This is a genomic window from Parasphingorhabdus cellanae, assembly GCF_017498565.1.
Lineage (GTDB): Bacteria > Pseudomonadota > Alphaproteobacteria > Sphingomonadales > Sphingomonadaceae > Parasphingorhabdus > Parasphingorhabdus cellanae.
The window spans coordinates 2,194,577-2,252,247 of sequence record NZ_CP071794.1 but is presented as its reverse complement, the minus strand read 5'-3'; the positions used below and the strand labels follow the sequence as shown (position 1 = coordinate 2,252,247).

At 53.8% G+C, this 57,671-nt stretch carries 53 protein-coding genes (2 of these 53 running past the window's edge); 31 read left to right on the top strand and 22 right to left on the bottom strand.

The window, feature by feature from the left end; all coding sequences use genetic code 11:
• The 5 genes from J4G78_RS10700 to J4G78_RS10680 form a co-directional block, all read left to right on the top strand.
• Window positions 1-743, top strand: partial view of a ParB/RepB/Spo0J family partition protein gene (locus tag J4G78_RS10700; protein ID WP_375140333.1) — the 3' portion only. It extends 220 nt beyond the left edge of the window; the window shows 743 of its 963 coding nt (coding positions 221-963); the start codon falls outside the window, past its left edge; the stop codon is at window positions 741-743.
• A gap of 264 nt (window positions 744-1,007) precedes the next feature.
• Window positions 1,008-1,508 carry a DUF4402 domain-containing protein gene (locus J4G78_RS10695; protein WP_207986561.1) on the top strand — a complete coding sequence of 167 codons (501 nt, stop codon included), beginning with the start codon at window positions 1,008-1,010 and terminating at the stop codon, window positions 1,506-1,508.
• Between the two features lie 218 nt (window positions 1,509-1,726).
• Complete coding sequence (locus tag J4G78_RS10690) at window positions 1,727-2,569, top strand: fimbrial biogenesis chaperone (RefSeq protein ID WP_243457060.1); 843 nt, start codon at window positions 1,727-1,729, stop codon at window positions 2,567-2,569.
• Between the two features lie 55 nt (window positions 2,570-2,624).
• Window positions 2,625-5,387 carry a carboxypeptidase regulatory-like domain-containing protein gene (locus tag J4G78_RS10685; protein ID WP_207986560.1) on the top strand — a complete coding sequence of 921 codons (2,763 nt, stop codon included), beginning with the start codon at window positions 2,625-2,627 and terminating at the stop codon, window positions 5,385-5,387.
• A 109-nt stretch (window positions 5,388-5,496) separates the two neighbouring features.
• The gene (locus tag J4G78_RS10680) at window positions 5,497-6,387 is read left to right on the top strand and encodes an alpha/beta fold hydrolase (protein WP_207986559.1); all 891 of its coding nucleotides are present in this window, start codon (window positions 5,497-5,499) and stop codon (window positions 6,385-6,387) included.
• Window positions 6,388-6,403: 16 nt separating this feature from the next.
• Here the strand turns inward: J4G78_RS10680 and J4G78_RS10675 are convergent, their stop codons facing one another.
• Window positions 6,404-7,348 (bottom strand): diacylglycerol/lipid kinase family protein, encoded by a 945-nt coding sequence (locus J4G78_RS10675; protein ID WP_207986558.1) that lies wholly within the window; start codon window positions 7,346-7,348, stop codon window positions 6,404-6,406.
• A gap of 56 nt (window positions 7,349-7,404) precedes the next feature.
• Here J4G78_RS10675 and J4G78_RS10670 point away from each other — a divergent pair, with 56 nt between their 5' ends.
• On the top strand, window positions 7,405-8,496 hold the full coding sequence (locus J4G78_RS10670; RefSeq protein WP_207986557.1) for an NAD(P)/FAD-dependent oxidoreductase: 1,092 nt from the start codon (window positions 7,405-7,407) through the stop codon (window positions 8,494-8,496).
• Here the strand turns inward: J4G78_RS10670 and J4G78_RS10665 are convergent.
• The 10 genes from J4G78_RS10665 to J4G78_RS10620 all read right to left on the bottom strand — a co-directional run bounded on the left by J4G78_RS10665 (window position 8,493) and on the right by J4G78_RS10620 (window position 23,694).
• Window positions 8,493-10,133, bottom strand: coding sequence for an acyl-CoA synthetase (locus J4G78_RS10665; RefSeq protein WP_207986556.1), 1,641 nt, complete (start codon window positions 10,131-10,133; stop codon window positions 8,493-8,495). The two genes, J4G78_RS10670 and J4G78_RS10665, sit on opposite strands and share 4 nt — an antisense overlap.
• A gap of 72 nt (window positions 10,134-10,205) precedes the next feature.
• Window positions 10,206-11,024: a TIGR03084 family metal-binding protein gene (locus J4G78_RS10660; RefSeq protein WP_243457059.1), complete on the bottom strand. Its 819-nt coding sequence runs from the start codon at window positions 11,022-11,024 to the stop codon at window positions 10,206-10,208.
• Complete coding sequence (locus J4G78_RS10655) at window positions 11,024-12,178, bottom strand: CaiB/BaiF CoA transferase family protein (RefSeq protein WP_207986555.1); 1,155 nt, start codon at window positions 12,176-12,178, stop codon at window positions 11,024-11,026. Before J4G78_RS10655 ends, J4G78_RS10660 begins: the two co-directional genes overlap by 1 nt.
• A gap of 112 nt (window positions 12,179-12,290) precedes the next feature.
• Window positions 12,291-13,433: an NAD(P)H-dependent flavin oxidoreductase gene (locus J4G78_RS10650; RefSeq protein WP_207986554.1), complete on the bottom strand. Its 1,143-nt coding sequence runs from the start codon at window positions 13,431-13,433 to the stop codon at window positions 12,291-12,293.
• Window positions 13,433-15,448: an acetyl/propionyl/methylcrotonyl-CoA carboxylase subunit alpha gene (locus J4G78_RS10645; protein ID WP_207986553.1), complete on the bottom strand. Its 2,016-nt coding sequence runs from the start codon at window positions 15,446-15,448 to the stop codon at window positions 13,433-13,435. The genes J4G78_RS10650 and J4G78_RS10645 overlap by 1 nt, the downstream gene beginning before the upstream one ends.
• 96 nt (window positions 15,449-15,544) lie before the next feature.
• Complete coding sequence (locus tag J4G78_RS10640) at window positions 15,545-16,357, bottom strand: enoyl-CoA hydratase/isomerase family protein (protein WP_207986552.1); 813 nt, start codon at window positions 16,355-16,357, stop codon at window positions 15,545-15,547.
• Between the two features lie 112 nt (window positions 16,358-16,469).
• Complete coding sequence (locus J4G78_RS10635; protein ID WP_207986551.1) at window positions 16,470-18,092, bottom strand: acyl-CoA carboxylase subunit beta; 1,623 nt, start codon at window positions 18,090-18,092, stop codon at window positions 16,470-16,472.
• 2 nt (window positions 18,093-18,094) lie between these two features.
• Window positions 18,095-19,933, bottom strand: coding sequence for an acyclic terpene utilization AtuA family protein (locus J4G78_RS10630; protein WP_207986550.1), 1,839 nt, complete (start codon window positions 19,931-19,933; stop codon window positions 18,095-18,097).
• A gap of 265 nt (window positions 19,934-20,198) precedes the next feature.
• On the bottom strand, window positions 20,199-22,388 hold the full coding sequence (locus tag J4G78_RS10625) for a 3-hydroxyacyl-CoA dehydrogenase NAD-binding domain-containing protein (protein WP_207986549.1): 2,190 nt from the start codon (window positions 22,386-22,388) through the stop codon (window positions 20,199-20,201).
• Window positions 22,389-22,479: 91 nt separating this feature from the next.
• Window positions 22,480-23,694 carry an acetyl-CoA C-acetyltransferase gene (locus J4G78_RS10620; protein ID WP_207986548.1) on the bottom strand — a complete coding sequence of 405 codons (1,215 nt, stop codon included), beginning with the start codon at window positions 23,692-23,694 and terminating at the stop codon, window positions 22,480-22,482.
• Between the two features lie 197 nt (window positions 23,695-23,891).
• Here J4G78_RS10620 and J4G78_RS10615 point away from each other — a divergent pair, with 197 nt between their 5' ends.
• Entirely contained in the window at window positions 23,892-24,674 is a 783-nt protein-coding gene (locus tag J4G78_RS10615) for a DUF3800 domain-containing protein (RefSeq protein ID WP_207986547.1), read from the top strand.
• Window positions 24,675-24,837: 163 nt separating this feature from the next.
• Here J4G78_RS10615 and J4G78_RS10610 read toward each other — a convergent pair whose 3' ends face one another.
• Window positions 24,838-25,998, bottom strand: coding sequence for an acyl-CoA dehydrogenase family protein (locus tag J4G78_RS10610; RefSeq protein ID WP_207986546.1), 1,161 nt, complete (start codon window positions 25,996-25,998; stop codon window positions 24,838-24,840).
• Window positions 25,999-26,181: 183 nt separating this feature from the next.
• On the opposite strand from J4G78_RS10610, the gene J4G78_RS10605 reads away from it, so the two are divergent.
• Window positions 26,182-26,766 carry an NADPH-dependent FMN reductase gene (locus J4G78_RS10605; RefSeq protein WP_207986545.1) on the top strand — a complete coding sequence of 195 codons (585 nt, stop codon included), beginning with the start codon at window positions 26,182-26,184 and terminating at the stop codon, window positions 26,764-26,766.
• Here J4G78_RS10605 and J4G78_RS10600 read toward each other — a convergent pair whose 3' ends face one another.
• The 3 genes from J4G78_RS10600 to J4G78_RS10590 form a co-directional block, all read right to left on the bottom strand.
• On the bottom strand, window positions 26,767-27,783 hold the full coding sequence (locus tag J4G78_RS10600; protein WP_243457058.1) for an SDR family NAD(P)-dependent oxidoreductase: 1,017 nt from the start codon (window positions 27,781-27,783) through the stop codon (window positions 26,767-26,769).
• Window positions 27,784-27,873: 90 nt separating this feature from the next.
• Window positions 27,874-28,908, bottom strand: coding sequence for an adenosine deaminase (locus J4G78_RS10595; protein WP_207986544.1), 1,035 nt, complete (start codon window positions 28,906-28,908; stop codon window positions 27,874-27,876).
• A 2-nt stretch (window positions 28,909-28,910) separates the two neighbouring features.
• Window positions 28,911-29,513 (bottom strand): phosphoribosyltransferase, encoded by a 603-nt coding sequence (locus J4G78_RS10590; RefSeq protein WP_207986543.1) that lies wholly within the window; start codon window positions 29,511-29,513, stop codon window positions 28,911-28,913.
• A gap of 138 nt (window positions 29,514-29,651) precedes the next feature.
• On the opposite strand from J4G78_RS10590, the gene J4G78_RS10585 reads away from it, so the two are divergent.
• The 3 genes from J4G78_RS10585 to J4G78_RS10575 all read left to right on the top strand — a co-directional run bounded on the left by J4G78_RS10585 (window position 29,652) and on the right by J4G78_RS10575 (window position 34,252).
• Window positions 29,652-30,284, top strand: a complete 633-nt coding sequence (locus tag J4G78_RS10585) for a glutathione S-transferase family protein (protein ID WP_207986542.1) — start codon at window positions 29,652-29,654, stop codon at window positions 30,282-30,284.
• Window positions 30,285-30,395: 111 nt separating this feature from the next.
• The gene (locus tag J4G78_RS10580) at window positions 30,396-33,206 is read left to right on the top strand and encodes a TonB-dependent receptor (RefSeq protein WP_243457057.1); all 2,811 of its coding nucleotides are present in this window, start codon (window positions 30,396-30,398) and stop codon (window positions 33,204-33,206) included.
• Window positions 33,206-34,252 (top strand): phytase, encoded by a 1,047-nt coding sequence (locus J4G78_RS10575; RefSeq protein ID WP_207986541.1) that lies wholly within the window; start codon window positions 33,206-33,208, stop codon window positions 34,250-34,252. The genes J4G78_RS10580 and J4G78_RS10575 overlap by 1 nt, the downstream gene beginning before the upstream one ends.
• Window positions 34,253-34,280: 28 nt before the next feature.
• Here the strand turns inward: J4G78_RS10575 and J4G78_RS10570 are convergent, their stop codons facing one another.
• Window positions 34,281-35,093, bottom strand: a complete 813-nt coding sequence (locus J4G78_RS10570) for an amidohydrolase family protein (protein ID WP_207986540.1) — start codon at window positions 35,091-35,093, stop codon at window positions 34,281-34,283.
• A gap of 76 nt (window positions 35,094-35,169) precedes the next feature.
• On the opposite strand from J4G78_RS10570, the gene J4G78_RS10565 reads away from it, so the two are divergent.
• From J4G78_RS10565 to J4G78_RS10540, 6 genes are all read left to right on the top strand, one after another.
• Entirely contained in the window at window positions 35,170-35,598 is a 429-nt protein-coding gene (locus tag J4G78_RS10565; protein WP_207986539.1) for a MarR family winged helix-turn-helix transcriptional regulator, read from the top strand.
• Window positions 35,599-35,623: 25 nt separating this feature from the next.
• On the top strand, window positions 35,624-36,004 hold the full coding sequence (locus J4G78_RS10560) for a nuclear transport factor 2 family protein (RefSeq protein WP_207986538.1): 381 nt from the start codon (window positions 35,624-35,626) through the stop codon (window positions 36,002-36,004).
• Window positions 36,005-36,087: 83 nt separating this feature from the next.
• Entirely contained in the window at window positions 36,088-36,861 is a 774-nt protein-coding gene (locus tag J4G78_RS10555; protein ID WP_207986537.1) for an SDR family oxidoreductase, read from the top strand.
• 83 nt (window positions 36,862-36,944) lie between these two features.
• Complete coding sequence (locus J4G78_RS10550; protein WP_207986536.1) at window positions 36,945-37,877, top strand: SDR family oxidoreductase; 933 nt, start codon at window positions 36,945-36,947, stop codon at window positions 37,875-37,877.
• A gap of 94 nt (window positions 37,878-37,971) precedes the next feature.
• On the top strand, window positions 37,972-38,535 hold the full coding sequence (locus J4G78_RS10545; protein WP_207986535.1) for an RNA polymerase sigma factor: 564 nt from the start codon (window positions 37,972-37,974) through the stop codon (window positions 38,533-38,535).
• Entirely contained in the window at window positions 38,535-38,909 is a 375-nt protein-coding gene (locus J4G78_RS10540) for a DUF6768 family protein (protein WP_207986534.1), read from the top strand. The genes J4G78_RS10545 and J4G78_RS10540 overlap by 1 nt, the downstream gene beginning before the upstream one ends.
• Before the next feature lie 7 nt (window positions 38,910-38,916).
• Here J4G78_RS10540 and J4G78_RS10535 read toward each other — a convergent pair whose 3' ends face one another.
• The 3 genes from J4G78_RS10535 to J4G78_RS10525 are packed head-to-tail and all read right to left on the bottom strand — an operon-like array spanning window position 38,917 to window position 42,674.
• Entirely contained in the window at window positions 38,917-39,918 is a 1,002-nt protein-coding gene (locus J4G78_RS10535; protein WP_207986533.1) for a HupE/UreJ family protein, read from the bottom strand.
• Window positions 39,915-40,727 carry a peptidylprolyl isomerase gene (locus J4G78_RS10530; protein WP_207986532.1) on the bottom strand — a complete coding sequence of 271 codons (813 nt, stop codon included), beginning with the start codon at window positions 40,725-40,727 and terminating at the stop codon, window positions 39,915-39,917. Before J4G78_RS10530 ends, J4G78_RS10535 begins: the two co-directional genes overlap by 4 nt.
• A 48-nt stretch (window positions 40,728-40,775) precedes the next feature.
• On the bottom strand, window positions 40,776-42,674 hold the full coding sequence (locus tag J4G78_RS10525) for a DUF3604 domain-containing protein (protein ID WP_243457056.1): 1,899 nt from the start codon (window positions 42,672-42,674) through the stop codon (window positions 40,776-40,778).
• 188 nt (window positions 42,675-42,862) lie between these two features.
• On the opposite strand from J4G78_RS10525, the gene acs reads away from it, so the two are divergent.
• The 14 genes from acs (at window position 42,863) to J4G78_RS10455 (ending at window position 55,551) form a co-directional block, all read left to right on the top strand.
• Window positions 42,863-44,791 carry an acetate--CoA ligase gene (acs, locus tag J4G78_RS10520; protein ID WP_375140366.1) on the top strand — a complete coding sequence of 643 codons (1,929 nt, stop codon included), beginning with the start codon at window positions 42,863-42,865 and terminating at the stop codon, window positions 44,789-44,791.
• Window positions 44,792-44,800: 9 nt separating this feature from the next.
• A complete protein-coding gene (locus tag J4G78_RS10515; protein ID WP_207986529.1) occupies window positions 44,801-45,316 on the top strand; it encodes a DUF421 domain-containing protein in 516 nt (171 codons plus the stop codon).
• A 114-nt stretch (window positions 45,317-45,430) separates the two neighbouring features.
• Entirely contained in the window at window positions 45,431-47,266 is a 1,836-nt protein-coding gene (locus J4G78_RS10510) for a DUF885 domain-containing protein (RefSeq protein ID WP_207986528.1), read from the top strand.
• Between the two features lie 270 nt (window positions 47,267-47,536).
• Window positions 47,537-48,379, top strand: a complete 843-nt coding sequence (locus tag J4G78_RS10505; RefSeq protein WP_207986527.1) for a DUF6597 domain-containing transcriptional factor — start codon at window positions 47,537-47,539, stop codon at window positions 48,377-48,379.
• A gap of 5 nt (window positions 48,380-48,384) precedes the next feature.
• Window positions 48,385-49,059 carry a DUF8692 domain-containing protein gene (locus J4G78_RS10500; RefSeq protein ID WP_207986526.1) on the top strand — a complete coding sequence of 225 codons (675 nt, stop codon included), beginning with the start codon at window positions 48,385-48,387 and terminating at the stop codon, window positions 49,057-49,059.
• 175 nt (window positions 49,060-49,234) lie between these two features.
• Window positions 49,235-49,693: an SUF system Fe-S cluster assembly regulator gene (locus J4G78_RS10495; protein WP_207986525.1), complete on the top strand. Its 459-nt coding sequence runs from the start codon at window positions 49,235-49,237 to the stop codon at window positions 49,691-49,693.
• A 47-nt stretch (window positions 49,694-49,740) separates the two neighbouring features.
• Window positions 49,741-51,201: a Fe-S cluster assembly protein SufB gene (sufB, locus tag J4G78_RS10490; RefSeq protein ID WP_243457318.1), complete on the top strand. Its 1,461-nt coding sequence runs from the start codon at window positions 49,741-49,743 to the stop codon at window positions 51,199-51,201.
• Entirely contained in the window at window positions 51,198-51,440 is a 243-nt protein-coding gene (locus J4G78_RS10485) for a hypothetical protein (RefSeq protein WP_207986523.1), read from the top strand. The genes sufB and J4G78_RS10485 overlap by 4 nt, the downstream gene beginning before the upstream one ends.
• Window positions 51,440-52,183 (top strand): Fe-S cluster assembly ATPase SufC, encoded by a 744-nt coding sequence (gene sufC, locus J4G78_RS10480; protein WP_207986522.1) that lies wholly within the window; start codon window positions 51,440-51,442, stop codon window positions 52,181-52,183. The genes J4G78_RS10485 and sufC overlap by 1 nt, the downstream gene beginning before the upstream one ends.
• A complete protein-coding gene (locus J4G78_RS10475; RefSeq protein ID WP_207986521.1) occupies window positions 52,180-52,938 on the top strand; it encodes a SufD family Fe-S cluster assembly protein in 759 nt (252 codons plus the stop codon). The genes sufC and J4G78_RS10475 overlap by 4 nt, the downstream gene beginning before the upstream one ends.
• Before the next feature lie 5 nt (window positions 52,939-52,943).
• Window positions 52,944-54,146 (top strand): SufS family cysteine desulfurase, encoded by a 1,203-nt coding sequence (locus J4G78_RS10470; RefSeq protein WP_207990613.1) that lies wholly within the window; start codon window positions 52,944-52,946, stop codon window positions 54,144-54,146.
• Between the two features lie 9 nt (window positions 54,147-54,155).
• Complete coding sequence (locus J4G78_RS10465) at window positions 54,156-54,677, top strand: SUF system Fe-S cluster assembly protein (RefSeq protein ID WP_207986520.1); 522 nt, start codon at window positions 54,156-54,158, stop codon at window positions 54,675-54,677.
• Window positions 54,674-55,192, top strand: coding sequence for a GNAT family N-acetyltransferase (locus J4G78_RS10460; RefSeq protein ID WP_207986519.1), 519 nt, complete (start codon window positions 54,674-54,676; stop codon window positions 55,190-55,192). Before J4G78_RS10465 ends, J4G78_RS10460 begins: the two co-directional genes overlap by 4 nt.
• A complete protein-coding gene (locus J4G78_RS10455) occupies window positions 55,189-55,551 on the top strand; it encodes a HesB/IscA family protein (protein ID WP_207986518.1) in 363 nt (120 codons plus the stop codon). The genes J4G78_RS10460 and J4G78_RS10455 overlap by 4 nt, the downstream gene beginning before the upstream one ends.
• A gap of 16 nt (window positions 55,552-55,567) precedes the next feature.
• On the opposite strand, the gene J4G78_RS10450 is transcribed toward J4G78_RS10455, so the two are convergent.
• From J4G78_RS10450 to J4G78_RS10440, 3 genes are all read right to left on the bottom strand, one after another.
• A complete protein-coding gene (locus J4G78_RS10450; protein WP_207986517.1) occupies window positions 55,568-56,290 on the bottom strand; it encodes an energy transducer TonB in 723 nt (240 codons plus the stop codon).
• A gap of 175 nt (window positions 56,291-56,465) precedes the next feature.
• Window positions 56,466-57,479, bottom strand: a complete 1,014-nt coding sequence (locus J4G78_RS10445) for a cupin-like domain-containing protein (protein WP_207986516.1) — start codon at window positions 57,477-57,479, stop codon at window positions 56,466-56,468.
• A gap of 51 nt (window positions 57,480-57,530) precedes the next feature.
• On the bottom strand, window positions 57,531-57,671 hold the end of the coding sequence (locus tag J4G78_RS10440; protein WP_207986515.1) for an energy transducer TonB. Its footprint extends 771 nt past the window's final position; 141 of the gene's 912 nt are visible here — the last part of the coding sequence; its start codon lies beyond the right edge, outside the window; its stop codon occupies window positions 57,531-57,533.

Genomic DNA, 57,671 nt, shown 5'->3' with positions numbered 1-57,671 from the left:
CGCGGCAGACGTTTGATAATGAAGCGTTGGATGAACTGGCCGACAGTATGAAGCTGCGGGGTGTGATTCAGCCCATTGTCGTCCGCCCTCATGGCAAGAATTTTCAGATTGTCGCTGGCGAACGTCGCTGGCGAGCAGCTCAGCGCGCCAGGCTCCATCGGGTTCCAGCAATTGTTCGCAGTCTCAATGACGCGGAAACGCTTGAAATCGCGATTGTCGAGAATGTGCAGCGCCGTGACCTGAATGCTGTGGAAGAAGCTGAGGCTTATGTGAAGCTGAAAGACGACTTCGGCCATAGCCAAGCGAAGCTTGCGGAACTGGTGGGTAAATCACGAAGCCACATCGCTAACCTTATGCGGTTGCTGGAGCTACCCGAATCGGTCCGGACGCTGGTTGGCGAAGAAAAACTGACCATGGGCCATGCCCGGGCGCTGATTAACGCGCCGGATTCGGCGGAATTGGCCCAACAGGTGGTCAAGCAGGGCCTTTCGGTAAGGGATACAGAGAAGCTGGTGCGCAAGGCGCTGGGTGGATCGCGGCGTAAGAGCAAGCCACCATCAGCGGGCATCGGTGACAGCGATGCCGATATTCGCGCGGTAGAAAGCCATTTGGGGGATCTTTTGGGCCTGAAGGTCACGATTCAATCTAAGGGTCAGGCAGCCGCGGGGTCTATGACAATAGATTATAGCAATCTCGACCAGCTCGATCTGATTTGTCAGCGTTTAACCGGCGAACATATTTAATTTTCCCGCCTTTTCATATGATTCTGATGGCATATCCTTGACTCTCAAATCTAAAAATTTGTAAACTCAACCAGTTAAATCAAAATATTTCAAACATTTAACTGGTTCACAATTCTTTAACCATGGCTGGCAGCAAAGCCTTATCCTTTCTGGTCGATAAGCAATCTCGAATGTTGGCGTATAGCGACGTTTGGCCAGTGGGTTTGGCTAGACGCACCGTAGGCGCCCTTTCGTCTAGTAGTTTATATATAGGGACCAGAAAATATGTCTAAATTTATCAAAGCCGTTGTGGCTTCTTCCGTACTTGCGGCTTCCGTTATGGGTGCAAACGCTGCTCACGCTGCAACGGCTTCTGCTGATGCGCGTGCCAATATCCTGGAACAGGTTACTGTAACCAACACTTCAGATCTTGATTTCGCAACCATCGTTACCGGCGCTACCGCCGGCACCGTTGTTGTAGACTCCGCTGGCGCCGTTACCTGCGCCGCTGCTCTGGTTTGCTCAGGCACAACCACCGCTGCTGGTTTCACCGTTGCTGGTACAACCGGCCAGACTGTTGACATCGATGCCGATGCAAACGTTACGCTGACCAACGCTGGTGGTAATGCCATGGTCGCAACGCTGACGGAAAGCGTTACCACGCTGACCATCTCTGGCGTTGCTGCAACCGATGTTTTCTCGGTAGGCGGAAGCTTGGCTGTTGGTGCAAACCAAGCCGATGGCGCATATCTTGGTAACTTTGACGTGACCGTCAACTACCAATAAGCATTAGCTAGGTCGACAAACTGTCGACTGGTTAAAGAACAAGAAACCCGTCTGTAACACAGGTTGCAGGCGGGTTTTTACTATTTGTCTTATAGTGATGTTACAGCGATTATTTGCTGTGGTTAGCGCTTTGGTAACCCTCTTTCTCCATAGTGAGCGATGTGGGGATATTGGCGGTTAGCCGTCAAGTCCGGAATATTTACAAACCGGAGACAATGATGAAGACCAGCGGTCTCAAACGATTCAACAAACTTTATGCCGGCTTTGCCATAATCGGCTCGGCGCTTTTGCTTCCGAATATGCCAGCGCATGCAGCCGGGGATCTCCTGGTTGCGCCAACGCGCATTGTTCTTGATGGGCAGCGCGGTACAGAGGTTATTCTGAACAATATCGGTTCAGAAACAGCGACTTATCGCGTTTCTCTTGAGCTGCGCAGAATGACGGCGGAGGGTAAGCTTAAGGATGTCAGTGCCGAGGAAGCCAATCAGGTTGAACTGGCCGCCAAAGAGATGATCCGGTACGCCCCGCGACGGGTGACATTGCCGCCCAACCAACCCCAGGCCATTCGCTTGGGCATACGGCCACCGCAAGATCTGCCCGATGGCGAATATCGCGCACATCTGCTGTTTCGCGCCATCCCCAAAGCGAAAGCAGTCACGGAGCTGGAAAGCACGAGCGGTGGCTTCACCATCGCACTGACTCCCATATATGGCGTAACCATTCCGGTGATAATTCGTCAGGGAAATTTGCAGGCTACGGCAGGAATTGCCAATGCGCGCGTAGAAACAAGCGGCAATGGACAGGCCTTTGCTTTTGACCTCAGCCGAACTGGTGATCGTTCGACCTATGGCGAGATACGCGTACGCAAACAGGGCGAAAGCGAGCCGATATTGGTGGCGCGCGGTATTGCCATTTATCCTGAAGTTGAGCGACGTAAGGTCACTTTGCCGGTACCAGCAGACATTGCTGCCAAGCTTAAAGGCGCGATTTCTGTTGAATATTATGAACCTGATAATGCTGGCGGTGGTTTGATTACCAAAAGCCAGATTGTTTTAAGATAGTACCTAATATCAGTATATTAGGCTGACTTCAGAACGTTAAGCAGTCAGAATATCGATGATGAAAAAGCACCTTTCCATAATCGGCCAGCGTTTCAAATCGCTGGCAATGGCCGCCGGGATCAGCACGATCCTGGCGGCATCGCCGGTTATGGGGCAGGCCGCACCGGTGGGATCGTCGAATAGCCAGTCATCATGGACGGCAAATGACGATGATGCGCTACTTTTCGATCTGCGCTCCGGTAAATACCGCCTTGGTGACGGCGTACGCGGTTACCAAACGGACAATGGTGTTTGCGTAGACTTTGGCGATGTCATCATGGCATTGGATGTACCCATTAGGTTGGATAAAAAGTCGCGCCGCGCAACTGGCTGGATATTTGCCGAGCGAGAAACACTGACCGTTGAGCGAGATAGCAATACGGTACAAAAGGTGAACGACAGGAAAAAACTGTCCCCTGGGGATGTTTACGATACGCCAGAGGGCTGGTGCGTAAACGTTAAAACCCTTTCCAATTGGCTAGACCTGCCGTTGGTTCCAGATCTGTCCAACGCCTTGCTGACAATCGAATCGAACAGGAAACTGCCATTCCAATTGGCCTTGGAGCGCAAAGAGCGGGCGGCGAAAATCCGGCCACGTCGCAGTTTTGATTTGTCGAGCCTGCCGCAATCGACCGAACCGTATAAATTATGGCGGACACCATCAGTTGATGCTGTTGTTTCTGCTGGTGGCCTGCGCGACAAACGATCCGGACGGCAGATCGATGTGCGCTACGAGCTATTTGCTTCTGGAGAAGTTGGAAAAGCCTCTTTTGACGCACGCCTATCGTCTGATGACCAAGGCGTGCCGGAAAGCCTGCGCGTCCGGGCCTATCGCACAGATCCCAAAGGCGGTCTTTTAGGACCGCTCAAGGCCACCCACTTCGCGTTGGGCGATGTTTCGACCTTTTCGACCCCGCTTGTGTCCCAAAGCACAGTCGGCCGAGGGGCAGTAATCACCAATCGCCCCGTTGATCGGCCCGATAACTTTGACCGCACGAGTTTTCGCGGCGAATTGCCAGAGGGTTGGGATGCGGAATTATACCGCAACGGACAATTGTTGGCCTTTGCGGAAACCCGCTCGGATGGCCGGTATGAATTTATTGATGTACCGCTTCTTTATGGTCAGAATCGCTTTGAAGTCGTGCTCTATGGCCCACAAGGCCAAGTTCGCAGGGACAGCAAGTCGGTTCCTGTTGGGCTCGATTCGATTCCACCGCGCAAAACCTACTATTGGGCGGGCGGACAAGAGGCTGGTAAGGATCTGATCAACTTCAATTCCTTTCTGCCGATTGAACAGGCCGGTTGGCGTGGCGGTTTCGGTATAGAGCGGGGGCTCAATGCGAAAACATCGGTCGCAGCGTCTCTATTCAGTCTGCAGATCGACGGTGTACGCCGCAACTATGTCGAGGGGTCAGTTCGCCGGGCTGTTGGGCCGACACTCGTTGAGCTGACTGTATCATCTGACCTCGAAAAGGGCACCGCTTTTCGCGGTCAACTGCTTGGTGAGCTCGGCAACACGTTCATTACAGCCGAGACTATCTGGGCACGAGGCAATTTTCGGTCAGATCAAATTGAACAAAACGTGAACGGCAGGCATAGCCTCTCGCTCGACCATAATTTCAAACTGGGCAGCAAGATTGTCCCCTTTCATATTGACGCGCAATATGAAACACGATCGGATGGGCGGTCCTCTCTTGATTTAACCGGTCGCGCATCACTGAACTTGCGGCGTTTTTCGCTCACAGGTGAATTAAACTGGGAAAAACGGTTCAACGATTTGGGTCCCAATCTACCCGATATTGCAGAGGCACGGCTTTTGGCCAATGGCCGTATTTCCGGGATCAGGTTGCGCGGCGAAGCAACTTACCGGATCGCGCCAGAGAAACGCTTCGAAAGGGTTAATTTTACCGGCGAATGGCGCGCAGGAAACCGGGCTGACTGGCGCGCAGAGCTTGGCTATGATGTCGGGCTCGATCGCGGCCGTGCTGGAATTGGGATAATCCGTCGTTTTGACAAATTTTCACTGACCGCTAGCGCAGAAGCCGCGACAGATGGTTCTGTGGCCGCCGGATTGAACCTTGCTTTCAGTCTGGGTCCTGATCCGCGCAATGGCAAATTCCGTTTCTCAAATAACAAGCTCGCCAATAGCGGTCAGGCGCTAGCGATTGTCTATCGGGACAAAAACCGTGATGGAATAAGGCAAGCCGAAGAAGAGCTGGTCGAAAATGTGGAACTGACAGCCGGTAAATCCACTGCGCTGACGCCAACCAATGCTAAGGGACAGTCGATCATTGATAATCTCGAACCGTTCCGACCGGTTCTGATTGGCATAGATACCAGCAGCTTGCCTGATCCTTATGTTCAGCCGGCGCTTCCCGGTATTGTCGTAACGCCGCGCCCTGGTATTGCCGCGACCGTCGAGTTACCGCTTGTCAGCGCGGGTGAGGTTGAAGGCACTCTGATCCGCAAGGGCGGTGGACTGTTGGCGGGTGTCGGTCTGGAATTGCTTGATGTTAACGGCCGCGTAACTCACGAAACGCAAAGTGAGTTTGATGGGTTCTTCCTGTTTGAAGGTGTGCCCTATGGATCTTATCAGCTGCGTGTTCAGAAATTGTCCGCGCAGGCTATTGGAATCTCGCCGATAGTGAATATCCGGGCGGTGGTTGATGATGATAATCAGGTCGCCAAGCTAGGCGTTGTTGTGGCGACTTCCGATTCGGTAATGGCGAAACTCGGTGATGTCCCGACCGGGGCTTCTGCGGGATCGCCTGACCCTTAACATATAGTGCGCCTTAACAATGGCTCCCCTGATCGTGTCTTGTGCGTTTACGCTGTTCTGCTAAGCTTTTGGGCTGTTTGAGAGCTCAGAGTAGAATCAGGACGAGAATATGCAAGTCACCGCAAATGGTATTAATATTGAAGTCGAAGATCATGGCAAAGCCGCCGATCCTGCGATCCTGCTCATCATGGGATATGGGACACAGCTTATCGCTTGGCCGATGGATTTTGTGAATGGCTTGGTTGAATCTGGCTTTCGCGTCGTCACTTTTGACAATCGTGATGTTGGGCTGTCCTACAAATGTGATGGCGTTTCTGCACCAGGGCCGCTTCGGCAGCTTTTCACAAAACGATTTTTCCCTAATCAAAATCTGGCGCCCTATAATTTGAGTGATATGGCCAGAGATGCAATTGGCGTTTTGGATGCGCTTGATATTGCAAAAGCGCATATTGTGGGCGCTTCGATGGGCGGCATGATTGGGCAATTGGTCGCGGCGGATCATGCGGACCGGGTTCTGTCTCTCACACCGATCATGTCCTCCACCAACGCGCCGGGCCTGCCGGGCGCAGATCCCGTGGTTCGCAAAGGGCTGATCCAATCCGCCCGGGCAAAAGCAACAACGATTGACGAAGCCTTGATTGCCGGCATGGCTTTTTCTTCAATCATTGCCTCGGAAGAGGGCCGGGCGAGAGAAGAAGAACGCAAGGCGCTGATGAAAATAGCTCTGGAGCGCAGTTTTTATCCCGCTGGCCGTCAGAGGCAAATGGCGGCCATTATTGAGACCGGCAATTTGCGGCCCAAAGCCAAAGCGATATCCGCTCCGACAATGGTTATTCATGGCACATCGGACCCGCTTATTCCCCATCCGTGCGGGGAGGATATCGCAGCCAACGTGAACAATGCTCGCCTCGAGCTTGTCGATGGCATGGGCCATGACTTGCCGCCAAGCAAATTACCGGTAATGGTCGAGATGATCGCGGAGCATTGTCACGCTGCCTGAAGCGAGATGGCCGGGCCTAATGGTCCAATGGCAGGCAATATTCCACGACGTGGTCGGTCATTATAATCCGACTGGGGGCAAGCGCCATGCTATCTCCATCCTCTTGAAAATATTGAATATTTTTGGTGTTTTCGACATGTTCTATAGCAATTTTCCGAGCACGGCAGGAATATGCGAAGGATAGTTTCCTGGGATCTTTTCCGCGCGCTATCGAAACCATGAAGCGAAGGAAATTCCAGCGTGTGGCATGGGACAGCGTAATCAAGTGGAAATCATTCTCGCCCAAACCAGCCTCTGGGGTCAGTGACCATGGCCCAGCAAAATAGCGACCCTTGGCAATATAAAAGGCCTCGCATGACAGGCTGTTTTGTGATCCATCTATTGCGATGACATCCAGCGAAAATTGTTGCCGAGGCCAGCGTGTGAATAGTCTGGCAAAGGACCAGGCATAGGCGCTGCGACCGATCCGTTTTTTCAGTTGCGGGGAATGCCTGGCAACGGCAACCCCGTCGGGACCGGCGCTAAGGCAAGCAGCAAAGGGACCATGATTGCTGGCGGCGACCGGCTCTCTCAATCGCGCCTTGGACCCCGCTAGATATCCTCGCATGACCTCTCTCGCAAATTGCTCTGGCTCAGACGCATAGCCAATTTCCCGCGCAACCAGATTGACCGTACCTGCGGGAAAAATACACAGAGGCGTTTTCGACCCGGATTTTTGCATCGCCGCTATGACCAGACGCAATGTGCCGTCCCCACCAGATACGCAGATAAGGTCGGTGTCGTTAGCAAGCACCATGCGACCATCTATTTGGGTTGTGCCCATGACGATCTTCGCACCGCACGCTTCAAAGGCCTGCGCGAGCAGGCCGAGGCGTAGTTCATGATGGGTGCCAGAAGCCGGATTGTGGATGAGTTGAACAAGCATTGACAGGACATGGCGACATAAGACCGATATCGTCAATGGCGAACACCGAATAGAGGTGTCCATTGCTGCAAAACCATCATATTGGACAGCTTATGACCAAAAAAATCACTATCATTGGCGGTGGTTATGCCGGTACAATGCTCGCCAGAGAGCTCGACCAGCATGCGGATATGACCCTCATCGAACCGCGCGAGAAATGGGTCCATAATGTCGCTATGATCCGCGCGCTCGCGCGGCCTGAACTGCTTGGCGAGATTGTCATACCCTATGACGGTTTGCTGAAAAATGGCCGGGTTGTTCGTGGCCGGGTTGTGGCAATGGATGGCAACACCGCGATATTGGAAGACGGGACCGAAATTGCCGGGGATATGACAGTCATCGCCACGGGCTCGAGCTATGCAGCACCGTTCAAGATGCAGGGAGACGATAGCGGGGCCTTCTTGACCAAGGCCAAGCGCGTGATCATGCAAATCGACAAGGCGAAGAATATCGCGATTGTTGGTGCGGGCGCTGTCGGCAGCGAACTGGCCGGAGAACTGGCTTTTGCACGACCGGAAAAACAGATCACGCTGGTCTCGGCAGATGACAATCTGTTTCCCGGCTATCCGGCAAAGCTCGGTCGCTCGATGCAACGGCAATTGGGTGAGCTGGGCGTGAAGGTGCGCTTGGGCGAGCGGATCAAGAAACTGAAACGGACGGACGAACCGTTTGTGCCGCCGAAGAACACCATCAAACTGTCTGACGGTTTCCCGATTGATGCGGATCTGGTGATTCCCGTTATCGGTGCGAAACCGGAGACGGGTCTGCTGCAGAGTCTGCAAGGCGTGATCTTTGATGATGATGGCCGCGCAAAGGTTGACGGCTGGCTCAGGCCCACCGCCAATCCTGATCTGTTTATCGTCGGCGATATTGCGAGCACCGGTGACACGATGACAATTGTCGGGCTGACGCGTCAGGTGGGATGGCTGAAAAAGGCCCTGAAAGCCCATATCGGCGGCAAGCAGATCGAGGATGTGAGGCCCTACAAACCATGGCCCAAGCCTTTGATATTACTGCCTCTGGGGCCGGATAAAGGCGCGAGTGTACTGCCCTTTGGCGTGACCGGGCCGTTTTTGACATCCGCCATCAAAGGCAAAAAGCTTTTCATCCCGCGCTATCATCGGGAATTTGACTGGCAGCCCTAAGCGGCGACTGGTTGCAGCATTTTCAGCGCGATATCCTTCGCGTCCTTGTAGCCAGGTTTCCCGTTGGCGGCACGGGGCACATCATCGACCACAAGAAACGCGCGCGGCGTTTTATAATCGGCCAGCTTGCCGCGAACATGATCGTGTAGCGCCGCTTCATCAAGCGTATGGCCATCCGTTACGGACAGCACAGCCGTCACCTTCTCGCCGAAGCGGTCATCAGGTACGCCGACGACCAGGCAGTCATAAACACTGTCATGAGTCTTGAGCGCTTCCTCGACTTCCTCAGGGAAAATCTTTTCCCCGCCGCTATTGATGCAGACGGACCCGCGGCCCAGCAGCGTCACGGTGCCATCGGCCTCGACCACCGCAAAATCGCCGGGGATGGAATAGCGAACGCCGTTAAATGTCTTGAACGTCGCGGCGCTTTTTTCTTCATCCTTATAGTAACCAAGCGGGACCATTCCCCCGTTACAGATCATGCCCATTTCGCCTGAACCGGGTTTTACTTCGCGGCCCTCTTCGGTCAAAATCTTGGTGGTTTCTGCCATTTCAAAAGTGGCGGTCTTTTCAATCGCCGCATTTTCACGGGTTGTAACCGATGCGCCCATGCTGCCTTCGGTCGATCCCATGCTGTCGACGATGACCATTTCGATATGTTCCAGCAGCCCTTTTTTGACCTCGGCTGACCACATAACGCCCGAAGAGCCAATCATCTGGATAGATGAGAGATCATAGGGCTTGCCCTGTTCTTTGGCATCATCGAGCGCGGCCAGCATCGGTTTGGCGAACACATCGCCGACGATCGTGATGTCGGTGGCTTTCTCGTTATCCGCCAATGTCCAAAGTGCATGCGGGTCGAAATGCCGGTTGTTGAACAGGATGACACAGCCGCCGAGCGCGTGTGGAATCATCGCGCCGATCCACATGCCGGTACCGTGCATGATCGGGCAGGCAGGGATGGAGCGACTGGTGGCGCCTGCGGCATGAAGTGCTTGAACCAACGGGCCAAATCCTTCGGCGCCTTCGGGCAGAGTCATTTCCCGCATCTCAAAGCCTTTGGTGAACAAGGCGCTGGAAAAAGTCTGGTGATCATACATCACGCCCTTGGGCATACCGGTGGTTCCGCCGGTATAGAGCATGTAGAGATCTTCGCCGGAACGTGGGATGACCGGCATCGGATCAGCGGCGTTTAAAGCCGTTTCATAATCCACCGCGCCTTCGAGATGCTCGCCGGAACCATCATCAATTTCCAGGAAAAGCTTCACATGTTCCAGTTGATCCTTGATCGCCGCGACACGCGGGGCGAACTGGGCGTGATATACCAAAGCCTCACTGTCGCTATTATTGATGACATGCGTGAGCTCTGCCTCAAGATAGCGGTAATTGACATTGACCGGGCAGATGCGCGCTTTGAAAGCGGCAAATTGCGCCTCCATATATTCCGCGCAATTATAGGCATAGATGGAGAGTTTCGCGCCGGGCTTCAGGCCGTGATCCGTATAGACCTGTGCCAGCTTCGCCGCTCGCTGTTCATATTCGGCCCAGCTATAGCGCTTGTCGCCGTCCACAATTGCGGGTTTGTCAGGAATCGCCTGAGCAATATTTTCCCAGATATCGGCCATTTGCCAGCTCATCGAATCTCTCCTTTTTCTTTTGAACATAGCCGGAAAAAGGCAATGTACAATAGATAGACCCGATAGATTTATTTAACCGGTTTTGATAGAACGCGTCCCTGGCGCCGGCGGGGTTTCCGCGCCGCCAGCAAAACATTGCGCTATAGCCATCCATCGGGTTGCGTTTGGACCGGTCACTTTTAGGTTGGTATCCGCAATATTGCGAGTCTGGGTAACCACTTGGCAAAATTCCTCAGCCAAACCCTCAATCCGCTCTTCTTCCCTTTCCTCTCCAAAGTCCCAGACTGCACCGGAGGGGGCAGTAAGCTTGAGATAAGGCACAGGCTGCGGCGCTTCTTCGCCATTGACCTTGAATGTCCAGCCATAGGTGTTGAGGCCGATCATCACGATATTGCGGATGCGATCCGCATTTTCGCGCTTGAGGCCGAGCACATCATAAATAGCCTGCGCATGCGACCAGTTTTCCATCAACCGCGCGGTGATGGAAGAGCGGACACTCATGGAAGGGCCAGCCCACTCGACCCGCATGGCGGGATCGGCTGCACCAAATTCCGGTGCCATTTTCTGATAGAAGTCCCGCCATGTCTTGACGAGATCCGCGCCGGATAGATTGTCGAGATAATCCGCCTCGAAAAAGCGCATGGATGTCTGGCCCTTTCTTGCGTTCTCTTTCATCGCAGTCATTGCCTCTTTGAAAAAGGCGTGAAATTTTTCCGGTTCGGTGAGCGACCAATAGGCCGCCATGTTCCAGATATGCAGATGGCGGATTATGGCATTGATCGTCCAGCCCTTGAAACCGGTTTCCTGTTCCATCTCTTGGTCAGAAAGGTCTTTGACGAGCGCATATATCGCTTCGCTTTCGTCGAGAAAATCCTGAGCCTGTTCCATCATTACGTGTTTCCCATTTCCTGCAATATTTCTTCATTATGCTCGCCCAATGCGGGGCTGGGCCCAGTGGTAGGCAGTTTCCGGCCATTGATATGCAATGGTGATGCGGCATTGTGAATTGTGCCGAGCAGCGGGTGATCCTGTTCCTCAAAAGCCTCTATCGCTATGATCTGCGCATGCGATTTCACATGATCGAGGGTGAGGCAGGGCGCGGCGGGCACATCGCCTTCGGTCAGGCCCGCAATCATCGTATCTGTGTCATGTAAAGGTGGCTCACTTGATACAATCTGCGCTAGCTCGGCCATATGCATGCTGCGATTTTCCAGACCTTGATATTTTTCTTCCGACTTCAGATCTTCGCGGCCGACCATTTCGAACACGACCTGCCAATGCTCGTCACTCATCGCGGCATAGGCAATGGCGCCGTCGGTAGTACGCAGCGGCATCTGATAATAGTCGGCAAAGGGTGCGGCATGCATAGCGTCCTCGTCCATCAAAGTCAGATGCATACCGCCGTCGGGCCACAGAAAGGCAATGCAGCTGGCGAGCATGGACAGGTCGATATGTTGTCCTTCGCCGGTTCGTTCGCGCGCAAATAACGCCGCCGTTATGGCTTGGGCTGCGGTATAGGCGGTCAGCTTGTCGCAGAGCAAAGTCTTCACATAGGCAAAGCCGTCAGGATGGCCCTGCGTTCCCATGAAACCGGCCATGGCCTGCATCACATGATCATAGGCGGGGCGATCCGCCATCGGCCCGTCGCGACCAAAACCGGTAATGGCGCAATAGATCAAAGCCGGTTTTTCGGTGCGCAGACTTCCGCTGTCGAGGCCCAGTCGCTGCATCACGCCGGGACGATAATTGTGGATGACAATATCGGCATCGAGGCACAGCTTGCGCGCGGTGGCAACGCCCTCTTCGGTTTTCAGGTCCAGCGTGATTGAGCGCTTGGCACGATTGCAATTGTTGAACAGGCCGGAGATGCTTTCCTTACGGCTGCCGAGCCAGCGCATCGGATCACCAATGCCGGGCGGTTCGACCTTGATCACGTCCGCCCCTTGCTGTGCGAACATCATCGTGGCGAGGGACGCGGTAATCATCGTCGAAAATTCCACGACCTTGATCCCGGCCAGCGGCTGCTGTGCTGTCACCTCTGCCATCTCATCTCCTATATCCCTTCGCGCTCATGCTGAGCTTGTCGAAGCATCTTATCAAAACCGTTCGGAAATCACCCTTCGACAGGCTCAGGGTGAGCGCAAATTCATGAGTAAGCTACTCCTCTAAATTCGCCGCAAGCCTTTCATAGGCGGCGATAAAATCTTCTTTGAATCCTTGGACAACCTGCGCGGTGGACATTGGTTGGTTCATCAGGCCGACGCCTTGGCCAACCCAATAGGTTGCCAGATCTTTGGCGCCCTGATTGTCGCCCTGACTCAATTTGTCGATAGAGCGGAGCGGTGGTTCGGCCACCAATGATTGCAAAGGCATGGGCAGGGGTCGCGGCGCTTCTTCCGCCTCCCAGGCATCGGTCCAGGGAGAGCGCAATTGCCTCGATGGTTTGCCGGTGCGGGAGCGTGCCCGTACCGTATCGCGCGACGTGGCGCTGAGCATTTTTTCCTTCACGACCGGGTTGGTCTCTGCCTCTGCCGTGGTCAGCCAGACCGATCCGCACCATACGCCGCTTGCGCCCATGGCCATGGCAGCGGCCATCTGGGATCCGGTGGCGATACCGCCCGCAGCCAGCACCGGTGTATCATCACCAATATCGCGCAACGCATTACAGACTTCCGGGATCAAAACCATCGTCGCGACATCGCCGGTATGACCGCCTGCTTCTCCGCCTACCGCGATCAGGATATCGACACCAGCGGCGACCTGGCTCATCGCATGTTCCTTGGTGCCGATAAGTGCCGCCACCGGCACACCATGTTCCCGGCCCATATCGGTCATGACTTGCGGCGGAATGCCAAGCGCATTGGCGATCAGCTTGATCGGATGCCGAAAGGCAACTTCCAGCAAGGCCCCTGCATTGCCGCCACGCAGATTATCTGCACCGACTGCATGTTCCCGCCGAAGCTCTTCGAGGTCACCGGGATCGACGCCATGACGCGCCATGATGTCCTTGGAAAATTGTTTATGTTTGTCGGGAATCATCGCCAATGTGGTATCGACATCGATCTGTTCACCTTTGCCTTCGACCTTGTTGGGGACAATGATATCCAGGCCATAGGGCTTGCCGTCGACATGATCATCAATCCAGCTCAGTTCTTCTTCCAGCGTTTCGGGCGTGCAGTTGACACCGCCGAAAACCCCCATGCCACCGGCTTTGGAAACGGCAGCGACCACATCGCGGCAGTGGCTGAAAGCGACCAGAGGAAACTCAATTCCCAGCATGTCGCAAATCGGGTTTTTCATTACGCGTCGTCCTCTTCACTCACCTCATCAGCGGTAATTTCCATGATCAGGTCATCGGCCGCAATCTGGTTTCCGGCGGCAGCGGCGACAGTTTCAACAGTCCCATCGATTTCCGCCAATATTTCATGCTGCATTTTCATCGCCTCCAGCACTGCAAGCTTGTCACCTTTTGACACAGCCGCGCCCTGCTCGACGAGTATCTCAAGTAATAGGCCGTGCATCGGGGCAACCACGGTGCCGCCGCCGGCCATATCCTCCATGGCGCTGAGGCCGGTCATGTCGGTGACCGACAGGGACCGGTCCGGCAAGGCCAGGTGCAGGTGGCGACCATCGGCATGAAAAATCGCTTCGACCGTCCGGCCGTCGACCAGCAGTTTCGCTGTATCTCCGGTTATGGAGAGCAACTCCACCTGCGCTTCCTGTCCTGCGCCATCCACATGATAATGGCCGGGCTGGCGAACATGGACGTGGATGATGCCATCCGTCTCGGTCGCTTCCGCCAGTTTCGCATATTGGGTGACGGTTTTCAGATCCGCAGTGCTCGACCAATCGAGCATTTCTGGATTGACGTTGAGCGCCAGTTTATGCGCCGCCTGCTGACGCAATTTGTGCTGGAGCACGGCGGCAATGGCAAATGTCGTATAATCATGCGCGCCCAGATCAACACCCTCTTCGCCATAATTCTCGGCAATGAAAGCGGTGGTTGCCTGACCGTCGGCAAAATCCTGTTTGCCGAGCGCGTCGATCAGGAAGTCACGGTTGGTTTTCGGACCGAACAGGGCGGTCTCGGCCAGTGCCTTTGCCATCTGCCGCCGGGCGTCTTCACGGGTGGCACCATGGGTGATGATTTTGGCGACCATGCTGTCGTAGAAGGGCGAAACCTCGCCGCCCGTAGCGATGCCGCTGTCGATGCGCGCATTGGCCGACGGTTTCCAGAGATCAATATGGCCGGTGCTGGGCAGAAAATCATCGGCCGGGTCTTCGGCATAGAGCCGTACTTCCATGGCATGACCGGTGAGAGTGACATCATCCTGCGCAATATCCAGCGGCTCGCCTTGGGCAACTTTCAATTGCAAGGCAACCAGATCAAGACCGGTTATCTCCTCGGTTACAGGATGCTCAACCTGCAGCCGCGTGTTCATTTCGAGAAAGTAGAAACTGCCGGATTGATCGAGCAGAAATTCCACAGTCCCCGCGCCGCGATAATCCACTGCTCGCGCCGCTTCCACGGCCGCAACACCCATTTCGGCGCGCAGTTCTTCGGTCATGACTGGGCAGGGCGCTTCTTCAATGACTTTTTGGTGCCGCCGCTGGACCGAGCAATCGCGCTCACCCAGATGGATGGTGTTGCCATGACTGTCGGCAAAAACCTGAATCTCGACATGGCGGGGTTTGATGATCGCTTTTTCCAGAATCAGCTCGCCATTGCCAAAGGCATTTTCCGCTTCCGATCGCGCCAGCTTGATCGCATTGGGCACCTCTGCCTGATCGTGAACCAGCCGCATACCGCGTCCACCACCGCCTGCGGCCGCCTTGACCATCAGCGGCACCCCGATTTTCTCGGCTTCGGCAACCAATGTGGCATCGGATTGATCATCATCCTGATAGCCAGGGACGCAAGGCACACCGGCCGCAATCATTGCGCGCTTGGATCGTGCCTTGTCACCCATGACATCAATGGCTTTTTCCGGTGGCCCAACAAAGATGATATTGGCATCGGCACAGGCTTGCGAGAAAGCGGCATTTTCCGACAGGAAGCCATAGCCGGGATGGATGGCGTCCGCGCCGCTGTCCTTGGCGGCCTGAATGATGGTGTCGATCATAAGATAGGATTCATTGACCGGCGCAGGACCAATGCGCACCGCGTCATCGGCCATATGAACATGGGGTGCATTGGCATCGGCATCGGAATAGACCGCAACAGTTCTAATGCCCTGCGCTTTGGCGGTGCGCATGACCCGGCAGGCAATTTCGCCGCGATTGGCAACAAGGAGGGTAGATATGTGTTTGCTCATGATATTCGTCATCCTGAATTTATTTCAGGATCTCCTCTCGATCACTGGGTATTGAATCCTGAACCAAGTTCAGGATGACGAGGTGGTGTTGGTTTATCATTCCGGCTTCACGACCCAATTGGGTTTGCGCTTTTCAAAGAAGGAGGCGACGCCCTCTTTGGCTTCGTCGCTGACCATTCGGTCGGCAAAATTCTCGGCGGCGAGGCGGATGACCTCTTCGCGTGGTTTGCCCGCGATCTGGCCAAGCAGTTCCTTGGTTGCGGCCACAGCGCCCGGTGCAGCACCCAGCACCTGTTTCCTGAGCTGCATCTCGATGGCTTCAAGCCCGGGAACATCATCCGAAATGAAATCGGCAAAGCCAAGTTCATGCGCCTGCGTGCCGTCGAAGCGCGCAGCGGTCAGCATCAACCGGCGGCCGGTGGCATAGCCAAGCTTTTGAATAACGAAAGGCGATATCTGTGCCGGGGTCACCCCGATCGCGGTCTCGGTCATCGCAAAACGCGCACCGGATTCGCAGATGACCACGTCGGCGCAGCAGGACAGGCCAAAGCCGCCCGCCATGGCTGCGCCCTCGATCAGGACGATGACCACTTGTGGTGCGGTATTGACCAAGTCGAATATTTCGGCAGCGCCCATCGACATGGTGATGGTTGCGTCGCGGTCGCCACTTGCCTGAAAATTCTCTTTGAAATTTTTCAAATCCGCACCGGCACAAAACACCCCGCCGCGTCCACGCAAGGTGATGCCCCTGACCGTTCGGTCATCGCGAACGCCTTTTAATACAGTGGCTAAGTCTGCCACCAAGGCGTCGCTCAGGGCATTGCGATTGTCCGGCTGGTTGAACCAGATGGTGAGCCAACCCTGCTGGAGTTTTAGTTCGAGAGTGTTTGTTTTAGGGAGGTTCGTCATGCTGTGTGCTCCTGCGCAGGCAGGAGCCCATCTCCTGCTATCCGGTCAGCCACAACGGCGGGAGATGGACCCCCGCCTTCGCGGGGGAACAAAAAACGTTGAGTAGAAAAAATCATATCCGCGCCACTCCGAAAGCATTGGGGTGCAGCGTGCGGTTCTGCGACTCAAATATTGTCTCCAGCGCAAAGCCGAGCACCTTGCGGGTGTCTCGCGGGTCAATCACACCGTTATCAAGCACACGGCCGGATGTGAAGAAAGCGCTTTCCTGCGCTTCGAAAATATCCCGGATGCGCTGGTTCTGTTTGGCAATGGCTTCTTCATCCGGTTCCACGCCTTTACGCTGGGCCTGCACCTTCGCGACATGGCTCATGGTATTGGCGGCCGAGGCGCCTGCCATCACACCGGTTTTCGCATTGGGCCATGAGAACAGGAAATCCGGTTCAAAAGCGACGCCGCTCATGCCGTAATTGCCGGCACCGAAGCTGGCACCGATATAGAGCGACAATTTCGGCACGCGGACATTGGACACGGCCTGGATCATCTTGCTGCCCAGCTTGATCATGCCCTTATGCTCGGACTCTTTGCCGACAATATAGCCAGTAGTATTGTTCAGGAAGATGATCGGCAGTTCGGACTGGTCACATAGCTGGAAGAAGTGCGTCGCCTTGGCCGCCGCTTCCGGATCGAAGGGGCCGTTATTGCCGATCAGTCCGACCGCATGGCCCATGATGCTCGCCTGCATGCAGACGGTGCCGGGGCCATAGCGGCTTTTGAATTCCTCAAAGTCCGATCCATCGACAATCCGCGCCGCGACTTCGCGGACATCATAGGGAATGGTATAGTCCGTCGGCACGATGCCCGCAATTTCGTCGATATCATAAACGGGTTCGGCATAGTCGTTCTGCCGGATCGGTGCGGTGTTCTTGTTCCAGTCAATCCGCCCCATTGTATCGCGGGCAATCTCGATACCGTGCGCATCATCATCCGCGAGATATTCGACACTGCCGGTGGTGCTCGCATGCATTTCGGTTCCGCCCAGTTCGCGATCATCGGCCACTTCGCCGGTCGCCGCATGAACCAGCGCCGCGCCACCCAGCGCCGCCATACCATTGTCGCGCACGCCGATGACATAGTCGGACATGCCGGGCATATAGGCGCCGCCTGCGGTCGACGGACCGTGCAAAACGACCATTGTGGGAATGCCCGCTGCGCTCAGCCAGGCGAGGTTGCGGAACAGCATCCCGCCATAGGCCCATAGCTCGACTTTGTACTCCATCAGGTTTGCGCCCGCGCTTTCAACCAGGTGGATGAAGGGCAGCTTCAGTTCCTGCGCCATTTTCTGGGCGCCCTTACTGGCATCCCAGCCACCCGTTGTTGCGGCGCCCGCGCGAATGCCACTGTCATCGACCCAGATCATGCAGCGGACGCCTTTGACAAAGCCGATGCCAAGGATCACGCTGCCGCCCGGAATGCTGGTGTCGGGATTATCATCTTCGACGAGATAATTGGCCATATTATACAGCCGCAAAAACGGCATGCCGGGGTCGAGTAAGCGCGTCAGCCGCTCATGCGGGGTCAGCTGGCCGCGTTTTTCAAAAGTCGGGCGGCGTTTCTCTGATGCTTCAACAGCCCGCTTCTCCAGACTACGCAGATGCTCGATCAGCGTTAGCATATCCTTGCGGTTCTGGGCAAAGCTGTCGGAGCTGGTGGATATTTTCGATTTAAACTGGGGCATAGTCAGAGCGCCTTAGCCAAAGAGGACTGGAGTGATTGCGGTATGGAAACGGGAGCGGCGAGCAGGATCTGGGCATAGCTTTTACCCTGCGGATCATTGCGCATGGATGCAACCCCGCCGCCGCCCAAAATATCATGGAGGAGGAAGTTGATCGCGCCGGTGCCGGGCATGTAGAAACGCTCCACGCTGGCCGGATCATCGGGCTGCGTCAGGAAATGGGCAAAGCGTTCCCGCACGATGTCCTCGCCGAGCGCTGCCCAGATATAGGGCGCATAGCTCTTGTCGCGCGGCAAAATGCCGATATTGGATTTGTCACCTTTGTCTCCGGACCGGCCCCAGGCGAGGTCGATCAGCGGCACTTGTGTCATGGGTCCGTCACCAACGGGCAGAGCAGGCGGGTCTGGTCGCTGGATCCCCGCAGCGTCAAATGTCGTGCCTTTGGTTTCGGTAAATTCCTGACCATCATTGCCAACCGTCACCGAAATCGATGCTTCCGATTTTGGCACCAGCAGCGAAAATAACCGCACCACCGGTGAGGGCTTGGGTCTCCCACCAGCGAACAGCGCCAGTCCCGGCGGCGTCGCGAGGCCCATGCCGGTTGCTTCTTTGAGCAGCAACATGGTCGCTTTGGGATCGCGATGTTTGACGCCGATTTTCAATACCAGCTCACGGGTTTCAGCTGCCTGCCCAAAGGCCCCGAAATGGCTGTCATCGCCCAGTGTTTCGATCAGCACCTCATCAAAATCACCAGCATTGGAGGCGCGTAATTTCGCTCGCGTGCGCTTCAGGGCATTGGCGGCAAAACTCTCTGCCTTTTTTTTCGCGTCCATGCCGATGAAGAAAAACGGCGCGACCATCTTCCAGCCATCGGAATAGGTGGCGCAGGTCTTATACCTATCAGGCGCTGCGTGGCCGCGTGCGCCGGTAACCGATACGCGGTCCTCGCTGACCTGTTCCAGTGCCACGGCGCTGAAATCACAGATGACGTCTGGCAGCATATAGGCTTGCGGATCGCCAATTTCATAGAGCATCTGCTCGCCGATCGTGCCGATATTGACGATCCCGCCCGTGCTTTCCGGCTTGGTCGCAATGAAGCTGCCATCGGCGGCAATTTCCGCAATCGGATAGCCGGCATTGTCCATACTGCCCGCCACGCTTTCCCAGTCGGTGAAATTGCCACCGGTTGCTTGTGGCCCGCATTCCAATATATGTCCGGCCAAGCTGGCACCGGATAGCTGGTTGAGATCATCCGCGCTCCAGCCAAATTCATGGATGCAGGCGCCAAGTGTAACGGCGCTGTCAACGCAGCGGCCGGTGATGACAATATCGGCCCCCTGATTGAGGGCGGTAGCGATTGGGAAGGCGCCCAAATAGGCATTGATGCTGGCAATATTTTCCGGAGCGGGAAAAGCTTCGCCTGAAAACATCTCACGGGCGTCCGCAAAATCGGCTGCGCGAGACGTGAGATCATCGCCGGTAATAACCGCGACTTTCAGATCGAGCCCGGCCTCGGCAATGACAGCGCCAACAGCCGCCGCACAAGCGACGGGATTGGTCCCGCCGGCGTTGGAGATCAACTTGATGCCCTGTTTCGCGATGGCACCAATATGTGGCTTGATCACCGCAGCGACAAAATCGGTCGCATAGCCCATGTCGGGATTTTTGGCCCGCGCCCGCGCCCGCGCCATGATCGACATGGTAATTTCGGCGAGATAATCGAAAACAATATAGTCTAGCTTTTGCCCGTTTTCCGCCGCCTGCAAAAATTGCGGCACCGCCATATCGGATTCGCCCCAGAAGCCGCTGGCCCCGCCGATGCGAATGATTTTGTCAGCCGTCATATACTGGTCTCTCCTGAAACCAGCTTGGGTCAAGTCGCGTCACTTATCAACCCGTTATTGATGGGTATGGACGCTTAAAAATATCCGCCTTTGTGCTCCCGCGCAGGCGGGAGCCTATCTCCCAAGGGTGCGTTACAAAGCAATCAGATAAGGCAGGCGATAAATCGAATATCGCGCTGTACTTTTACCGGCGGTTCAAGATGGTAATATAGGAGATGGGCCCCCGCCTGCGCGGGGGCACAATACTCGTGATTATCGACGACGTTTAGGCCGCTTTGTAAAAGCTCTCACCCGCATCCGCTTTTTCGCGGAAGCTCATCGGCGGTTTGAACCGCTCGCCATATTTCTGGGCCATATTGTCGGCGGTGCGCACGAAATTATCGACGCCCATCGTATCGATATGGCTCATCGGGCCGCCGGTCCATGGCGCAAAGCCCCAACCGAAGATCGCGCCGAGATCAGCAGATTGCGGATCGGACACAACGCCCTCGTGGAAACATTGGGCCGTCGCGATCAGCTGGATGTACATTAACCGCTGTTTGACTTCCTCAACATCGGGCTGTTCTTCTGCCAGCGGGAAATGCTCGCTGAGACCAGGCCATAATTTCTTGGAACCATCATCGCTATATTCGTAGAAACCACCACCAAAGCGGCGTCCGCGACGGTCAATCTTCTTGACCATCAATTCCATCAGATCCTCTGTCCCGCTGGAAACATAGGTGTCGCCCATTTCTTCCTTGGTTGACGTCATGATGTCGTAACCCAGTTGCAGGGTCGTCTCATCGACAATGGCGAGCGGGCCAATCGGCATGCCCATGGCAATGGCCGCATTTTCGATCAGTGCGGGTTTGACGCCTTCGGCAACCATCAGCATTGCCTCATTGGCATAAGGCGGGAACACACGGTTGGTGTAGAAACCGCGCACATCCTTGACCACAATCGGCGTTTTGCGGATCTTGGCATTATAATCGAGCGCCACGGCCAATGCCTTGTCGCCGGTTTCGTCGCCGGGAATGATTTCCAGCAGGGGCATTTTCTCAACCGGTGAGAAAAAGTGCATGCCGATAAACTGATCGGGACGCTCGCTGTTTTTCGCGAGACCGGTAATCGGAAGCGTCGAGGTGTTGGATGCGAAAACCACATCCTTGCCGATGACTGCTTCGGTTTTCTTGATCACGTCGGCTTTGACATCGGGGCGTTCAAATACCGCTTCGATGATCAGGTCGACATCTTTCAGATCGTCATAATTATCGGTCGGGGTGATCCGCGCCATGAAAGCATCGGCTTTTTCTTGGCTCATCTTGCCACGCTTCACGCCCTTGTCGACAATCTTCTGACTATAATCGATCGCCTTCTGTGCCTCTTCCATATTACGGTCGAGGACGATGACATTCATGCCGCCCTTGGCTGTCACATGGGTAATGCCCGAGCCCATCAGGCCTGCGCCCAGCACGCCAACAGTTTTGAGGTCGGAAGCCGGCACGTCCTTGGGACGCGCGGCGCCTTTTTCGGCGGCCTGCTTATTCACGAACAAGGTGCGGATCATGTTCTTGGATTGCGGACCGCTCAGCAGTTTGGTGAAATATTTGCTTTCGACGCGTAATGCGGTGTCGATGGGTAACATCGAACCTTCATAGAGACAGGACAGGATCGCCTTGACCGCTTCGTAATTGCCCTTGCTCTGTTTCAGCGCCATGGCCGACGAACCGAGGTACAGCGGCACGGCGCGGGGATCCATGGAACCAGCGCCTCCGGGGAATTTCCAGCCCTTCTTGTCCCAAGGCGCAGATGCTTTGGGATTGGCTTTGACCCACGCTTTCGCCTTGGCGACGACTTCGTCAGCAGGAACGACTTCATCAACAATCTTTTGTGCGAGCGCAGCCTGCGGGTTCATCGGCTGACCCATCATGATCGCCATACCAGCCGCTTGCAAACCGGCAAGACGCGGCAGACGCTGGGTTCCGCCGCCACCGGGCAGCAGACCAACTTGCACTTCGGGCAGGCCAAGTTGCAGTTTCGGATTGTCGGCGCAAACGCGATAGTGGCAAGCAAGCGCCAGTTCGAGACCGCCGCCGAGGGCGAGGCCGTTAAGCGCGCAAGCAACCGGCTTGGCGTGGGCTTTGCCTTTCAGAAGGTCCTTCGCACTATTACCGCCGGTTTCCATCTTGCGGAGCACGCTGTTGAGTTGCCAAGCCTGATCAAATGCCTCTTTCATGGTTTCGGCCTTGGAAGAGCCGAGCATGTTGAGATCGGCACCGGCAAGGAAGCCGGATTTCTTGCCCGATGTGATCACGGCGCCTTTGATGTCGTCATTGGAAATCAGTTCATCGACGAATTTCGGGAAGTCAGTCATCAGGCCTTCATTCCAGACGTTCATCGACTGGCCGGGAAGGTCGATGGTGACAAGGGCAATGCCATCGCTGTCAATATCGACGGTGAGTGTTTCGTAAGTCATGTTTTTATCTCCTGTACTCCCGCGCAGGCGGGAGTCTCCTTGAGGTTAGCGCAACAGGTCCCCGCCTTCGCGGGGACACAATCGGGATTTTCTAGTTCACCCGTTCAATAATCGTCGCAATGCCCATGCCGCCGCCGATGCACAGCGTCGACAAAGCGGTCTGCTTGCCCGAACGTTCCAGTTCGTCCAGCACCGTGCCAAGGATCATCGCGCCGGTGGCGCCCAAAGGATGGCCCATGGCAATCGCGCCGCCATTCACATTGATATCGCTATGATCGACATTCATCGCTTCCATGAAGCGCAGGACTACGGCGGCAAATGCCTCGTTCAATTCCCACACATCAATGTCGCTGGCTTCCATGCCCGCACGCTTGAGTGCCTTTTGCGCGGCAAATTCAGGGCCGGTCAGCATGATGGTTGGCTCTGATCCGATCGACGCCATGGAAACAATCCGCGCCCGCGGTTTCAGGCCATATTTCGTGCCTGCTTCTTCGTTGCCGATCAGCACAGCGGCGGCGCCATCGACAATGCCCGAGCTGTTGCCCGCATGGTGGACGTGGTTCATTTTCTCAACATCAGGATGCTTCAAAATCGCGACATCGTTAAATCCGGGCATCTGTTCACCCATCATCTGAAACGCAGGATTAAGCGAACCCAGAGACTGCATATCGGTTTCAGGGCGCATGAGTTCGTCATGGTCCAGAACAGTTTCGCCGATCACGTCCTTGATTGGCAGAATCGATTTGGCAAAACGCTTTTCTTCCCAGCTTTTCGCGGCGCGCTTCTGGCTTTCCACGGCATAGGCATCGACATCGTCGCGGCTATAGCCATATTTTGTGGCGATCAGATCGGCGGAAATGCCTTGCGGCACAAAATATTCCTGGAACACCAGCGAAGGGTCGGCCATGCCGCCCAGGCCGTCGCTGCCCATCGGCACGCGGGACATGGATTCGACGCCGCCGCCAATGGCGAGATCAGCTTCACCCGATTTGACCTTGCCCGCCGCGATATTCACGGCTTCGAGGCCGGAACCACAGAAGCGGTTGACCTGGATTGCGGAAGTAGTGTCGGCATAACCAGCTTTCAGCGCGGCCATGCGGCTGATCACTGCGCCCTGTTCGCCAACGGGGGAAACACAGCCATAAGCAATATCTTCCACTTCATGACCGTCCAGTTCGTTGCGGTCATTGACCGAAGCGAGCACCTGGGACGCGAGATCAAGAGCGGTGATTTCGTGCAGGCTGCCGTCGCTGCGGCCCTTGCCGCGCGGGCTGCGCACAGCGTCATAAATATAGGCTTCGGTCATGCGATATTCCTTATTTTGATTAAGTCTGGACTGTTAAGTGCATAGTTAATGTTGCGCCGGGGCGCAGTCAAGCAGTTTACGTAAACGTCAAGTCGCAATTGTATTGCTCGCTTTTGGGCTTGTGTCACAGTTAAGCGGGCAACCAACTAAATTTAAGTGACTTTTCAACAATATCATCAATTGCTATAATATTTTTCATGGCAAAGAGCAAAAATCCTAAGGACGAATGCAGTCGCAGTAAATTTATTGTCTACGTTGATGAAAGTGGTGATCACTCACTTGATAAAGTAGATGAGAAGTATCCCGTCTTCGTTTTAGCATTTTGTGTTTTCTATCAGGATAATTATGTACGAAATGTCGTTTCGGCGATCGAAAAACTGAAATTCGATGAGTTTGGCCATGACATCGTAATACTTCACGAACGGGATATTAGAAAAGAACAAGGAGTTTTTAGATTCCGTGATCGAGAGGCAAAAATTCAATTTATGGAGAGTCTCACAGAAGTCATCGAAGAGAGCAATTTCATTCTAATTTCTTGTTTAATTGATAAACGAAAAATCCGTGTTGATGATAAAGAGGAATCTAATCCATATCATGTAGCGCTTGGTTTTTGTCTCGAAACGCTCGCGGATCTGCTCGCGGAGAAAGGTCAGGAGGACCACGAGACTCATATCGTTTTTGAACGAAGAGGCACTAAGGAAGATAGAGAGCTGGAGTTAGAGTTTCGCCGAATTTGCGCTGGATCCAACAGTTCTGGAAATAAGCTGCCATTCGAGATTATTTTGGCCGATAAAAAGGTCAATTCGGCTGGCCTACAACTCGCTGACTTGGTGGCCCGACCGATTGGCATTCATTATATGCGCCCCGATCAGCCAAACCGAGCTTTTGAAGTGCTCAAAACAAAGTTCTATTGCGAGGGTGGCCGGGATAACTTGGGCAGTGGCTACGAAGGTTGGGGCTTGAAGATACATCCAAATTAGAAAGCGAAAAGCCCCGGTGATTCTCACCGAGGCTATAACGCCGACCGAGTTCTCCCAATCCACTTGACAAAATTATTAACATATGAATCAGAGAATATCAATCGATTTTTGGAGTCGCTGAAGAATATTCTCTGTTAAATTACCTCTGCGGGATGAATTTCTTCTACTCCAATATGCTTTGATATTTCTGGCTGAAGACATCCCGCCCGACAATATAACGCATGATCTCGCTACTGCCGGCATAGATGCGGCTCATCCGCGCATCGGTGAAGATGCGGCTGATCTCATATTCCTTCATATAGCCCGCGCCGCCATGCAGCTGCAGCCCGAGATCGGCCATTTCCCATTCAATTTCGCTGCCCAGCATCTTGCCCTTGGCGGCGATATTGGCGTTGAGCCCGCCCTGGTTATGGACCTCAACACAATGATCGACGTAGACCTGCAGCATGTCGATCTTGGAATCCATCTCGGCCATCTTGAACTGCGTGTTCTGCATGTCGGACAGTTTCTTGCCAAAGACATCACGCTCCATGACAAATTCTCGCGTCACATCAAAGGCGCGGCGGGCAGAGGCGGCATAGCCGACCATCGCGATCAGCCGTTCTTCGGCCAACCCTTCCATCAGATGGATAAAGCCTTTGCCCGGTGTGCCCAACTGGTTTTCTTTCGGAATCTTGACGTTGTTGAAAAAGAGCTCCGCCGTGTCCTGCGCATGTAGCCCGATTTTTTCCAGATTCTGTCCGCGTTCAAAGCCTTCCATACCGCGTTCGACAATCAGCAATACCATCGCATGCTTGTCATCGACGCCCGCTATTTTCGCAGCGACAATCACAACATCCGCGTTAATGCCGTTGGAGATATAGGTTTTGGAGCCGTTCAGGACCCAATGATCGCCGTTATCGGTGGCGGTCGTCTTCATGCCGGACAGGTCACTACCGGCACCAGGCTCGGTCATTGCCACTGCTAATATGGTTTCGCCGCTCACACATTTGGGCAGGAAGCGTTCGCGCTGTTCCTCGTTGCCGATATTCTTGAAATAAGGGCCAACCAAACGGCTGTGCAGCGTATTATACCACTCGGCGCAGCCTGCGCGAGTGGTTTCCTCGATGATGATCTGCTCGTAGCGGAAATCATCATCGCCCATACCGCCATATTTTTCATCCGGCCAGATCATCAGGAAACCCTGATCCCCTGCTTTCTTGAAAATTTCACGGTCAACAATACCGGCCTCACGGAATTCATCCATCCGCGGTGCAACATCATCGGCGAGAAAGCGACGATAGGCATCGCGGAACATATGTTGCTCTTCGGTAAATTTACGCATCGGAGAAATCCTTCAATATTTAGCGGTTCATCATCATTGTCATCGCCGGTCGCGATAACGAATTCGTTTTAATCGGTCAATTAAAACACGGCTTGACCAGACCCTGCAAGCTGTTCTTTTGACCATGATCTCGCGCCATAGTTGACCGTTGCAATTATTTGAAAAGGCTTGTTAAGAGTGTCCATGGCGAAAAACGACGACAAACCCTTTATCCTGGGCCTTGGTGGAACGACCAACCCATTCAGCTCGACCGAACAGGCATTGGCAATTGCGCTAAAGACCGCTGCCGATGCTGGCGCTGAAACGGAATTGTTTGGATCAGCCAAGCTTTGCGCCCTGCCACATTATCGTTCTGACCCGGCGGGATTAAACGAAACGGGCAAGGCGCTTGTCGAAGCCGTTCGCCGTGCCGATGGCATAATCCTGGCGAGCCCGGGCTATCACGGTACGATCTCCGGCCTGGTCAAAAATGCTGTCGACTATATCGAGGAAACCGCCGGTGATGAGCGCGTATATCTTGATGGCTTGCCGGTTGGACTGATCGTTACCGCTTATGGGTGGCAAGCCACCGGCTCGACATTGGCGGCGATGCGGTCAATCGTTCATGCGCTGCGCGGTTGGCCAACGCCATTGGGCGTTGGAATAAACGCCTCGGGCGGCATTTTTAAAGACGGTGTCTGCGCAGATGAAGCGGTGAATGAGCAGCTTCGTCTCGTCGCGCAACAGGTCATGCGCGGCTCACACCGGCGACAATATCTGACTCAATAATCAGTCCGGCGGCAGATTGCCGTAAAAGTCGCGATACCAACTGACAAAGCGTTTCAAGCCATCTTCCAGCATGACTTTCGGCTCATAACCGGTCAGCGCATGGAGCTTGGACACATCAGCATAGGTCGCTGTGACATCGCCGGGCTGCATGGGCCGCATGATTTTCTCTGCTTCCATGCCGAGAGCCTGTTCCAGAGCCTTGATCATGTCCATCAGACCGACCGGCCGGCTGTCACCGATGTTCAATACCCGATGTTCGCCAGAGGCTGGTGGATTGTCCAGCGACCCTAAAATGCCCTCAACAATATCATCAATATAAGTGAAATCCCGTGCCATTTTGCCTTCGCCGTAAACTTCAATGGGCTCGCCCGCTAGAATCTTTTTGGTAAAGCCGAAATAGGCCATATCCGGCCGCCCCCATGGGCCATAAACGGTGAAGAAGCGTAGGCCGGTTTGTGGAAAGCCATAAAGCTTTGCATAGGATGCGCTCATCAATTCGCAGGAGCGTTTGGTGGCGGCATAAAGAGATACCGGGTCAACCGCGGGCTCTTCTTCGGTAAACCCCTCTCCGCCCATCGGCTTATCGCCATAGACAGAGCTGGAGGAGGCGTAGACCAAATGCTCGAAATCAGGCGTATGACGGCTTGCCTCAAGCAAGCTCAAATGACCTTCCAGATTGGACTTTTGATAGGCAAACGGATTTTCAATACTATAGCGCACGCCGGCTTGTGCAGCGAGATGGATGATGCGTTTCACGCCGTTATCTTCCACCAGTTTACGGACGCCCTCGGCATCGGAGACGTCCAGTTCCGCAAATTGAAACCCTGGCAATTCCTGCAAATTTTCAAGCCGCGCCGCTTTCAGCTTCGGATCGTAATAATCATTCAGATTATCGATGCCGATGACGCTCTCTCCGCGTGCGATCAGCTGTTGAGAAACCGCGTGGCCGATAAATCCCGCTGCGCCGGTAACCAATATGGTGTCAGAACAACCTGATTGATCATCCATTTGGTTCATATATTCGTTCCTCGGTCATTCGGATCATATTCCTGCGCAGTAACAGCAAAAAGCCCAGATTTCCAATGGAGCGACTTCGGTTCAGCCCGTTTATCCATCAAATCGCGCAACATAGTCGTCAATATCGCGGAGAGACCGACTAATTGCCTCCTCGTCGAGAAACGAACCGCGGAAACTATTTTTGGCTAATGCGACGATGTCATCCTTGTCGAGGTCCAGGGCAGATGCGGTCGCCTCGTAATTATCATTGAGATATCCACCAAAATAGGACGGGTCATCGGAATTGACGGTGGCACGCAGACCAAGGTCCAGCATCTTTTTCAGAGGATGGTCCCTGAGGTCATTCACGACGCACAGAGAGAGGTTGGACAAGGGACAGACGGTCAGCGTCATTTGATTGTCTCGCAGGCGTTCAACAAGCCGAGGATCTTCCAATGACCGGTTACCGTGATCCATCCGCTCGATTTTCAAAACGTCGAGGGCTTCCCAGACATAATCCGGTGGCCCTTCTTCGCCGGCATGGGCCACTGCCTTGAGGCCAAGGGCTTTAGCCTTGGCAAAGGCTTTCGTAAATTTGGAAGGCGGATGGCCGAGTTCGGATGAATCAAGCCCAACCCCGGCTATTCTGTCGAGATAAGGCGTTGCCTTTTCCAGCGTTGCGAGCGCATCTTCTTCACTTAAGTGGCGCAAGAAGCACATGATCAGCTGCGATGATATATTCAGGCCCGATTGCGCATCATCCAATGCGCGCAATATGCCGTCTATTGCGATTGAAAAGGCAACCCCGCGCTCGGTATGGCCCTGTGGGTCAAAGAATATCTCGGCATGTATGGCATTGTCAGCGTGGATACGCCGAAAATAGGCCATGGTCAGGTCATAGAAATCCTCCTCGGTGCGCAGGACATTCATTCCCTGATAATAGATATCCAGGAAATCCTGCAGATTTGAGAAGGCATAGGCCTTGCGCACTTCTTCCGCCGAAGCGAAAGGAATATCGATGGCGTTGCGCTGTGCCAGCGCAAACATCATCTCCGGTTCAAGCGAGCCTTCAATATGCAGATGCAGTTCGGCTTTCGGAATACCGGCAATGAAGGCTTGACGCTGTTCGGGGGATGCAAAAGACATATCTAGCTCTTTATCATGACAGGGTTGGGGATTTCTTGTTCGTCAAAAATGATCGCAGCATCCGATTTATTTGCGCATATTTCTTCTTTGGTCAGTCCATCCAGTTCATGCGGGAAGATCAGCCAATCCTCGGTTTCATGGATGAAGAAATCAGGGTGCAAATCGGTCTTGTTGCGGGACGGTTTGCTGTAGACAGTGGCAACGCGCACATCCTTCGGCATGTTGTGACGGCATCGCTCGCTCAGTTCTTTCAAGAATGCTTCAATGCTGCGGCCACTGTCAAACACATCATCGACGATGAGCAGATTGTCTTCCGGGTTCAGCGTATCAATTAGATAGCCAAGCGCGAACACCCGCACGGACCGTTCCTGTTTATCAATCCCGGAATAAGAGGAAGTTCTAATCGCGATATGGTCTGTCGAGACGCCGTGAAATTCCAATATTTCTTGGACCGCAATTCCAACCGGTGCGCCGCCGCGCCATATGCCGACAATATGGGTCGGAGAGAAATCGCTCTTCAATATCTGCATGCCGAGCCGAAAGCTGTCCGACAATAACGCATCAGCAGTGATGTAGGTTTTTGTGATAGGTGTTTCTGAGGTCATATCGATCCCATTCTCCGGCAGCCTTCGGGAACGCTATCACGAATAAAATCCTAGGATATTATCGTATTAGCATTATGCAGGGAGATAAGTAGCCGCTGTTTCAAACATGATAAACCTATATTTCCCGGAGAGCCCAAAATGACCTTGATCGTCCACCATCTCAACAATAGCCGGTCCCAGCGGATATTATGGTTGCTCGAAGAAATCGGCAGGCCTTATGAAATCCGCTACCATAAGCGTCATGCGGAAACCAACTTGGCACCGCCTAGCTTGACCGCGCTGCATCCTCTCGGCAAGTCACCGATGATCGAGGATGACGGGCGCATGATCATCGAATCTGGCGCCATCGTTGAACATATCTGCGCACATCACGGCGGCGAGCAATTTGTGCCAGAGCGCGGGACGGATGATTATATTCGCCATCTCGAACTTATGCACTTTGCCGAGGGCTCAGCGATGACACCGATTTTGCTAAACCTTTACGTGGGCCGGCTAGAAGAAGCCGGTGCGCCGCTTATGCCGCGGATCAACGAACAGCTCACCAGTCATTTTGACTTCATGGAAAGCGAACTTTCGTCGTCTGGCCATTTTATGGGCGACAAGCTGGGCGCCGCCGACTTCATGTTGAGCTTTCCCGCAGAGGTGGCAATTGCTCAGGGCCGTTCGGAAACCCATCCGAAGCTGGCCACATTTGTTAAGTGGCTGCAAGCCCGGCCAGCCTATCAACGTGGCCTTGAGAAAGGCGGAGAATATAGCTTCGCGGCTGGCTGAGACCCGTGATACCATAAAACTGCAATAACATCGTCATCGCAGCGTCACGAACTACGCATATTTTTGGAACAAGCAGTCCCTAGGGCACCCTCAAATCGAGGGAGCTTTAAAATGTCCGTACAAAAAAATATCCGCCGCCTTGCTATCTGTTCCACTTTGCTCGCTAGCGTTGCCATGCCGACATCTGTATGGGCCGGCACGATTATTGGAACGGTCAGCGAAGGCAGTGCGACCCAGGGTTTGCAATCGGCCGAACTGCGCATTGTCGAATTGGACCGGGTCACCCGATCTGGACGTGGCGGCGCCTATCGTTTCCCAGATGTTCCGGCGGGTAGCTATACGATTGAAGCCCGTTATATCGGGGCCGATATGGTCACCATCAAAGTGGATGTTCCAGAGACCGGCAACGTCCGGACTGATGTGGTCATGCAGGCTATGGGCCGGAATGAAATTCTTGTTGTCGGGCAGGCGGCTAATCAAGCCAGCGCCTTGTCCCGTCAGCGTGCGGCAGATGGTGTGGTCAGCGCTTTGACGCGCGATTCCGTCGGTCAGTTTCCAGATCAAAATGTGGCGGAATCGTTGCGCCGCTTGCCCGGCCTCAATGTCCTAAACGATCAGGGCGAGGGCCGTTTTGTTTCGGTCCGCGGGCTCGACCCGAATCTCAACAGCAGTTCGATTAACGGTGTGCGATTGCCCTCGCCGGAATCCGACATCCGATCCGTCGCGCTCGACGTGATTTCGAGTGACCTGATTGAATCGATCGAGGTGAAAAAGTCACTTACTCCCGACATGGATGGCGATACGATTGGGGCATCTATTGAGATTAATACAGTCAGCGCTTTTGACCGTAAGAAAGACCTTCTGTCGGTTAAAGTCGAAGGCAGCTATAATGATCTGCGCGACGTCGCCTCTCCCAAAGCGAGTATCGACTTTTCCACGCGTCTAAGCGACAATTTGGGCATCGCCGGGGGACTATCTTACTATAATCGCCGGTTTGAAACCGATAATGTTGAGGCGGAAGACTGGACCACAACCGATGAAGGTTTCGGTTACGCCAAAGAGGTTCAATATCGCGATTATGATGTGCAGCGGGAACGGATCAGTGCGTCTCTCTCCCTCGATTTTCGGGCCAGCGATGACACGACATTATATGCACGCGGAATATACAGTCAGTTTGATGATCAGGAATTCCGGCGGCGCAATATATTCAAGCTCGGTGATGCTAACGTGGTGGGCGTAGATCGAAACAGCGTAATTTTGCGGGACGCAATTCCCAATTTTATGCCAACTCTGGAAAACCCTGAGGACGAAAGCGAAATTGAGATTGAGCGTGATATCAAGGATCGTCAGGAAGAACAGAAAATCCGTTCCATCGCCTTGGGCGGGGAAACCAATACGGGTCCATGGACCATCGAATATTCTGCAAGCTGGGCGAAATCGAGCGAACTGGAAGATGGTTCGGTTGACCCAACAGTTTTTATCAGAGGTTTTCAAGGCGAGGGCCTTGATGTGCTATTCGACTATAGCAACAATCAAATCCCGCTTTTTGAATATCGCAGCGGCGGGGATATTGCCACGGATCCATCAGGCTATGGGCTGGATGAAATCGAATTTACTAAACGTTCCGATGCACAAGATGAAGAATATGCGGCACAATTTGATATTGGCCGTCAATTTGCCATGGGTAGTGGTGATTTCACTTTCCAGGCCGGTTTCAAAGGGCGTTGGCGGGAAAAATCCTATAATCTCGACGTTGAATTTTATGAGGATGAAACCGGAACGTATAATCTTGGAAATGTGCTCGGTTTTCCGACCTATCGCATCACAGATATCAGTCCGCTCCCTAGCCTGCGCGGCGCGAGTGATTTTTTCTTCGAAAATTTTGACCTGTTCACTTTGCAGCCAGAAGATTCGATCTTTGACTCTGCAGCAGGCGATTATGTAGCTGATGAAGACATACTTGCTGGTTATCTGCTCGGCCGGTGGGATAGCGATACACTGCGAGTGGTTGGCGGCGTCCGTTACGAAAACACCCAAACCGATCTGAGCGGAAATCGTGTGGATGAAGAGGGACCAACCATAACGCCGGTACAGTTTTCCAATGACTATGACAATTGGCTGCCAAGTCTGAACATCCGTTTTGAACCGCAGCGCAATCTGGTGTTCCGCGCCGCTGCCTATCGCAGTCTCGTGCGGCCCAATCTTGCCGACTTGGCACCGCGGTTTGAACTTAGTGATGACAATGAAGGCAATTTTGGCAATCCCGATCTCCGCCCCTATCGCGCATGGAATTTCGATGCGTCAGCAGAATATTATTTCAGCAATAATGGCGCGATCTCTGCCAATTTCTTCTATAAGGACGTCAAAGATTTTATCGTTGATTCCTTTGACGAAGATGGCGGCGAATTTAATGGCATTACGTTTGAAGAAGCGGTTATTCCGATCAATGGCGACAGCGCGACCATCAAGGGTGTCGAGTTGAGTCTCAGTCAGGCTCTGACCTTCCTGCCTTCGCCGCTTGACGGCTTTTTGGTGCAGGTGAATTACACTTATACCGATGCTGAGGGTACGCTCGATGATGGTCGGGACATCCCTCTCCCCGCATCTTCCAAGCACACATTAAATGCGGTACTGGGATATGAAAAGGGACCGTTCAGCTTTCGTTTGGCGGGGACTTATCGTGACAAGTATCTTGATGAAATCGGCGCGTCGGCCGAAGATGATCGGATAGTGGCTAGCCATTTCCAGCTCGATGCCAGCGCCAAATATCGAGTGAACAAGAATCTGCAATTCTTCCTCGAATGGGTGAATATCAATGACGAGCCGTTTTTTGCCTATCAGAACCGCGATGATCGCCGCCGTTTGCTGCAATTTGAAGAATATAGCTGGACCGCCAAATTCGGCGCGAAGATGAACTTCTGATGCGCGGTTTAACAGCATGGCCACTCTTGCCATTAGCCGGATTGTCTTTGGTAACAGCGTGCAGCGAAGATGCTGCTCCGACGCCGGATATCGTTGCCATACCCGCTGTCGCTGAAACGGAAAGTGTCGGGACGGTAGGCGATGACGCGGCCGACGACCCGGCGATCTGGCGGAACCCGGACGATCCGTCGCAAAGCCTGATCATCGGAACAGATAAAAAGGCAGGCATCCATGTTTATGATTTGCAGGGCCGGCAAAAGTCGTTTCTTGCAGCGGAAGCGGTGAATAATATTGATATCAGAACGGTATCGACCGCTTCTGGCGATGTCATATTGGTTGGGGCCAGTGACCGGCGCGACCGCGAAGTGCCGCGGCTCGCGCTCTATACATTGGACAGCGAGAATGCCGCGCTAGTGCCTTTGGCAAACACCGTGATAGGAATCGGTGAGGCCTATGGATTTTGTTTTGGGGTGCTGGGCGCAGACGATTTGCGCGCTATGATTATCACCAAAGAGGGCAGCATTATTGAAATGTCTGTCACGCTTTCGGACGGTGCGCCATCCATCGAAGTGCAGCGGACTTTCAAGGTGGAAACGCAGGCGGAAGGCTGCGTTGTCGATGACCGGACGGGTATGCTCTATGTCGGGGAGGAAAATGTCGGAATCTGGTCCTATGATCTGAGGCGGCCTGATCCTAAACCCCTCCGCTTTGCTGTTCTTGCAGAGGGTGAACTGGTCGCGGATGTGGAGGGATTAGCGCTGGCTCCGGACGGGGAGCGTGGCGGATATTTGCTGGCGTCAAGTCAAGGCAACAACAGCTTTGCGATTTATGATCTGCCATCCGGACAGTTTCGCACGCGCTTCATTGTGGAAGATGGTGTTATTGATACAGTATCGGACACCGACGGGATAGAATTGATGCTGGGTGATTTCGGACCCGATTATTCCGGCGGTATCTTCGTTGCGCAAGACGGGGACAATGGCGACAACACCCAGAATTTCAAATTTCTCTCCTGGGACGCGATCCTCCAAGCCTTGAATCTCTGATGGGCAAAGACAAAGGCAGTCCCGCCGCTTAAAGTTTGAAAATCCGGCGGGCATTGCCGAACAAAAAGGCGTTTTGTTGTTCGGGCGTCAGGTCCAGCTGGTTTAGTTCCTTTAAGCATTGGGTTGGCGACAACATCGGCCAGTTTGTTCCAAACATAACGCGCCGGGATCCCATGCCTTTCATAAAGTTGACAAAATCGGTGGGAAGACGATGAACGGCATAAGCGGATGTATCGACATGAAAGTTGGGAAACTTGATGGTCAGGGAAATCAGTTCATCAATCCACGGAAAGCCGACATGGCCGGCCACGACAACCAGTTCAGGGAAATCGAGCAGAACATCCTCCAGATAGGGAATGGGCCGACCAGTTTCCGATCGCAATAGCGGCCCCGTGTGCCCGATCTGTGTGCAAAACGGGACGTCTAGGTCAACGCAGGCGGCATAGACGGGATAATAGCGGCGGTCATTGGGCGGCAAATCCCAAAGCCAGGGAACGACTCGTACCCCGACAAATTTTTTGCCATCGACCCATTGCCGAATATCCCGGACGGCTTGCATGGGGTTGGTTAGTTCCACCGTTGCAAGGCCGCGGAATCGGTCTGGTGCGCTGTCAACCTGATCACTGACTTCTTCATTGCTGATCAGAGACCCCTGTGGGCCATGCCAGGCTGACAATAGGGAAATATCCACGCCCGCCGCATCCATCGCCTGCAAAGTGGATTCAGTAGAGGGTATTAAGGGATCCCCGGACTGATCGGTCCACCGCAGCAAGGTCTCTAGCCAAGGGGCTTTGGCCATGCGCTCGGTAGTCATTTGTGACCAGACATCAATCGCGCCCATTCTTATCTCCTCTTGCAAATAAACTACATATGTGTAGTAATAAACTTATATTGGAGTCAATATTGAAGGAAAAGGGATGTCAGCGTCAGAGCATCGTCTCTATTTTTTGCTGCAACTGGTGGCGCATCGCTTAAAAAAACGGGCAGACGGCGCGTTGAAAGTCTCGGCTGGCCTGACAACGGCGCAAGCAGCGGCCTTGTCGATAATCGCGAAAGACGGACCGGTTACACAACGCTTTGTGGCCGACAAATTGTCGCAAAGAGAAAGTGCCGTCATGACGATGGCGAGCCGTCTATTGGCCGCAGACTATATAAGCAGAAAACGATCGCCGTCAGATGGCAGGGCTTGGGAACTTGCCATAACGCAAAAAGGATTGGCCGCGTTGAGCGATATTAAGGCGCCATTTGGCAAGATAAACGCTGTGCTCGACAAAAATATCGATGCGCAAGATGCGGAACGATTAGCGATAGGCCTGAAAAACATTCTTGCCGCGCTGGATGAATAGAGAAACCGATAGAAAGAGAGAATCCATGCCAAGCCGCAAGAGAGTAGATCAATTTATTCAAGCCGTCGTGCATGGCGATCATGCCGATGCCATTAAAAACTTTTACCATGTCGATGCGACGATGCAGGAAAACCGAGAACCGCCGCGGCGGGGTCGGGATAACCTGATCGCGCATGAGAAGCGGGCAATGGATCGCCTACAAGAAATGAAAACCCATCCACCAGAAACCGTGCTGGTAGACGGCGATCATGTCATGATCATGTGGACGTTCGACGCGACGGACAAGAATGGCGTTACGCGTAGGCTTAATGAAATTTCCCATCAAATCTGGTCAGCCGACGGCATCATGAAAGAGCGTTTTGTCTATGACAGTGCGACGGCCTGGCAAGTGCTTGAACAGGGTTGATCATAAAAACCAGACGCCGCTTGTATATTGGCAGATCCTTCCCCTAATGTCCTGCAAAACAGTTTGAACAGGACATCCCATTTATGAATCTCAAAGACAAAATCATCGTCATAACCGGTGGCGCGAGCGGAATTGGTGCCGCTATGGCGCGTCGCTTTGCGGCCGCAGGTGCGAAACATGTCGTCTGTGCTGATCGCGACTTGGCCGGTGCGCAATCTGTTGCGGGCGATATTGGCGGAACAGCGATACAAACGGATGTGTCATTAGAAGCGGACATCGCATCGCTTATCGAGACTGTAGAAAGTGACATCGGCCCTATCGATCTGTTCGTTTCCAATGCCGGGATCATCATGGAAGGCGGCGTAGAGGTTGCGGATGATGGCTGGCAGAAAATCTGGGACATCAACGTCCTTGCACATATTCGCGCAGCCCGAATCTTGGTTCCGAAAATGCTGGCGCGCGGTGGCGGTTATATACTGAGCACGGCTTCTGCGGCTGGCCTCCTCGCGCAAATTGGATCGGCGCCATACTCCGTGACTAAACATGCGGCTGTCAGTTTCGCAGAGTGGCTTGCGATCACCCATGGCGACGATGGGCTGAAAGTCTCGGTCCTTTGTCCGCAAGGCGTGGCAACCGCGATGACGGCAGGCATCGATACATCGACCGTGGAGAAAGACGGTATGTTGACGGCAGAAGCGGTGGCGCAGATCACGCTTGATGCCATTGAAGAAGAACGCTTCCTGATCATGCCGCATCCGCAAGTGGCTGATTATATCAAGCAAAAGGGCAGTGATCCGGAGCGTTGGATTACCGGTATGCAGCGCTGGCAGAGGATGCTGAACGAGCAAGCATCCTAACAAAAATGCCCTGATAAAATGGAGCGTTGGGCGCCGGTGCCTGTGCGATTACCTTCCTTTGCAGATATAAAGGAGGATTTGAGATGGCATTGGTATCAGTGGTCGGCGCAACCGGGCGTCAGGGATTGGCGCAAATCAGGCAATTGGGCGCAACCGGCCATAGGGTACGAGCACTATCGCGCAGCGAAACCCCTGATCTGGGTGGCAGCAACATTGCCGATGAAGCGCGCATCTTTGATCTGTACGACGAGGAAACCTGGGTTCCGGCCTTTGAAGGCTCGGACGCCGTCTTCTACACCCATCCCCTGCAAGCGCGCGAGGACCGGGCCACTTTAACGGGTCGCGTCGCTGCTGCGGTTGAAAAGGCGGGCGGCAAACGCTTTATCTGGAACACGTCAAGCTGGATTCCAGAGCGCCCGGGTGACCCATTTACCTATGGCAATAATACGATTGCCGTGAACTCGATTTTTCGTTCGGGCGTGCCTGCAACTGTCTTTGGCTCAGTGCTGTTCATGGACAATCTGCTGACCAATTGGGCCCGGCCCTTCATCGTGGATGAAAGCCGCTATGTCTATCCTCATGAAGCGCATCTGGAAGCAAACTGGATCAGCCTGGACGATGTAGGCAAATGCATGGTTGCCGCGATGGATCGCCCCGACTTTGAAGGATCATGGCTAAACATCGGTGGACCGCAGCGCATCAAGCCGCCACAGGTCGCGGAAATATTGTCCAAAGTCTTTGGCCGTGAGATTAAATATGATCCATGCACGCCAACAGAATTTGGCGACCTGTTAGTAGGCGCTTTTGGTGACGATGTGCCGGAAGAAAATCGCGAAACCATGTCGGCCGGCATTGCTGCCTTCTACGAATATAATAATAAGGCAGAGACCAAGCCATTCTGGGTCAATACTGATTTCATGCAGCAACGCCTGCCCGAGGTCGAGTTTGAAACGCTGGAACAATGGGCCGCGCGACAGGACTGGTCGGACAGCGCCCACCGGCCACCTGCCGGCTAGGGTCTCTGCGCGCGTAGGAAATTTTCTGCAAAGCTGATTTTAAGATTGAACCTTTTGGCACTTTGCTCCGACTATAGGGGTAAAGGCCATTGGGATGTCTATGCGCTACAGCGATACTGACCGGATTTATGATGAGCTGTTGCTGACCCGGATTCAGGCCGGGGACCGGCGCGCGGGCGAACGATTGGCGGCGCGGTGGCATCCGCGATTGATGCGGACGGCCTACCGGCTCTTGCGTGATGAAGAACAGGCGCGGGTCGCGGTGCAGGAGGCATGGAGCGGGATTTGCAAGGGTTGGCGCCGCTTGCGCAATCCATCCCGCTTTCCCGCCTGGGCCTATACGATCCTGCACCGCAAATGCGCGGATCAGATAGGCAGAAACCGGAAGCATCGCAGCCTTCATACTGTCGCTGCTGAAGATGCGGAACTATCCGTAGCGCCGCGCGGCGAAGACAAGGTTACGATTGATCAAGCCTTTGACAGCCTAAGCGATGACCACCGAACCGCAGCTTTGCTCTATTTCGGTGAAGGCTTGACGATCAAGGAGATTGCCGAGGTAACGGGTGCGGCAATCGGTACGGCAAAATCCCGCCTATTTCATGCACGTCGGCAGTTAAAGGCAGCGCTAGATGACGAACATAATGAAGGAGATATGTGATGACAAAATTTGATGACAAGCTGGACGCAACGCTCAGCGCGGAGGACAAGGCTTTTCTCCAAGACTTGGAAAATGGCCGCGGTCTTTTTGAGCAGTTGGGCGCAACATTACAGGGACCGATGCGGTTCTGGTCCTATTTGATCACGATCATAACATTCTTTGTCGCGATGGGCGCTTTCTATTCTGGTTGGCGCGCATTTAACGCCGTCGACACAAGGGAAATAATATTATGGTCGACCGGTGTAATACTTCTTTTCATGATGGTTGGTTTTTCGAAGAACTGGATTTTCCAGAGAATGAACTTGCTGTCGGTTTTGAGCGAACTGAAAGCGCTGGAGCTGCGCATTTCGCAGTTGAGTGACAAAATTAAATAATCGCCGCTCAAGCCACCATCCGTTCGATAAACCAATAGGTTGCGATAATACCGATCGCATAGGAGGTTGTTGTTTTGACTGGTTGCAACCATGACTGCTGAAAGCGGTGAAGCAAAGCCAATACAGCAAAGGCCATAGCTACAATTAGCAACTGCCCGATCTCGACGCCAAGGTTGAACGTCAAAAGCGCCATCGGAACATCATCTTGCGGCAATCCGATCTCAGCTAAGGCACCGGCAAAACCAAAGCCGTGGAGTAGGCCGAACAGGAATGCGACGATCCATGGAAAGCGCTCTGACAGGCGCGCGCCAACTCGACCATCATCGCGTTGTGCCTTCACGATTTCGACCGCCAGAAAAACGATGGAAAGCGCAATAATGGCTTCAACCGGTTGCGAGGGCAGGGACAAATAGCCCAGCGTGGAACCAATCAAGGTAATGCTGTGTGCGATAGTGAAAGCGGTTACTGTTTTGGCAACAAGCCACCCGCCTTTTAGCAGCAGCACAAGCGCCAATACGAATAGCAGGTGATCAAAGCCCAGCACGATATGCTCGATACCGATGATGGTATAAGTCCATGCAACGTTAGCGATGGCGTCTTTTTGGGCGATTGTGGTTACCGGCGCATCGGGTGTCAGACGCAGCGTTTGTGTTTCTTCGTCCAGCGGCGCGATCCGGACCAGCGCATCGGTTGTGGATAGTTCCAATCCCTTAAGGCCAATGGACTGCCCCGCGATGGAGCCGGAGCATTTGAGTGTTTGATTGGTCAAAATGTTCGATGCGACAAAGTGCCGTTTGGTTTCGCCGACAGCGCGGCAGGATTCTGGTAATATAACATCCCCAGAACGGCCCAACCTTGATTGGGCAGATGCCTTCCAAAGCAAGGTCCACTCGCTTGGCGATATCTGGTTCAGCTCTACATAGGCAGGACGCAGCTCATCGGCATGGACCTCGGATCCCCCAAATAGCAAGCCGATGAAACAAACAATGGCAAGGACACAGGCCTTCATTCCCGGCCAGTAACTTTGATGTCATATTGCGCGCGATATTTGTCAAAAGCGGCTTCTTCCAAACGGGTTGTTTGTGCGGCGCGCCAATCGTTGGCTACCGCTTGTCGCACGTCATCCAGCGCTGGTGATTTGCCAGCTGTTTTGGCCGTGATTTTGACGAGATGCTGACCAAAGCCGGATTGCACCGGACCTTGCCACTCACCGACAGCGATGGTGTTCAATCCTGCGACAAATTTTTCCCCGAACTGGCGTGCAATTTCAGATGCATCGGCCTGTTTTAATTCGGTTGGCAGAGAAATCGGTTTGCGGACAGCATCAGGTTTGACAGTGCCTTGGTTCAGGCCATCCAGTGTTGCCGCAATGGACTGTTGAGCACTCTGACCGAGATAAATCTGTTCCAGATCATAGAAGGGCGATTGAGTATATTTTTCAGGATTGTCATCCAGCCATTTTTGCAACAGCGCGTCCGACGGATTGTCGTCCACTCCCTCTTGATTGTCGAGGAATCGCATTTTCGTAAACAGGCGCCGACGAATGAGCGGGTCATTACGGTCGAGGCCAAGACGCAAGGCTTCGCGATAGTAGATTTCCTCCTTGATCTCCTGATCGATCAGGCTGTCCAACTCGCCTGGCGTGGGCGCGCGGCGGAAATTTTGTACCCAACCGGCTTTTAGTCGCGCAACATCGGTCTCGCGGATCGTAATTTCATAATCCGCCGGATCGCGGCCTGTGCCGGTGGCCCAGAAAAATGCGAACACTAACAAAGCCCCACCTAGAAAATGGACCAACGGTTCTTTCAGCAGTTTCATCTCTGCATGATACTCCTGATTAGCCCTGCAGTTGGGGCGTCTATCGCGTTAGCTTGTTGCAGCGGCCGGGGTATACCAGATCGGCGATGAATAAGCCCGCTCTTGCTGGATTGTTATAACATCGTCCGGCAGTGTGAGCCCGAATTTCAGCGCGTCATAAACCGGCCATGTCGGCGTCGGAATTTCTAATATGCGGACATAGTAAAATGCATTTTGCCCCGCATCGAAATCTGGATCCTGCCACCATGTGACCAGTTCCGGCGCGCCGATATTATTTTCCCAAGTGGCTTGGGTGAGATCAACAGTGTTACCCACGGCGGTCAGCTTTCCATCGGCTCCTACCTTACGGCTATCGGGACTACTCCAGCTAATATTATAGATTTTCTCTTGAGATTTCCCGTTGCCGTCGATCCAGCCTTTGATCACTTGGATCCGGTCGAGATTAGCGCTCTCGGGGTCCATCAGCGCTGAGACTAGGAAGGTTGGCGCTTTCCCTCCACCACCGGTGAGGTCACCGCCCATCGGAACGCCTTTGGCATAGCCAGTTTTGACCAGGTCATCGGTATCGGCCTCGGCAAAGTCAAACCCGCCAAAGAAACGCACCTGCATACGCGGCCCGGTGGTTGCATAAACTTCGCGTCGCATCATGGCGTCGAAAATAGCTTCGCGTGTGTTGCTAGTCGCCCAAACAGCAGCATAGCCACTGGACAAATAATGCCAACCAAAACGGCCTTTGCGTGTGCCCAGATTCTGCGGGGCCAAAGCGCGGTCCTTATTGTTAATCTCGTTACCACTATGCTTGCCGAAGAAGTTATTCTCGTCCGCTGTTGCCAGTGATGTGTGGCTATCGGTCGAACCGATCATGCCGAATTTGAAGGGATTGGCCCCCATTTTCAGCGTGAATTCCAAGCCGCGCTTTAGTGCCTCGCGGGTGTAACTGCCGCCATAGCTTTCAGGAGGCATGTCCTTGCTGCAGCTCAGGTTGCATTTGTCCCAACCGGCATCACCATAGTTGGCAAATTCATCATTGGGCGAGAGGAAGGGATGGCTTTCGCTGTCGCCTTTGATCTGGGTAACCTCGACTATCGGCTCCCGCAACGCACGTGTTTTGATATAGGCTTCGTCAATCGGGCTGCCATCCAGTTTATTCATCGCAAACATGCGGCCATTGGACACATTGCTGTTATGAGGGATGGCTAGAACTTTACCGCCAGTATCCCGTTCATAGGCACCCATATAAGCCCATAGCTGTTCCGGGTCGCCAGCATCAAAACTGGCAAACGGAAGAATCGTGCTGGTCTTGTCCGATCCATCACGGAACATCACCACCCTGTGCAGATTATCGCCACCAGGCATGGGCGTATATTCAAAGCCATGAAAGGCGGTAAATTTGCCGGGCTCATTATATTCGTCCAGCGTCTCACCATGTTCGGTCCACAGGGATTTGATCCGATCCGCTGATTCTTCCGGATCGAACAGTCCTTCTGGCAAAGTTCCGTTCGCTGCTCCGTCGATCAATTCGGCTGTTACCCGCAATGATCCTTCATCACTTTCGTGCATCATGTCATGCCAGCGGAGCAAAAATTCATTACCCAATAGTGCAATACGCGGCGCTTCGTAGAGCGCTTTGGTTGCGCCAACCGCGTCGCTGTGATCAGCGATCACCAGAAAATCGAGAGGACGGGACAGCTTGGCTTTTGCCCCTTTGCTGGCGGTTACTTCTTCTCCTTTGGCAAAGCGCAACGCTGCTTCTGTGTCAAGCCGGGTGCCAAAACCGAATGCATCAATGCTGTTGTCGGTATGGAGATGGGTATCGCCCCAGAAAACCTGTTCGGGATATTCGGTGTTAGTAACTTCGGCATCAGAGCCACTTGAACCATCGTCTTTGCTACATCCTGAAATGGTCAATGCTGCTGAGCAGGCTGCAAGTAAAAGTGCTTTGCGCATCATATTTTCCCTCATCCTCTGTTTTTCGAAACTATAGTTCAAAAGAAGGCGGCGCAAGAGGCTGTCTGATAGCCCAGCTTGTCGTAACGTCAGCCTTAGATACGTCAACAAAGCTAAGGCGCATGTTTGTTTCCTCTGCTAGAGTGTTCATAAAAGAGAACTGATTCCCGGAGAGCAAAATGAACGATATGATCCAGCCTGACAGCAAGGCGACCAGTACCGCCCACGCTTCTTCATCAGATTATGCCGCTCTTTACGCTGTCAGCCTTTCTGATCCGGACGGTTTTTGGTCTCGGCAGGCGGAGCGTTTGGATTGGACGCAGGTGCCGGGTACCATCGCCAACTGGTCTTATGATCCTGTGGCGATTAAGTGGTTTGAGGACGGTGTGCTTAATATTTGTCACAATGCGGTTGATAGGCATGTGGCGGCGGGCCGGGGGGATGTGACGGCTTTGATCTTTGAGCCGGATGATCCGGGCGCGGCGGGCCGTACGCTCACCTATGGCGAGCTACAGGCCGAAGTGATCCGTATGGCGGGCGCGCTGAAGAAGCTGGGCGCGGGCAAGGGCGACCGGGTCACCATCTATATGCCGATGATTGTGGAAGGCGCAGTGGCGATGCTGGCGTGCGCGCGCATTGGCGCGATCCACTCGGTGGTGTTTGGCGGCTTTTCTCCAGAAGCGCTGGCCGGACGGATTGAAGATTGCGAGAGCAAGTTTGTGGTGTGCGCGGATGGCGGTCTGCGCGGCGGCAAGGGCGTGCCGTTGAAGGCCAATGTCGATGCCGCGCTCGCAAAAGACGGGGCGGATGTCGATGCGGTGCTGGTCGTGAACCACACAGACAGTGATATCGCGATGACCGAGGGCCGCGATCACTGGTATCACGAGGTGGCCGCCGATGTACCATCAGACTGCCCGTGCGAGCCCATGGGCGCAGAAGACCCTCTGTTCATCCTCTACACGTCAGGCTCGACCGGCAAGCCCAAGGGCGTGCTCCATACCACTGGCGGCTATGCGGTATGGGTGGCCACCACTTTCCACTATGTCTTTGACTATAAGCCGGGCGAGGTCTTCTGGTGCAGCGCCGATATCGGCTGGGTCACCGGGCATAGCTATATTGTTTACGGTCCTCTTATTAACGGCGCGACCGAAGTCATGTTCGAAGGCGTACCTAACTATCCCGACCACGGCCGGTTCTGGCAAGTGGTTGCCAAGCACAAGGTCAACATCTTCTATACCGCTCCCACCGCGATCCGCGCGCTGATGCGGGAGGGCGATGAACCGGTCAAAGCGCATGACCGCTCTTCCCTTCGCTTGCTCGGCACGGTCGGCGAGCCGATTAACCCGGAGGCCTGGCGCTGGTATTATGATGTGGTGGGTGATGCCCAGTCCCCGATCATCGATACCTGGTGGCAGACAGAGACCGGCGGTATCATGATCACCACCTTGCCCGGTGCCCACGGGATGAAGCCGGGCAGCGCCGGCAAACCGTTTTTTGGTATCCAGCCGCAGCTGGTCGACAATGACGGTGCTGTGCTGGATGGCGCAACCGACGGCAACCTGTGCATTACCGCAAGCTGGCCGGGTCAGGCGCGCAGCGTCTACGGCGATCATGAGCGCTTCATCCAGACCTATTTCTCCACCTACAAGGGCAAATATTTTACCGGCGATGGCTGCCGAAGAGACAGTGACGGCTATTACTGGATTACCGGCCGGGTCGATGATGTGATCAATGTCTCTGGCCACCGCATGGGCACCGCCGAGGTGGAAAGCGCGCTGGTCTCCCACCCCAAGGTCGCAGAGGCCGCGGTGGTGGGTTATCCGCATGACATCAAGGGTCAGGGCATCTACTGCTATGTCACGCTCAATGCCGGTGAAGAGGCAGATGATGCGTTCACCGCAGAACTCAAAAACCATGTCCGCACAGAGATCGGCCCCATCGCCACCCCCGACCATCTCCACTTCACCCCGGCACTGCCCAAAACCAGATCCGGCAAAATCATGCGCCGCATCCTGCGCAAAATAGCCGAAAATGACTTCGCAACACTCGGCGATACCTCTACCCTTGCAGATCCAAACGTCGTCGATACACTGGTACAAGGAAGAATGAATAGGTAGGACATGGCAATGTTTGGACTCGAACCGGCCTGGGACACTGTATTGCGAGGGTCGGTACTGGGCATAATAGCCTTCGTCTGGATTATCATTCTTGTTCGGATGGTAGGTCTGCGGTCTTTCTCGAAAATGACGTCTTTCGATTTTGTCGTTACAGTGGCGATGGGCTCGTTATTGGCAACCGCTGCAACGATGACGTCATGGTCTGACTTTTTTCAAACGCTGGTTGCGATTATCATTCTGTTCCTGGCGCAATATATAATTTCCCGACTGCGCAAGAATTCGGACAGGGTGGAATCTGCTATCGACAATAATCCGGTGCTGTTGATGCAGGACGGTGTCGTGGATGAGAGCGCCTTAACTCGCCACCGCGTTTCGCGAGCAGACCTTATCGCGAAATTGCGGGAAGCCAATGTGTTGCGATTTTCCGATGTACGCGCCGTCGTGCTGGAAGCGACAGGGGATATTTCGGTTTTGCATGGCGAGACGATGGACGACATTTTGCTAGAGGGCGTTGAAGGACGGTAAGACAGCCTGTTGCCACAAAATCACGCCTCATGGATTTTGTAATAAAATTGCGTGACTTTATTTACGATCGGAAAACGACCTGATACCAGTATGATAACCATAAAGGGAATCGCAATGACCAAATATGTCCTCCTCACTACCACCGCATTTCTAGCCGCTTGTTCGCCCACTGACGGCGAGGTTGTGAGCGCGAGCGCGAATCCGGCGCAGGCACAGACGGAGCAGGCCGAAGCTGACAGCGACATCAACGCTCGCCTGTCGACGTTTTTTGACGATTATGATCAGATAGAATTGGCCAATTCACCGATTTCAAAATCTTACCGCGGCATCAAGGATATGGACTATGGCAAACTTGATGATCCCAGCGATGCAGCTGCCGTAGAGCAATATGAGCGAGGCCAAGAGGCGCTTGTTGTCATGGAAGCCGAGTTTGACGAGAGTCAGCTTAGCGATGATAGCAAACTTAGCTATCGCCTGTTTCAGGCGCGCGCAGAGCGCTCGAAAAACGCATTCCCGTTTCGCCGGAACAGCTATATCTTCGATCAGATGAACGGCGCGCAGAGCCAGATTCCAGCCTTCATGATCAATATTCACCGGGTAACCAACAAGGCCGATGCCGAAGCCTATGTCAGCCGTCTAAACGCAGCAGGGCCATTTTTTGACTCGCTGGTCGCGCAATCGGCTGAACGGGCCAATGACGGCATTATCGTGCCGGATTGGGTTTTTCCCTACGTCATCAATGACGCCAAAAATGTCATCAGCGGCGCGCCTTTTGACGAAGGTGAAGATTCGCCAATCTACGCTGATCTGCAAAAAAAGGTGAACGCGCTCTCCATCCCGGATGCTGAAAAAGCTGATTTGATTGCCCGTGGACGCACAGCTTTGACCGACAGTCTGGCCCCGGCCTATAAAAGCCTGATTGCTGAAATGGAGCGACAGCAGACAATGGCCGTTGATGGTGACGGCGTATGGCGGTTCAAGGATGGCGCTGCTTATTATGCCGAGCGGCTAAAAAATTACACGACTACCGATCTCACTGCTGATGAGATCCATCAAATTGGCCTTGATAATGTCGAGCGTATCCATGGCGAGATGCGCAAAATCATGGCGCAGGTTGGATTTGAAGGCAGTTTGCAGGATTTTTTCGAGCATCTGCGGACCAGCGATCAATATTTCCATACCAGTCGGGAGGACTATCTGGCCGAAGCCAATCTGAAGCTGGCGGCGATGGAAAAAGAACTGCCGAAATTCTTCAATACGCTTCCGAAAGCGCCATTTGTGATCAAGCCGGTAGAAGCATTTCGCGAAAAGTCCGCCGGCAAAGCCTTTTATCAGCGGCCGGCACCTGACGGTTCCCGGCCTGGCACTTATTATGTCAATCTCTATGATCTAAAAGGCATGTCGAAAACTGAGCTTGAGGCTCTGGCTTATCATGAAGCCCTGCCTGGCCACCATTTGCAGCTAGCGATCCAGACCGAACTGGGTGATTTGCCAGCATTTCGCAAATTTGGCGGCATAACCGCTTATTCCGAAGGTTGGGGTCTGTATACCGAGGAGCTCGGCAAGGATATGGGTTTCTATACCGATCCGTATTCGGATTTCGGGCGGCTTGGTATGGAATTGTGGCGGGCTTGCCGACTGGTCGTAGATACCGGTATTCATGACAAGCGCTGGAGCCGCGAGAAGGCGATTAAATATCTGACAGACAATACACCCAATCCGGATAGCGATATTCGCAAAGCTATCGAGCGTTATATCGTCTACCCTGGCCAGGCCACAGCCTATATGATCGGTAAACTTAAAATCATGGAATTGCGGGAAAAATCGCAAAAAGAGCTAGGCGACAAGTTCACTATGGGCGATTTTCATGATGTTATTTTGCGTAGTGGTCCAGTGCCGCTGAATATCATGGAAGAGCGGGTTAACAGCTGGATTGCCGCTAACCGCTGACGATAGAAACCAGATAGTTCTTGGCCGTAACTGTCAAAAATTAAACAAAAAACAGTCGTTTTTATCCAATATCCTGATGGCGCTTTGGGTGCATTGAGAGGGCGCGACCCAAAGAACCCGAATCGCAGAGTTTCTGCGTTAAGGATTTCTTTTCCTTATTGGCTTGGCTAATTATTTAGCCAGGCCAGTTTTTTTTCCTATTTTTTCCGCTATAACCGTGCAACCATTGGAATTCCGGTTTGCCCCCGAACCGGAAAAAAGGGGTTCGCTTTGGTTAGTTTAAGATATTTTGCGCCTGCAGAAGATGTTCGGGATCTGGTCTCGGTCTATTATCTTTTTGAGGTGGAGCATCCTAGGTTCTCGGACAATGAACGTGCCGCGATAGCGCAGTTGCGGTTTCTATTGGACGGTACGGCTGACCTCGGCTTTGCCGATGGAAAAACCTATCCGGCCAAAGATGCGATGTTGGTCGGGCCCTCGACGGGCGCGATGCATTTCGATGTGAAGGGACCTTTCCGCATGTTCGGCGTTGGTCTTTTACCCGCGGGTTGGGCGGCGCTTACCAAGAAATCTGCAGCTGATTTTGCGGATAAAGCTGTGCCAGCCGGCAAGATATTCACCGATGAGATCGACAAAAGCCTGGAACTTTTGCGGGGCTGCGACAATGCAGATGGGATGACGGCGTGGGCCGATCGGATTTTTCGGGATTTGCGACACCGGGTCAAACCAGAGGTGGAGCAATTCACGAAAATGGTCGATGAATGGCTGTCATCCGAACCGTCTCCGCCAGTAAGTGCGCTGATGGAGCGCTCGGACCAAAGCTCTCGTCAAGTGCTTCGGACCGTTAACAAGCTTTATGGCATGGCGCCTAAATATCTCGCGCGCAAATATCGCGCCCTGCGCGCGGCACGCGCTTATGCCGAGCAAAATGAAGACGAGTTGCTAGCACTCGAAGATGCGTTTTATGATCAATCGCACATGATCCGTGAGATAAAATTCTTCGCCGGGACCACGCCGACCAAATTGCGCGTGGCAGAAGGCGAAACGGCTACGCTGATTGACCAGCGCGGCCTGTTAAAAGGCCACATTCCGCCTCTTACTTCTGACACTTAATAATCTTGAGTTTTAACAATGGTGGGGCATTGAAAAGACGGCTATCATATGCGGTGCCATATTTAATCACTGCAGCTGCAGGGCTTATGCCGCTCATTTTGCTAGTGGCTGTCGCATCAGTATCTGAGATTGGCGCGGAACAGTTGACGCGTGATCCTAATGCTTATGCTGAAGTTCACCCGATCACCGGAGCGTTGTCGACGTTAGGACTTTTTCTTTGGGCCGCAGCTGCAACTATTTGGGCGCTGTGTACTTTGTTATACCGACTACAGAAGCAAACCAGAAAAATGAACTATGCCGCCGCGTCTGCTGCGCTAACCGTCTATCTGTTGTTCGACGACGCCTTTCAGTTCCATGAAACAATCGGGCCGTATAATTTTCATATACCTGAACGACTGATCATGGTCGGCTTGGCAACTATGATCCTCTTATACCTAGTTGGATTTCGCCGGAGGATAATGGAAAATAGCGGTTCCGTATTCTTATTGTCACTCGCCTTCCTGGGCGGGTCTGCGGTCGTTGATAATGTCGGGTTCATTGCTAGAATGATGCCAGAAGACATCATGTTTTGGGTCGAAGATGGCATGAAATGGTTGGGTATTTGCTATTGGTGTGCTTTTGCTTTTTTGAATTTCCGAACAGAGATGGTCAGCGTCTTGTCGGCGCATAAGAACAGCTAATGTCAGCGCGGCTTTCTGCAGATATGGGCTTCGTCCATATTTAGTCGGTATGATTTTGGCCGATGAGTTCAGGCATATTACCTGCACAAGGTTGAAAGCACCAAGAGTTGCAATCTCTCCTAAATGCGACTAAATAGGTCCTATTTAGAGAATCACAGGAATTTCGAGAGATTTTATGCGGCTTTCCAGCCTTGCCGACTATGCTGTTGTCCTGATGTCCGCTGCTTCGCGGCATTGTGGTGCTGCGCTGTTGGCAGAGGGTAAACTCAACGCATCGACATTGGCACAGGAAACGGGCGTGCCGCTGCCGACTGCGCAGAAACTCGTCAGCCGTTTGTCTGCAGCGGGATTGATCGAATCGACGCGTGGCATTGGTGGCGGGATTCGGTTGGCACGCCCCCCTGCCTCAATAAGTCTTGCGGATATTGTTGAGGCCGTCGAAGGGCCGCTCGCCATTACCAGCTGCACTATTGATGGCAACCACGACTGTAAGCTGGAGGACAGTTGCATGGTCAAACCACATTGGGGGATCATCAACCAGACCATTCGTAAAGCCTTAAACGACGTTAGCCTTGCAAGCCTGGCAAAGGAGCCAGCTGCGCAGACAATGAAAACTATGGAACAAGCGTTATGAGTGAAGCAGTGAAAACGGACATCCAGGAACAAGATGAGCGAGCGGCGATGAATGCCGAAGCGCAAGCCGCAGTCGACAATGCGAGCAGCTATGAATTTGGCTGGTCGTCAGACATTGAGCAAGATTTCGCGCCCAAAGGTCTGAACGAAGATACGGTTCGCTTCATTTCCGACAAAAAGGGCGAGCCGCAGTGGATGCTGGACTGGCGTCTGAAAGCCTTTCGGATGTGGGAAACCATGGAAAGTCCCGATTGGGCCAAGCTTGAAATCCCGATGATCGATTATCAGGATGCCTATTATTATGCCGAGCCCAAGGCGAAGCCAAAGCTGAACAGCCTCGATGAGGTCGATCCGGAAATCCTGCGGGTTTATGAGAAGCTCGGCATTCCGATTGAAGAGCAAAAGGTGCTCGCCGGCGTAGAAGGCGCGCGCAAAGTTGCTGTGGACGCCGTGTTTGACAGTGTCTCGGTGGCAACAACCTTCCGCGAAGAACTGGAAGAAGCGGGCGTGATTTTCCGTTCCATCTCCGAGGCGATCAAGGAATATCCCGATCTGGTGAAGAAATATCTTGGCAAGGTTGTGCCGATGAAGGATAATTATTTCGCGACGCTCAATTGCGCCGTGTTTAGCGACGGGACTTTTGTTTATATTCCCAAGGGCGTCAAATGCCCCATGGAACTGAGCACCTATTTCCGGATTAACGCGGAGAATACGGGCCAGTTTGAGCGGACCCTAATCATTGCGGAAGAAGGCAGCTATGTCAGCTATCTTGAAGGCTGCACAGCGCCGATGCGCGACGAAAACCAGCTCCATGCGGCGGTGGTCGAACTGGTTGCGATGGACGATGCCGAGATTAAATATAGCACCGTCCAGAACTGGTATCCCGGTGACGAGAACGGCAAGGGCGGCATTTACAATTTCGTGACCAAGCGCGGTCTGTGCCAGGGTAAAAACAGCAAGATTTCTTGGACGCAGGTCGAGACCGGTAGTGCCGTGACCTGGAAATATCCCAGCTGTGTGCTCAACGGCGAAAACAGCGTGGGCGAATTTTACTCGGTCGCGTTGACCAACAATTATCAGCAGGCCGACACCGGTACGAAGATGATCCATAACGGCAAGAACAGCCGCTCGACGATTATCTCGAAGGGGATTAGTGCGGGTAAAAGCGACAATACCTATCGCGGGCTGGTCCGCGTTGGGGCGAATGCGGAAAATGTCCGCAACTTCACCCAATGTGACTCGCTGCTGCTCGGCGATACCTGCGGCGCGCATACCGTGCCCTATATCGAGGTGAAGAACCCGACCGCGCAGATTGAACATGAAGCCACGACGTCAAAAATTTCCGATGACCAGATGTTCTACGCCCAGCAACGCGGACTGGACGAGGAAGAAGCGGTCTCCCTGATCGTCAACGGCTTCGCCAAGGATGTGTTGAAGCAACTGCCCATGGAATTTGCGGTGGAAGCGCAGAAACTGTTGGCGATTTCGCTTGAGGGGAGCGTCGGGTGATTAGGATTTATGTCGAAGTTACAGATACCGATGGAAGTATGATTGTAGATGACCACTATGAATTTGAAACGGTTCCAAGGATTGGCGAACGCGTCATTTTGGATAATCGAGGTGGATTGGATGAGCAAGGCAGTTCAACGCCTCTACGTGTCATCGAAGTGGTAAATCACGCTACACCGAAAGGCGATGTTGCGAATCCCATCAGCTATATTGAATTACATTGTAAGGTTATTGGCTAATGCTAAAAATTGAAAACCTCCACGCCCAAGTTGGCGACACAGAAATCCTCAAAGGGCTTTCGCTCGAACTGAACGCAGGTGAAATCCATGCGATTATGGGCCCCAATGGCGCCGGTAAATCGACCCTGTCTTATGCGCTTGGTGGCCGACCCGGCTATGAAATCACAGCAGGAAGTGTGAACTTTGACGGACAGGATCTGCTGGAGCTTGATCCGCATGAGCGGGCCGCCGCGGGCATCTTCCTCGGTTTCCAATATCCGGTTGAAATTCCTGGCGTGTCGAACCTGCAGTTCCTGCGCGAAAGCCTCAACAGCCAGCGCAAGTCGCGCGGGGAAGAGCCATTATCGGGTGCAGAATTCATCAAGCTCGCCAAGGAAAAAGCGGGCCTGCTGAAAATGGACATGGATATGCTCAAGCGCGCGGTCAATGTCGGTTTTTCCGGCGGCGAAAAGAAGCGCAACGAGATGGTGCAGATGGGGATTATTGATCCCAAGCTGGCGATACTCGACGAAACCGACAGCGGCCTCGACATTGACGCGCTGCGTGTCGTCGGTTCCGGCATTAATGCGATTATGCGGAAACCCGACAAGGCGGTTTTGCTGATCACCCACTATCAACGCCTGCTCGACGAAGTGAAGCCGGATTATGTGCATGTTCTGGCAGATGGCCGGATCGTGAAGACCGGTGGTCCGGAACTCGCCTTGCAACTTGAAGAAGAAGGTTATGAGGCGGTGGCCGCATGAGCGCGTTGCTTCCTCTCCCAACGAAGCGTGATGAATCATGGCGCTATGCGGACCTGAAGGCGCTTGAGGCTGTCTGGCCCAAGCTTGACGGGCCGGAAAAGATCGCAGTCGCAGCCGGTGAATCGGCTTCCCGGCAAATTTCTGTGCTATCGATAATCGACGGTGTGGGCATAGTCGATCTTGATGTCACCATTGGAGACGGCGCGAATTTCGCTTTGCATGTGCTGGCAAGCGCTGCCGATTATGGCCGCATTCAGGTCAAAGTAACGCTCGGTAAAGGCGCGCATTTTGAACTGGGCGGCGCGATATTGGGCTCGGGCACCCAAACATTGGAAATTGTGACCGAGACTATTCACGCAGAGCCCAATGCGACATCCAATCAGGTCGTCCGCTCGGTACTCGCGGATAAAGCTACCGGCAGTTTCCTGGGCAAAATCAATGTCGCGCGTGATGCGCAAAAAACCGATGCAGCGCAGTCGGTCAAGGCCATGCTGCTTGACCGCACGGCAACCGCCAATGCCAAGCCGGAGCTGGAAATTTTCGCTGATGATGTGAAATGTGCCCATGGCGCGACCGTTGGCGAACTCGACAAGCAGGCGCTGTTTTATATGGCCTCGCGCGGCTTGCCACCGGAGTTGGCGCAGAAATTGATGCTGCAGGCGTTTATCGCCGATGCTTTCGTCAGCATGGACGATGATGTGGCGCGCGAAGTGATTGAGAGTAAGGCGCTTGAGGTTTTGGAGAATTTGACGTGAATAAAATGTCTGCCATCCAGACAAATCATCGCGCCGACTTTCCCGGTATAGCCGGCGACTGGCACTATCTCGACACCGCTGCGACAGCGCAAAAAGCCAAACCTGTGCTGGATGCGATAGCGCGGGCCTATGGTCCTGATTATGCAACCGTACACCGCGGCGTATATGAACGTTCCGCCAATATGACGCTGGCCTATGAAGCAGCGCGTAAACGGGTTGCCGGATTGCTCAATGCCGCGAGCGAAAGTGAAATCGTCTTCACCAGTGGTGCGACCGATAGCATCAATCTGGTCGCCGAAAGCTGGGGCAATAGCAATGTCGGCAAAGACGACCGGATCATGCTGTCGCAGCTGGAGCATCACAGTAATATCGTGCCGTGGCAACTGCTGGCTGAGCGGGTCGGAGCACATATCGATGTCGCGCCGCTTACCGACGATGGCCAGATTGATCTCGACTGGATTGAAGCCAATCTGACCGAGCGGCATAAGCTGGTGGCGTTGGCGCACGTATCCAATGTGCTGGGATCATTGCTTGACGCCAAACGCGCGGCAACCATCGCTCATAAAGTCGGTGCGAAACTGTTGCTCGATGGCTGTCAGGCTGCACCGCGTGTGCGCGTCGATGTGCAGGATATTGACTGCGATTTCTATGTCTTTTCCGGCCACAAAATCTATGGCCCGACCGGCATTGGTGCGCTGTGGGCGCCTTATGACATTCTTGACGCCATGCCCCCATGGAAGGGCGGCGGGTCGATGATTGACCGGGTCAGTTTTGACGGCACAACCTATGCGCCGCCGCCGGGACGGTTCGAAGCAGGCACGCCGCATATTGCCGGGGTCGTCGGTCTCGACGCCGCGATCCAATATGTCGAAGGCATCGGGCTGGATGTCATTTCTGCCCATGAAAACGCAACGCTGGCAATGGCGCGTGATGCACTCTCCAGCATTAACAGCGTACAGGTTTTCGGGCCCGACAAAAGCATGGGCATATTGAGTTTCGCGGTCGGCGACGTGCATCCGCATGATGTCGCCACTATATTGGATGAGGGTGGCGTTGCGATCCGCGCCGGCCATCATTGTGCACAGCCACTGATGGACTATATGGGCGTCCCAGCTACGGCACGGGCCAGCTTTGGAATTTACAGCGATGCAGAAGATGTCGCGGCCCTAGTTAAGGGTATCGAACGGGTGAGAAAGATTTTCGGGTAGGAAAAAGAGATGAACGAAGAACGCAAAATATTGGTCGAAGAAGTCGATAGCGTGGAAAAACCACCCTTGGCTAAAGTCGAGGATGCAGTTGAAGAAAAGGCTGCACCGGTAATGGCGCCTTCGCCCTATGAGGCCGAAAGCGATGCCAGCAAGCTGACTCGCAAGCGCGATTATCTTGAAGGTTTCCTAGCGCAGCAACCAACCGAAACACCGGCTGGCGAAGCGGGTGGCGATCTTTATGAAGCCGTCGTCGATACGTTAAAGTCAATTTATGATCCTGAGATTCCCGTGAATATCTATGATCTTGGGCTGATTTACGGCGTCGAGATTACGCCGGATAATCATGCGATTGTCACCATGACCCTAACCACGCCGCATTGCCCTGTGGCTGAATCCATGCCTGGTGAAATTGAAATGCAGGTCGGCAGTGTTCCGGGCGTGGGCCATAGCGAAGTGAATTTGGTCTGGGACCCGCCATGGGATCCCGGCAAGATGAGCGACGAAGCGAAGCTCGAACTAGGGATGTTATGACCGCCACCGCGACCCTTGACGCTGCACCCGTCGCTACCGTTACCCGCGCGGATTATGCCAATGCGGATCATGCGGCAGACATTGTCGCAATGTTGCGCGTCTATGCGATGGACCCGATGGGCGGCGGTGAAGATCTGTCACCAGAGGTGCAGGCGAATCTCGTCCCCGGATTGGCCGCGACACCGGCGGCATCTTCCTTGCTCGCTTATGTGGGTGACGAGGTTGCGGGTTTGGCCAATCTGATGACGACATTTTCATCTTTTGGCGGCAAGCCATTGATCAACATCCACGATATAGTGGTCGCCAAAGAATATCGCGGCACCGGTGTTGGGCGGGCATTGTTCGCGGAGATCGAGACTATTGCCCGGGAAGCCGGCGCCTGCAAAGTCACTCTGGAAGTGCTAGAAGGCAACATGCCGGCCAAAGCGCTTTATGCGTCACTGGGCTATGGTGATTATCAACTGGACCCGAAAATGGGCAAAGCATTGTTCTGGCAAAAAAGGCTTGAGACATGACCGAAGTAAAAACCAAAACGCGCGAAATTCCCGCAGCGATCATCCTGACGCCAGCGGCGGAACAGCGCATCGCCGACCTGATGGCCAAAGCGCCGGAAGATGTGATTGGCGTGAAACTGTCCACCCCGCGTAGAGGCTGCTCAGGCCTCGCCTATTCGGTCGATTACGTCACCGAGGAAGTGAAGTTTGACGAAAAGATCGTGACCCCCGGCGGCGTATTTTACGTGGATGGGCCGAGTGTGCTTTATCTGATCGGGTCCACCATGGACTGGCAGGAAGATGATTTCACGGCAGGCTTTGTGTTCAACAATCCCAATAGCAAAGGCGATTGCGGCTGCGGGGAGAGCTTTACGGTTTAGCCCGGCCCTTCAAGTTTTACTCTCTCGGTATCTGCCAGTGGGAATCAGAGGTCCAATGCCCGGCTATTGGATTGCCGGCATCGTCGGTCGCCGGCCTGAATCGTGATCTCCTTTTCAGGTTCAAGCAAACTTTCTCATCCAAATCCGCGCTGCCGCTGCTTGCAAGAATAGTACATTCAGTAGCTCTGCCATTTGGTCCAACCTGCACTCGGAAAACAGTCTTGCCTTTGCGAAGTTTTTCAAATTCATCGGGAGAATAGTCATCCGGTCTTGTCCAATTGGCCGGATAGCCCCGAGGTTGTGGCAATGCCGATATTCTGGTGGCTGCTTCGAGGCCAATACCAAATTTTTGGCTTAGCTGACGCTGACAAGACTTCAGCCCTTCTAGAGCTTCCGGCAAGCCTTCAAGCTGCAACGACACCGTGGAATTGTTATTCTCGCGGATCGTCAGGATATCAGTGGGAGCAGCATTGTCCAGAACGTTGATGTCCATCCGATGCAGGCGCCAAAACGATTGCCCTTTATCGGGGCTATTCCGTGAGGTGACATTGAGTGCAACTCGTTTATCGGCCGATTGCAATTTCGCGTGTATAAGCCCGGACCCAGATAGCTTAGCCAGCCAGTCAGCGGACAGCAGCAAGTCCGCTTTGTGAAAATTCACACCTTGTACAATTTTGAAAATTAGCTTGTCATCGCCGTCACCAAACTCCTGAACCAGCTCACAGGATGCTTCCGTCAAACCTATCTCCCATTCAGTCGACGGTTGATAAGGCGTTTCCGCATCTTGAACCTGAGCGCATGCCGGTAGATTGAAAACAAGAAGAGCGGACAGAATCATTTTCCTCATCCGGTCAATCTAGGGGGTGTCAGCGATCAGCAAAATAGTGATGACTAGACAAAAACGGACAATGACCTCAAAATTCCACTTCGCTCGGATAATCCGAATAAAAGTCATTATCGACCGGAAAGTTCGTAAACGACATACCAACAGTATGGTCCAGCGCCTCGACATGGTGCCACCAGCCGACGGGCAGGAACACAGCCTCGCCCGGCCCGATATCGCATTGCCATAGCTTTGGCGCCGCCTCGCCCAGCGCGCGGATGTCATCTGGCGAGGTCCATTCGCTAAAGCAGTGCAGGTGGTTGCGCATATGGGCTGTATCATAGGCGGCGACCATGGTGACACGCTTGCGCCCCGAAATCTGCAGCAGCAGATTGTTGGTCAGATCATGGTGGAACGGTGTGATGGTACCCTTTGGCCCCATCCAGAAAAAGCCGTCATTCCCGCCGCTCGATTGGAGCAGTGAAATATCGCCCACATCCTCCCATAGTGGGGCCATCGCCTGTTTGTTGACCGTGTCATTATAGGCGGTGATGTAGAAATCATTGCTGCTATCGGTCTGGCGGAGCAGGGCGATAAATTCGCTGAACGGCACTTGGCGCTTGTGGTTGTCTTTGGCCATTTCATAATCGTCGCGCGATTGCCGCTGGCCCTGCAGCTCGACAGTTGCATCACCGATTTTGTCGGCCAGATAATCGAGCGTCCAGCGCTGCATCGCCGGCCAGTGGTCGACCAGCCCGGTCAGTTTCACCGGCAGATTGCGATGATGATAGTCGCGGAAAAACGCATCCGGTTCGATTGTTTGGACGACAGGAATTTCCGCTCCATCGCCAGCGTCAGCCCGATGCAGGCGGCGATAATTGTCCAGGGTCCAGTGGCTTTTTTGCAGCCGGTTACTGACCCGCTTGCCCGCGTTGAAAAGCGGATCCTTCATCGCCCGCCCGGCCTCATAGGCGGCGGCCTTTTCGCTATAGCCGGCGGCGATAAAGCGAGCGGGCAGTTCGGTCAAAGGTGTCCCGTCTAGCAATGCCTGCGCAAGCACCTCGCGTTTGTCGGGTTTGGTTTTGGGGGATTTCTGAGCCGTCATGAAAGCGTCATATCAGCGCCAGGTTTCAGAAAAAAGACGCTGGGTCTGAGACTATCTTGGAATCTGAAACCGCACCGTGCTTTGCCAGTATGACGCAATCGGCTTACCTTCTGTATCAAGGGCGGGCAGAAACCTGGCCCGTTTCAACAACGATTTGCATACCGCGTCATCAAATGCTTTTGGCCGAGTCGT

What these genes read in the sequence shown, in the direction of transcription:
- acs (WP_375140366.1), top strand. Translation starts at nt 42,863, where the DNA reads ATGATCCAGCCTGACAGCAAGGCGACCAGTACCGCCCACGCTTCTTCA.
- J4G78_RS10620 (WP_207986548.1), bottom strand. Translation starts at nt 23,694, where the DNA reads ATGACCGAAGCCTATATTTATGACGCTGTGCGCAGCCCGCGCGGCAAG.
- J4G78_RS10580 (WP_243457057.1), top strand. Translation starts at nt 30,396, where the DNA reads ATGTCCGTACAAAAAAATATCCGCCGCCTTGCTATCTGTTCCACTTTG.
- J4G78_RS10495 (WP_207986525.1), top strand. Translation starts at nt 49,235, where the DNA reads ATGCGGCTTTCCAGCCTTGCCGACTATGCTGTTGTCCTGATGTCCGCT.
- J4G78_RS10650 (WP_207986554.1), bottom strand. Translation starts at nt 13,433, where the DNA reads ATGAAAAACCCGATTTGCGACATGCTGGGAATTGAGTTTCCTCTGGTC.
- J4G78_RS10525 (WP_243457056.1), bottom strand. Translation starts at nt 42,674, where the DNA reads ATGCGCAAAGCACTTTTACTTGCAGCCTGCTCAGCAGCATTGACCATT.
- J4G78_RS10660 (WP_243457059.1), bottom strand. Translation starts at nt 11,024, where the DNA reads ATGATGGAACAGGCTCAGGATTTTCTCGACGAAAGCGAAGCGATATAT.
- J4G78_RS10690 (WP_243457060.1), top strand. Translation starts at nt 1,727, where the DNA reads ATGAAGACCAGCGGTCTCAAACGATTCAACAAACTTTATGCCGGCTTT.
- J4G78_RS10655 (WP_207986555.1), bottom strand. Translation starts at nt 12,178, where the DNA reads ATGGCAGAGGTGACAGCACAGCAGCCGCTGGCCGGGATCAAGGTCGTG.
- J4G78_RS10645 (WP_207986553.1), bottom strand. Translation starts at nt 15,448, where the DNA reads ATGAGCAAACACATATCTACCCTCCTTGTTGCCAATCGCGGCGAAATT.
- J4G78_RS10630 (WP_207986550.1), bottom strand. Translation starts at nt 19,933, where the DNA reads ATGACGGCTGACAAAATCATTCGCATCGGCGGGGCCAGCGGCTTCTGG.
- J4G78_RS10590 (WP_207986543.1), bottom strand. Translation starts at nt 29,513, where the DNA reads ATGACCTCAGAAACACCTATCACAAAAACCTACATCACTGCTGATGCG.
- J4G78_RS10595 (WP_207986544.1), bottom strand. Translation starts at nt 28,908, where the DNA reads ATGTCTTTTGCATCCCCCGAACAGCGTCAAGCCTTCATTGCCGGTATT.
- J4G78_RS10515 (WP_207986529.1), top strand. Translation starts at nt 44,801, where the DNA reads ATGTTTGGACTCGAACCGGCCTGGGACACTGTATTGCGAGGGTCGGTA.
- J4G78_RS10470 (WP_207990613.1), top strand. Translation starts at nt 52,944, where the DNA reads ATGTCTGCCATCCAGACAAATCATCGCGCCGACTTTCCCGGTATAGCC.
- J4G78_RS10565 (WP_207986539.1), top strand. Translation starts at nt 35,170, where the DNA reads ATGTCAGCGTCAGAGCATCGTCTCTATTTTTTGCTGCAACTGGTGGCG.
- J4G78_RS10445 (WP_207986516.1), bottom strand. Translation starts at nt 57,479, where the DNA reads ATGACGGCTCAGAAATCCCCCAAAACCAAACCCGACAAACGCGAGGTG.
- J4G78_RS10640 (WP_207986552.1), bottom strand. Translation starts at nt 16,357, where the DNA reads ATGACGAACCTCCCTAAAACAAACACTCTCGAACTAAAACTCCAGCAG.
- J4G78_RS10605 (WP_207986545.1), top strand. Translation starts at nt 26,182, where the DNA reads ATGGCGAAAAACGACGACAAACCCTTTATCCTGGGCCTTGGTGGAACG.
- J4G78_RS10685 (WP_207986560.1), top strand. Translation starts at nt 2,625, where the DNA reads ATGATGAAAAAGCACCTTTCCATAATCGGCCAGCGTTTCAAATCGCTG.
- J4G78_RS10455 (WP_207986518.1), top strand. Translation starts at nt 55,189, where the DNA reads ATGACCGAAGTAAAAACCAAAACGCGCGAAATTCCCGCAGCGATCATC.
- J4G78_RS10625 (WP_207986549.1), bottom strand. Translation starts at nt 22,388, where the DNA reads ATGACTTACGAAACACTCACCGTCGATATTGACAGCGATGGCATTGCC.
- J4G78_RS10465 (WP_207986520.1), top strand. Translation starts at nt 54,156, where the DNA reads ATGAACGAAGAACGCAAAATATTGGTCGAAGAAGTCGATAGCGTGGAA.
- J4G78_RS10610 (WP_207986546.1), bottom strand. Translation starts at nt 25,998, where the DNA reads ATGCGTAAATTTACCGAAGAGCAACATATGTTCCGCGATGCCTATCGT.
- J4G78_RS10635 (WP_207986551.1), bottom strand. Translation starts at nt 18,092, where the DNA reads ATGCCCCAGTTTAAATCGAAAATATCCACCAGCTCCGACAGCTTTGCC.
- sufC (WP_207986522.1), top strand. Translation starts at nt 51,440, where the DNA reads ATGCTAAAAATTGAAAACCTCCACGCCCAAGTTGGCGACACAGAAATC.
- J4G78_RS10560 (WP_207986538.1), top strand. Translation starts at nt 35,624, where the DNA reads ATGCCAAGCCGCAAGAGAGTAGATCAATTTATTCAAGCCGTCGTGCAT.
- J4G78_RS10550 (WP_207986536.1), top strand. Translation starts at nt 36,945, where the DNA reads ATGGCATTGGTATCAGTGGTCGGCGCAACCGGGCGTCAGGGATTGGCG.
- J4G78_RS10600 (WP_243457058.1), bottom strand. Translation starts at nt 27,783, where the DNA reads ATGAACCAAATGGATGATCAATCAGGTTGTTCTGACACCATATTGGTT.
- J4G78_RS10555 (WP_207986537.1), top strand. Translation starts at nt 36,088, where the DNA reads ATGAATCTCAAAGACAAAATCATCGTCATAACCGGTGGCGCGAGCGGA.
- sufB (WP_243457318.1), top strand. Translation starts at nt 49,741, where the DNA reads ATGAATGCCGAAGCGCAAGCCGCAGTCGACAATGCGAGCAGCTATGAA.
- J4G78_RS10545 (WP_207986535.1), top strand. Translation starts at nt 37,972, where the DNA reads ATGTCTATGCGCTACAGCGATACTGACCGGATTTATGATGAGCTGTTG.
- J4G78_RS10585 (WP_207986542.1), top strand. Translation starts at nt 29,652, where the DNA reads ATGACCTTGATCGTCCACCATCTCAACAATAGCCGGTCCCAGCGGATA.
- J4G78_RS10615 (WP_207986547.1), top strand. Translation starts at nt 23,892, where the DNA reads ATGGCAAAGAGCAAAAATCCTAAGGACGAATGCAGTCGCAGTAAATTT.
- J4G78_RS10475 (WP_207986521.1), top strand. Translation starts at nt 52,180, where the DNA reads ATGAGCGCGTTGCTTCCTCTCCCAACGAAGCGTGATGAATCATGGCGC.
- J4G78_RS10670 (WP_207986557.1), top strand. Translation starts at nt 7,405, where the DNA reads ATGACCAAAAAAATCACTATCATTGGCGGTGGTTATGCCGGTACAATG.
- J4G78_RS10695 (WP_207986561.1), top strand. Translation starts at nt 1,008, where the DNA reads ATGTCTAAATTTATCAAAGCCGTTGTGGCTTCTTCCGTACTTGCGGCT.
- J4G78_RS10530 (WP_207986532.1), bottom strand. Translation starts at nt 40,727, where the DNA reads ATGAAACTGCTGAAAGAACCGTTGGTCCATTTTCTAGGTGGGGCTTTG.
- J4G78_RS10575 (WP_207986541.1), top strand. Translation starts at nt 33,206, where the DNA reads ATGCGCGGTTTAACAGCATGGCCACTCTTGCCATTAGCCGGATTGTCT.
- J4G78_RS10665 (WP_207986556.1), bottom strand. Translation starts at nt 10,133, where the DNA reads ATGAGCTGGCAAATGGCCGATATCTGGGAAAATATTGCTCAGGCGATT.
- J4G78_RS10680 (WP_207986559.1), top strand. Translation starts at nt 5,497, where the DNA reads ATGCAAGTCACCGCAAATGGTATTAATATTGAAGTCGAAGATCATGGC.
- J4G78_RS10535 (WP_207986533.1), bottom strand. Translation starts at nt 39,918, where the DNA reads ATGAAGGCCTGTGTCCTTGCCATTGTTTGTTTCATCGGCTTGCTATTT.
- J4G78_RS10570 (WP_207986540.1), bottom strand. Translation starts at nt 35,093, where the DNA reads ATGGGCGCGATTGATGTCTGGTCACAAATGACTACCGAGCGCATGGCC.
- J4G78_RS10460 (WP_207986519.1), top strand. Translation starts at nt 54,674, where the DNA reads ATGACCGCCACCGCGACCCTTGACGCTGCACCCGTCGCTACCGTTACC.
- J4G78_RS10510 (WP_207986528.1), top strand. Translation starts at nt 45,431, where the DNA reads ATGACCAAATATGTCCTCCTCACTACCACCGCATTTCTAGCCGCTTGT.
- J4G78_RS10540 (WP_207986534.1), top strand. Translation starts at nt 38,535, where the DNA reads ATGACAAAATTTGATGACAAGCTGGACGCAACGCTCAGCGCGGAGGAC.